A 57671-nucleotide genomic window follows, 5' to 3' on the forward strand; every position below is an offset into this window, starting at 1 on the left:
AACGGCCGCAGCACCAGGTGCTCGACCAGCCGGGCCACCCCCGTCGACAGCGCCCCGACCGCCCGCACCAGCACCCGGCCGACCAGGACGTCCAGAGCGAGCAGCCCCCGCCAGGCCGGTGTCAGCACGGCCCGCCACGACCACCGCGCGGGCCCGACCAGCAGCAGGACGGCCAGCCGGCGCAGCAGCCGGGCGGCCGCGACCACCAGCCGCACCAGCTCGCGGCCCAGCCGGCGCAGCGCGGCGCCCAGCGGCGCGAGCCCGTACCGCCACAGCAGGCGCGCGGCCTGCACGACCAACAGGTCGAAGGAGTGCCGCAGCAGCCACAGCAGTCCGGCGCCGACGCGTCCGAGCACGGATCCGAGCGGAACCAGCACGCTGCGCCACACCCAGCCGGTGGGCCGCCACACCAGCGTCTCGAAGAGCCACAGCACCAGCCGGCCCGTCCCGAGCACCAGGTGGAACACCCCGGAGGCCAGCCACCCCAGGGCCGTCCCGAGCGGAGCGAGCAGGAACCGGCGGAGCAGGCCCAGTGCGGGCAGCAGCAGGTAGCGCCAGAGCGCGGCGAACGGCCAGACCAGTACCCGGCGCAGCACCCGCCCGGCCCGGGAGAGCCCCCGGCCCAGCGGAACGAGCAGGTAGCGCCACAGCGCGGCGAACGGCCAGACCAGCACCCGGCGCAGCACCCGCCCGGCCCCGACCAGGGCCGCCCCGACCGGGCGGGCCGCCAGGACCAGCAGCTCCCAGACGAAGCGCAGCGGCAGGATCACCACGAACGCGAAGATCCGCACCGGTACCCGGATCACCCCGACCAGGCAGCCCTGCGCCGGTGTCGGCCGCGGCTCCGGCCCGGGCCGGTCGGCCGGCGCGCGGTCGGCCGGCTGTTTCTCCAGGCTCGGTCCCGCCGCCGGTCTGTCGGATCCGCTCATGTCCCGCTCCCCCGTGACCCGGACCGCCGGGTCGGGCCGCCCGGGCCGGGCCGGCCGACGGGTCTTCAGCCCGGCGCGCTCCGCGACGGTTTCGGGCCTGTGATCGTAGTGCAGAACTTGACGACCGTCAGCGGCAGCGGCTTCACACCGGTGAGGCCGATCCGGATCTCGGTGTGCATGTGTGCCATACCCGGACACACCCATAACCGACAAGGACCGGCGGCCGTTGGAGGGATATGCACGAGCAACCCAAGAACGAGGCAGGAATACGGACCGCCGTGACCCATTGGCGGGAGCCTGATCTGGCGCTGCTGGAGGAGTTGAACCGGAGGGACACGTCACTCCCGGACGATGCACCGCGGGCACTGCTGTCGATCAGGCTCTCGACCCTCACCGCCGAGAGCACGTCGCCGGTCCGACAGGAGCTCGACTTGCGCGTTCTCGCCCTGGAGCGGGGCTACCGCGTTGTCGGCGTTGCAAGCGACCTCAACGTGTCAGCGACCAAGGTTTCGCCCTGGAGACGTCGGGAGTTGGGGAGCTGGCTCAACGAACGTGCTCCCGACTTCGACGTACTTCTCTTCTGGAAGCTCGACCGCTTCGTCCGCCGCCTCAGCGACTTGAGTGTGATGATCGACTGGTGCCTGAGGCATCAGAAGAACCTCGTCTCCCGCCACGAGGCCATCGACCTCTCCACCCCGACGGGCATCGCGACGGCCGAGATCCTCGCCGGCGTGGCGGAGATCGAGGCCGCCGGAACCGGTACCCGTGTAGCCAGCCTCTGGAACTACACCAGGACCCAGGCGGACTGGCTCGTCGGAAAGCCGCCGTACGGTTACACAGCCGACGGTGGCGGCAAACTCGTCGTCGATGAGGGGGCCCGCCGTGTCCTGCGCTGGTGCCACGGCGCGGCCCTGCGCGGAGTGTCGGCTCGCCGCATGGCCACTGTGCTCACGCGGGCCCGCATACCCACTGGTGGCGGCGGGCGGTGGACCGCCAGTACCTTGCTGCACAGGCTGCGGAACCCGGCATTGCTCGGACTTCGCGTGACGGAGGACAAGACCGGTGGAGCCCGCCGGTCGAAGATTGTCCGCGGCAGGGACGGCAAGGTCGTCAGGGTTGCCGACGGAGTCTTCACGGAATCCGAGTGGCAGGCGCTCCAGACGGCTCTGGATTCACGCGCGAAGGCCCAACCGGCCAGGGCTCCTGGTGGCGCCACCCGGTTCCTGGGAGTTCTGGTGTGCGCGGACTGCGCCACCCATATGACAGTGCACCGGACCAGGGGCAAGCAGCGCACCTACGAGTACCTTCGCTGCCGGAACTGTCCGAGTGGCGGCCTGGGCGCACCGGATCCTGAGGTCATCTACCGTCGACTGTTCGACCAGGTCATGAGCGCCTTGGGTGAGGAGCCGGTCCGTGTCCGGGAGTATGTGGCGGGAGCAGACGGGCGAGAGCGGAGGAGAGCCCTCGAAGACGGCATCGCCGGATACATGGCCGAGCTGGAGCCATCGGGACGCTTCACCAGCAACGCCTTCGCCCGCGAGCAAGCGCAAAAACACCTGGACAGGTTGATCGCCCAGCTGAACGCACTCGGCCCGGAATCCGCAGAGGACCGATGGGTGCAGGTCGGAAACGGCGACACCTTTCGCAAGCGCTGGGAACGGGGCGGACGGGAAGAGATGGCCCGGGATCTGCGCCGCGCCGGGCTCGTCTGCCGGGTCCACCGGGCCAAGATCCCCAAGGCCAGGGCTCCCGAGGTCCTCCTGGAACTGGCCGTCCCCAAGGACGTGGCAGAGCGCCTGGTGGTCAAGGGCGACTCGTTCCCCGAGCCGTAACGGCAGGAGGCCGCCCCCTCGGACGACGGGGCGGCCTCCTGGCGCACGCTAGTTCTTGACCACGCTCAGCGGCAGAAGCTTCTGCCCCGTGGGCCCCACCTGGATGGAGGTTCCGAGCTGAGGGCACACGCCACAGTCGAAGCACGGCGTCCAGCGGCAGTCGTCGACCTCGACCTCCTCCAGGGCGTCCTGCCAGTCCTCCCAGAGCCAGTCCTTGTCGAGGCCGCTGTCCAGGTGGTCCCAGGGCAGCACCTCCTCGTAGGTGCGCTCGCGGGTGGTGTACCAGTCGACGTCGACGCCGGTGCCGGCCAGGCCCTTCTCGGCGGAGGCCATCCAGCGGTCGTAGCTGAAGTGCTCGCGCCAGCCGTCGAAGCGGCCGCCGTCCTCGTAGACGGCGCGGATCACGGCGCCGATGCGGCGGTCGCCGCGCGAGAGCAGGCCCTCGACGATGCCGGGCTTGCCGTCGTGGTAGCGGTAGCCGATGTTCTTGCCGTACTTGCGGTCGCCGCGGATCGAGTCGCGCAGCTTGGTCAGCCGGGCGTCGGTGTCCTCGGCGGAGAGCTGCGGGGCCCACTGGAAGGGGGTGTGCGGCTTGGGCACGAACCCGCCGATGGAGACGGTGCAGCGGATGTCGTTCTGGCCGGTGACCTCGCGGCCCTTCTGGATGACGTTCTTCGCCATCTCGCCGATCTGGAGCACGTCCTCGTCGGTCTCGGTGGGCAGGCCGCACATGAAGTACAGCTTCACCTGGCGCCAGCCGTTGCCGTAGGCGGTCGAGACGGTGCGGATCAGGTCCTCCTCCGACACCATCTTGTTGATCACCTTGCGGATGCGCTCGCTGCCGCCCTCGGGGGCGAAGGTGAGGCCCGAGCGGCGACCGTTGCGGGTCAGCTCGTTGGCGAGGTCGATGTTGAAGGCGTCGACGCGGGTGGAGGGCAGCGACAGCCCGATCTTGTCCTCGGTGTAGCGGTCGGCCAGGCCCTTGGCGATGTCGCCGATCTCGGTGTGGTCGGCGCTCGACAGCGAGAGCAGGCCGACCTCCTCGAAGCCGGTCGCCTTGAGTCCGCGCTCGACCATCTCGCCGATGCCGGTGATGCTTCGCTCCCGCACGGGGCGCGTGATCATGCCGGCCTGGCAGAAGCGGCACCCGCGGGTGCAGCCTCGGAAGATCTCGACGGACATCCGCTCGTGCACGGTCTCGGCGAGCGGGACGAGCGGCTGCTTGGGGTAGGGCCACTCGTCGAGGTCCATGACGGTGTGCTTGGACACCCGCCACGGCACGCCGGCCCGGTTGGGCACGACCCGCCCGATCCGGCCGTCCTGCAGGTACTCGACGTCGTAGAACCGCGGCACGTAGAACCCGCCGGTCTTCGCGAGGCGCAGCAGCACCTCGTCACGGCCGCCGGGGCGTCCCTCGGCCTTCCAGGCGCGGATGATCTCGGTCATGTCGAGGACGGCCTGCTCGCCGTCGCCGACGACGGCGCAGTCGATGAAGTCCGCGATCGGCTCGGGGTTGAAGGCCGCGTGGCCGCCGGCGAGGACGATCGGGTCGTCGAGGGTGCGGTCCTTGGCCTCCAGCGGGATGCCGGCGAGGTCGAGGGCGGTGAGCATGTTGGTGTAGCCGAGCTCGGTGGAGAAGGAGAGCCCGAACACGTCGAAGGCCTTGACCGGGCGGTGCGCGTCCACGGTGAACTGCGGCACGCGGTGCTCGCGCATCAGCGCTTCGAGGTCGGGCCAGACGCTGTAGGTCCGCTCGGCGAGCACGCCCTCGCGCTCGTTGAGCACCTCGTACAGGATCATGACGCCCTGGTTGGGGAGGCCGACCTCGTAGGCGTCGGGGTACATCAGCGCCCAGCGGACGTCGCAGGCGTCCCAGTCCTTGACGGTCGAGTTGAGCTCGCCGCCGACGTACTGGATCGGCTTCTGGACGTGCGGGAGGAGGGCCTCCAGGCGTGGGAAGACCGATTCGACAGTCATGTAACTAGGAACCCTTACGACAGGAACTGGGGTGACCCTCAAGGGTAGCCGAACCGCCGGGGCGTCCGGACGGGACGATCCCGCGCTCCCCGGCGGCCTCGCACTCCCGGGCCCCCGTGCCCGCGCCTCCCGTGCCCGCGTCCCCCCGCGCCGGCCGAGCGGCGGGCCCGGGCGTCGGGGGCTATCCTCCGAGCGGGATCGCCCGGAGGAACGGTGTCACCCGGCGGGCGAGTTGGTGCTCCCCCTCGGGCGTGGGGTGCAGTCCGTCCGCGTAGAGGTCGTCGGCGTCGGTGACCGGCAGGACGGCGAGACCGTCCACCAGGTGCAGTCGCTCGTCCCCGAGGCGCTGGAGCACCCGGACGGCGTCGGCGGTCAGTCGCCGGATCCCGGCCAGGGTGACGCCGGCGGTGTTCACGACCTGTTCGCGGTCCACCGAGGGCAGGGCGGTGATCACGGCGATCGCGGTGTCCGGCTGCCCGTCCCTGACGGTCTCCACGAAGCCGCAGAGCGCGGATCCCCAGCTGCGGGCGGTGAACACGCTGCGGATGTACGCGTTGGTGCCGATCTCCAGGGTGATCAGGTCGGCGGGGGTGTCGCGGACGGCGCGGGCGACCACCGGGTCGAGGTAGGCCTCGCCGGCGAAGCCGAGGTTGCGCAGCCGCCAGCCCTCCCGGCCGGCGATCAGGGCGGTCCAGCTCTCCGAGGGGCCGGCCGGGAACATCGCGTGGGTGAGCGAGCTGCCGTACGCGATCCAGCGCGGGCCGGTGCGCGCGACCGGCTCCAGGGCGCGGTGGCCCGGGAGGTCGACGGAGCGCAGGCGGGTCTCGCTCAGGTGCGGGAGCCAGACCTCGACCTCACGGACCGCCCCGCCGGGCCGCAGCGGCAGGACGAGGCGTTGCGGGCCGCCGGCGAGGTGGGTGCGGTGCAGCAGTTCGCCGTCCCGCCGGACGTCGAGGGGCGCGGGGCCGGCTTCGGCGTCCAGCTCCAGGACGAGTTCGGGGGCGTCGGTGCGGACGGCGAAGCGGGCGCCGGCCGGTAGTCGGGCGAGCCGCGCGAAGTTGGCGGACAGCGCGGTCGCGATCCGCTGCTGGGGGATGCGCAGCGGCAGCAGGCCGGCCGGGCCGGGCTCCCAGCCACTGATGCCGTCCCAGGAGAGCCGGGGGTCGTCGGGGTGCACGGCGTCACGCCCTTCCAAGGCTGGTTCCAATGTTCTATGGTTCTCGAACAATAGAAAATGCACAACGCCTCACGCAAGCACGATTTCTGACGCACGCTCACCAGGAGACGGCCTCATGACACGCCCGGACCTGTCCGTCGACGACCTGCTCACCACCACGCGCGCGGTGCGCCGGCGGCTCGACCTCGACCGCCCGGTGGCGCGTGAACTGATCGAGGAATGCCTGGAGTTGGCGATCCAGGCACCCACCGGCCGGAACCGGCAGCGGTGGGACTTCGTGATCGTCACCGACCCGGCCCGGCGGGCCCTGCTCGCCGACCTCTACCGTCGGGGTCTGGTCAGCCCCCGCCAGCGGGTCGCCGGCACGGGCGTCGACCGGACCCTGCACGACACGGCCCGCCGGCTCCGACTGGCCGACAGCGCCCAGCACCTGTTCGACCACCTGCACGAGGTGCCGGTGCTGGTGGTGCCCTGCGTGCGGGTCGAGGACCGGCAGGAGACCGCGACGCACGTCGGCCAGGCCAACACCTGGGGGTCGATCCTGCCGGCCGTCTGGCAGTTCATGCTCGCCGCGCGCTCACGCGGCCTGGGCACCGCCTGGACCACCCCGCACCTGCACTACGAGCGCGAGGCGGCCGAACTCCTCGGCATCCCCTACGAGACCACCGTGCAGGCCGCACTGGTGCCGCTGGCCCACACCATCGGCACCGACTTCCGACGGGGGCCCAGGGTCGCCGCCGGGCGGATCGCGCACTGGGACTCCTGGTAGCGGCGGGCATGGCGGCGGCGGGCATGGTGGCGGCGGGCGTGGTGGCGGCGGGCGTGGTGGCGGGCGCCCCGAGGGGCACCGGGCCCGCGCCGTAGAATCGCCGTCGCCGGCCGGCCGCCGCCCCGGCGGCCCGCAGCAGGACGCCCGCAGCAGGAGACCCGGAGGTGGCGGGGCCGGGGCAGGACAGGAGACCGCAGTGCGCATCCCGAGCCATCCCGCCCGCCAGGACATCCAGCTCGCCGGACTCTTCCACGCCCTGAGCGACCCGGTCCGGCTGGCCATCGTGGCGCAGCTGGGCGCGGCCGGCGAGCGGTACTGCAGCGAGCTGGACGTCCGGCTCTCCAAGTCGACGCTCTCGCACCACCTCAAGGTCCTGCGCGAGGCCGGGGTGACCTGGACCAGGATCGAGGGCACCAGGCGGCTGATGGCGCTCCGCCGGGAGGACCTGGACGCCCTCTTCCCCGGCCTGCTGCCGGCCGTCCTGGACGCCGCGACGCCGACGGCCGGCGCCGCCGGCCGGGCCTAGGCAAGAGGCCCCGCAGCAGCACCGCCGGCCGGGTGGGAGCCGGGGTTCAGACCCCTATCGGCCGCTGGCTGTGCACCGCCTGCATCAGCCCGATCGCGACCCAGACGGCGAACATCGACGAACCGCCGTAGCTGACGAACGGCAGCGGGATGCCGGCGACCGGCATGATGCCCAGGCACATCCCGATGTTCTCGAAGGCCTGGAAGGCGAACCAGGCGACGACGCCGGCGACCACGATGGTGCCGTAGAGGTCGGTCGCGTGCCGGGCGATCCGGCAGGCCCGCCAGAGCACCACGCCGAGCAGCAGCAGTATCGCGGCGGCGCCGAGGAAGCCGAGTTCCTCGCCGGCCACCGTGAACACGAAGTCGGTCTGCTGCTCGGGGACGAACTGGCCGGTGGTCTGGGTGCCGTGGAACAGCCCCTTGCCGGTGAGTCCGCCGGAGCCGATCGCGATCCGGGCCTGGGCGGTGTTGTAGCCCACGCCGGACGGGTCCAGTGCGGGGTTGGCGAAGGCGGCGAAGCGGTCGATCTGGTACTTGCTCAGCACGCCGAGCTTCCAGATCGCGACGCAGCCGCCGATGCCGGCCAGCAGCAGTCCGAACGTCCAGCGGTTGGCCGCGCCGGAGGCCAGCAGGATGCCCAGCACGATGACGGCCATCACCATCACCGACCCGGCGTCCGGCATCAGCATCACGATCGCCATCGGGACGGTCGCCGCGACGAGGGCCTGGAAGACGCTGCGGTCCCCCGGGAACTCGCGGTCGCCGGCGTCCACCCGGGCGGACATGACCACGGCCATCCCGAGCACGATCGCCAGCTTGGCGAACTCGGCCGGCTGCATCGAGAAGCCGCCGCCGAACTGGATCCAGGAGTGCTGCCCGTTGATGGTGGAGCCCAGCGGGCTGAGCGTGGCCACCAGCATCAGCATCACGGCGACGTAGACGAACGGCACCAGCGTGCGGAACCGCCGACTCCCTATGCCGATCACCACCGCGCACAGGGCGAGGCCGATCACCAGGTTGGTGAGGTGGCGGTAGAGGAAGTACTGCGGGTCGCCGTGGGTGAGGTTGTCGCGGCCCCGGGTGGCCGACCAGACCAGCAGGGCGCTGCCCAGCGACAGCACCAGCGCGGCCAGTATCAGTATCCAGTCGAGCTTGCGCAGCGGGGAGTCCTTGGCGAGTGCCTTGGAGACCGCCCCGCGCTGCGGGGAGAGCCGGATCTGGCGGTACGAGCCGTAGGAGGTCATCACCGGCCCCTTCCGGAGCTGCCGTTCCAGGTGCTGCGGGTCGGTTCGAGCGCGGGGCCCGCCGCCGTCCAGTACGCGGGGCCGCCGGTGGGCTGCGCCGGGTCCGCGAAGGCGGGGTGCTCGTAGGTGTACGCGGCGGGCTTGACGATGGCGGTGCCGTCGGGGCCGAACTTGGGCAGTTCGGCCTGCGGCTTGGTCAGCAGTGCCTTGCCGGTGTCGACGTTGCCCTTGTCGTCCACGCCGTACAGCGCCTGGTAGATGCGCCGGACGGCGTCGCCGGAGCCGCCGGAGCCGGTGCCGCCCTGGCTCATCGTCATCACGATCGCGTAGTCGCGGCTGTAGGTGGTCAGGTACGAGGTGGTCTGCTTGCCCTCGACCTCGGCGGTGCCGGTCTTGGCGTGCAGCTCGATCTTGCCCTGCGGCCAGCCGGCGCCGGTGAACTTCCAGGCGGCGGTACCGGTGGCGACGACGCCGGCGGTGGCCTGGTCGATGTACTCCAGGGTCTTGGCCTCGGTCGGCAGCTTGCCGTCCTCGTGCGGGGCGATCTCGCGGACGAGGTCGCCGCCCGGGCTCATCACGGCCTTGCCGATGGTCGGGCGGTAGAGCGTGCCGCCGTTGGCGAGGGCGGAGTAGATCCGAGCCATCTGGAGCGGGGTGACCAGGGTGTCGCCCTGCCCGATCGCGTAGTTGACGGCGTCACCGGCACGCAGCACGTTGCCGTCGACGCAGTTCTCCTTGGCGATCAGGTCGCTGTACTCCTTGCCGCCCTTCTCGGCCTGCCGGCACCACGCGTCCTTGTTGTTGTCGTAGAAGGACTGCTTCCACTGGCGGTCGGGCACCCGGCCGGGGGCCTCGGCCGGCAGGTCGATGCCGGTCTTGGCGCCGAGGCCGAACTGGTGGGCGGTCTTGAAGAACCAGTCGCCCGGGTCCTTCTTCGGCTTGATGCCGCCGTCCTTCATCCACTGGTCGTAGGCGAGACCGTAGAACACGGTGTCGCAGGAGACCTCCAGGGCGCGTTCCAGGGTGATCGAGCCGTAGCCCTGGCTCTCGTAGTTCTTGAACTCGCGTCCGCCGATGGTCAGGCTGCTCGGGCAGGGGTAGTTGCCGGTGAGCGAGTAGCCGGCCTGGGCGGCGGCGGCGGTGGAGACCACCTTGAAGGTGGAGCCGGGTGCGGACTGACCCTGTATGGCCCGGTTCAGCAGCGGGAAGTTGGAGTCCTTGCTGGTCAGGGCCTGGTAGTCCTTGCCGGAGATGCCGCCCGTCCAGAGGTTGGGGTCGTAGGACGGCGCGCTGGCCATCGCGACGATGCGCCCGGTGTGCACGTCCATCACGACCGCGGCGCCGGAGTCGGCCTCGTAGTTGCGGTTGGAGTTCTTGTCGAAGACCTTGCGGGCGTCCGCCATGGCCTGCAGCAGGTTGTCCTCGGTGACCTTCTGGACCCGGGCGTCGATGCTGGTGACCAGGTTGTTGCCGGGCTGCGACTCGACCGTCCCGGCGGTGCCGATCACCCGGCCGAGGTTGTCGACCTCCAGGCTGGTGATGCCGGCGGTGCCGCGCAGGTCGCCGTCGTACACCGACTCCAGGCCGGCCCGGCCGATCTGGTCGGCCGGCAGGTAGCGGTCCCGGCCGCTCTTGTCGGCGCTCTTGGTGACCTCGTCGTCGGTGACCGGGGAGAGGTAGCCGAGCACCTGGGCCGCGTTGGCCCCCTCGACGCCGGTGTAGTGGCGGACGGCGGTGGGCTGCGCGGTCACGCCGGGGAAGTCCTCGCGGCGTTCCATTATCTGCATGGCCTGCTGGGTGGTGGCTTCCTTGGTGACCGGGATCGGCTGGTAGGGAGAACCGTTCCAGCAGGGCTGCGGCGTCTTGGCGTCGCAGAGCCGGACCTTCTCCTGGAGGTCCTTGGCCGGCATGCCGAGCACCTCGGCGAGCCGGCCGAGCACGCCCTTGCCGCCGTCCTTCTGCTGGAGCAGCGAGGTGCGGCTGACCGAGACCACCAGCCGGGCCTCGTTGGCGGCAAGGATGCGGCCCGAGGCGTCCAGGATCTCGCCCCGCACGGCCGGCTCCACCACCTCGCGGATGTGGTTTCCGGTCGCCTTGGCGGTGTACTCGCTGGCGCTGCGGATCTGCAGGTACCAGAGCCGCCCGCCGAGGGTGGCGAGCAGGGACAACACCAGGATCTGCAGGACCACCAGACGGATCGTCACCCGCCGGGTTCGTCCGGTCTCGGGGATGTTGCTCACGTCGCGTGCGCTCCAGAGGGCGAGGGTTCGGGCGGTGGTTCGACGAGCCGCGCGGGCTCGCGTCGGGGCGGGCTACGGGCGCTTGGCCAGGCCCAGGCCGCGCTTCTTCTTGCCGTACGAGGGGCCGGCGGAGGCCTCCCGGGTGGTGCGGTAGCGCGTGAGCGTGCCCAGGTTCGCGCCGTTGCCGGCGCTGTCGCCGTTCGCCGCCGCCACCGGGTCGTGCTCGAAGCGGCGGGCGACCAGCATCACCACGGGCACCACGAAGGGGGCCAGCAGCAGGTCGTAGATCACGGCGCTGACGACCAGGCCGGTCAGGCCGACGTGCCGGGCCGCGGTGTCGCCGACCAGGGCGCCGACCATCGCGTACAGCAGGGTGGAGACGACCGCGGCCCCGGCCACCACCAGCAGCGCGCCGCCGACCGAGCGCTGGCGTCCGTGCTCGCCGCGCAGCAGCCCGGCGGCGTACCCCATCAGGCACAGGACGAGCGCGTAGCGGCCGATCGCGTGGTCGGACGGCGGGGCGAGGTCGGCCAGCAGACCGGCCGCGAAACCGACCAGGCAGCCGCCGGTCGGGCCGTACACCATGGCGAGGCCGATCACCACGAGCAGCAGGACGTCGGGGGTGGCACCGGGCAGCTGGAGCCGGCCGAACACGCTGACCTGGAGGACCAGGCCGAGCAGGATCAGGACGGCGGAGACCGGGATCCGGGTGAGACGCATGGTCAGTTCCCCCCTGCGGGACTGGCGGGCGGAGCGGCGGCGGCCGGGGCCGCGGGCGCGGCGGGTGCCTGGGCGGCGGCGCCGGCGGGCGGCAGGACGGCGTCACGGGGGTCGGTGCGCGGCGGAACCACCACCACGCCGACCAGGTCCAGCCGGGTGAACTGGACGTACGGCTCGACCAGCACGGTCTTGGTGAGCTGGCCCGGGGTCGCCTCGACCTCCACCACCTTGCCGATCGGCACGCCGGGGACGAACGGGCGCCCGCTCTGCGATCCGAAGGTGACCATCCGGTCGCCCTCCTTGACCTGGGCCCGGCCGTTCAGCAGCGAGACCCTCATCGGGCCGGTGCCCTGACCGGAGGCGAAGCCGATCTCGCCGCTGCCCTCCAGCCGGGCGCCGGCGCTGAAGCCGGGGTCGGAGGCGAGCAGCACGGTGGCGGTGGTCGGTGCGACGGTGGTGATCCGGCCGACGAGGCCCTGGCCGTTGATCACCGTCATGTCGCGGGTGAGGCCGTCGTCACTGCCGGCGTCGACGGTGATGGTCCAGGAGAAGCCCTGGGCCGGCCCGATCGCGATGACCTGGGCGGCCTTGACGGTGTATCCACCGGCACCGGCCGTCCGGAGCATGTCGTCCAGTTGCTTGGTGCGACCGGCGGCGGCGTCGGAGGAGGCCAGCTTCTGCCTCAGTTCGGTGTTGTCCTGGTTGAGCTGGTCGGTGCGGCCCCGGTGGGTGGCGGCCTCCCGGAACGCGCGGACGGTGTCCGCGACCGGGTCGACCGCCGAGGCCGCGCCCCGCTCGACCGGTCCGAGGACTCCGGCGGCGGCCCGCCGGGCGCCGCCCAGCGGGGAGCTCTCGCCGCCCTTGATGTCCACGGTGATCAGTGCGAAGGCGACGGCCACCAGCAGGATGAGCAACAAGCGGCTCTCTCGTGTGTCCCTCACGGTGCTGGAGCTGCCCCTTCGTCCGAGTCCTGGTGCCGGCCCCCACCGGGCTGTGGGCTGGTGAGGGCCCTTCAGTTGAAAGACCGTCCGTGTCAGGGACGTCCGTGTACGGCTGGTGGTTGCTCAGCGCCGCGGCTGGGCGTCGAGCACCTGCTGGAGCGCCTCGAACTCCTCGACGCACTTGCCGGCGCCGAGCGCCACCGAGTCGAGCGGGTTCTCCGCGATGTGGATGGGCATGCCGGTCTCACGGCGCAGCCGCTCGTCCATGCCGCGCAGCAGGGCGCCGCCGCCGGTGAGCACGATGCCGCGGTCCATCACGTCGCCGGCGAGCTCCGGCGGGCACTGGTCGAGGGTGGTCTTGACGGCGTCGATGATGGAGTTCACCGGCTCGTCGATGGCCTCGCGCACCTCGGCCGCGGAGATCACCACGGTCTTGGGCAGGCCGCTGACCAGGTCCCGGCCGCGGATCTCGGCGTGCTCGTCCTTCTCGCCCTCCAGCGCGAAGGCGGAGCCGATGCTCATCTTGATCTGTTCGGCGCTGCGCTCACCGAGCAGGAGCGAGTACTCCTTCTTGATGTGCTGCACGATCGCGTTGTCCAGTTCGTCGCCGGCCACCCGGATCGACTGCGCCGTGACGATCCCGCCGAGCGAGATGACCGCGACCTCGGTGGTGCCGCCGCCGATGTCCACCACCATGTTGCCGGTGGCCTCGTGGACGGGCAGGCCCGCACCGATCGCGGCCGCCATCGGCTCCTCGATGATGTGCACCTGGCGGGCACCGGCCTGCGAGCTGGCCTCGATCACGGCGCGGCGCTCCACTCCGGTGATGCCCGACGGGACGCAGACCACGACCCGGGGGCGGGCCAGGTAGCGGCGCCGGTGGATCTTGAGGATGAAGTAGCGGAGCATCCGCTCGGTGATCTCGAAGTCGGCGATCACGCCGTCCTTGAGCGGGCGGATGGCGACGATGTTGCCGGGGGTCCGGCCGATCATCTTCTTGGCCTCGGAGCCGACCGCGAGGATGCCGCCGGTGTTGGTGTTGACGGCGACCACGGAAGGCTCGTTGAGGACGATCCCCTTGCCCCTGACGTACACCAGCGTGTTGGCAGTGCCGAGGTCGATCGCCATGTCACGGCCGATGAACGACAGGTTGTTGGCCATGGGGTTGGTGTGCCTTCCCGGGCTCGGAGTCAATGGCGGGGAGTGGACCGATCGCGCACGCCCGTGACAGGGCGGACACCAGCTGAGCAGCCGTACCGGGCCCATGAGTTGTGTCCATCGTAGCCACGACCGCCGGGGTGGACGGAGGTGGACGGGATAGCACCCATTGTCGGGGCCGTGATCGCTTCTACGAGGATTGGGACGCCGTGTCGGAGCCCGGAGTTCCGTATTTGAGGATAAGAATGCCCCGGCCGGCTCAAGGGTGGCCGGCCGGGGCCCCGCTCACGCGTGCGAGGGGAAGAAGATCTTGATCTCGCGCTCGGCGGAGGTCTCCGAGTCGGAGGCGTGGATCAGGTTCTCGCGGGTGATGGTGGCGAAGTCGCCGCGGATCGTGCCCGGGCCGGCCTGCAGCGGGTCGGTCGCACCGGCCAGCGCGCGGATGCCCGGGACGACGTTCTCGCCCTGGACGATCAGCGCGATCGAGGGGCCGGAGGTCATGAACTCCAGCAGCGGCTCGTAGAACGGGCGGCCGACGTGCTCCTCGTAGTGCTGCTCCAGCGTCGCCCGGTCGAAGGTCCGCAGCTCGACGGCGGCGAGCTGCCAGCCGGCCTTCCGCTCGATGCGGCTGATGATCTCGCCGGCCAGGCCGCGCTTCACGGCGTCGGGCTTGAGCAGGACGAGAGTGCGCTGGGACACGGTGCGGCTCCAGGAGAATCGGTTCGGCATGGTGTAGGCGGGCTCACCCGAAAGGTTACCTTGCGTGAGCGGCGCAGCTCATCGGCCCGCCCCCGCTGACCCGCCCGGGGCGGACCGGCCCCGACCCGCGGGGGCGCCGATGATCGGGACGGCGCCCGCGGCGATCGCGGGCGCGGCGTCAGGCTACTACTGCCGCCCCGGCACTCCCCGCGGCCTGCGCCTCCCGGGCGGCCTTGATCTCGTCGATCCGCCGGCCGTAGTGCACCGAGCACCACCAGAGGGCGGCGAAGACGAGGCCGAGGCCGAACATCGTCGGGAGCAGGAAACCGCTGGCGACCAGGCCGATCTGCAGCGCCCAGCCGACCGCCACCGCGCCGGGGCGGGTGATCATGCCGCAGAGCAGGACGCAGAGCACCATCGCTATGGCGCTGACCGTCCAGATGGTGGCACCGGAGACGTCGGTGAGCCGGGTGGCCACGAGTCCGGCGAACATGATCAGCAGTACCTCGCCGATCAGCGTCGAGGAACAGAGCGTCCTCATGTCACTTCCTTCCGAGCAGCAGGCGCGCCTCGCCCACCGTGATGACCGAACCGGTGACCAGCACGCCGCAGCCGCCGAGGTCGCCGTCCTCCTCCGCCAGCGTGACGGCGGCGTCGATCGCCTCGTCCAGCCGCGGCTCGACCTGGACGCGGTCCTCGCCGAAGATCTCGACCGCGACGGCGGCCAGCTCGTCCACCGGCATCCGGCGGTGGGTCGAGTTCTGGGTGATCACGACCTCGGAGAGCAGCGGCTCGAAGGCCGCCAGCAGACCGGAGACGTCCTTGTCGCCGCTGGTCGCGATCACGCCGACCAGCTTGGTGAAGCCGAAGGCCTCGCCGACCGCGGCAACCGTGGCCTCGGCGCCGGCCGGGTTGTGGGCCGCGTCCAGCAGGATGGTGGGGCTGCGCCGGACGACCTCCAGACGGCCGGGCGAGCTGACTCCGGAGAACGCCTGGCGGACCTTGTCGACGTCGAGCTTGCCGCCGCGGGCGCCGCCGACGCCGAAGAAGGCCTCCACCGCGGCCAGCGCCAGCGAGGCGTTCTGGGCCTGGTGCTCCCCGTGCAGCGGGATGAAGACGTCCTCGTAGTCCTCGCCGCCGAGCCCGCGCAGGGTGACCAGCTGCCCGCCGATGGCGACCTCGCGGTGGCGGACGCCGAACTCCATGCCCTCGCGGGCCACCGTCGCGTCGACCTCGACCGCACGCTTCAGCACGGTCTGGGCCGCGTCGAGCTGCTGCTGGGCGACGACCGCGATCGCGCCGGACTTGATGATCCCGGACTTCTCGACGGCGATCTCGCCGGTGGTGCCGCCGAGCTTGTCGGTGTGGTCGAGGGAGATCGGGGTGATCACCGAGACGGCGGCGTCGATGACGTTGGTGGCGTCCCAGGAGCCGCCCATCCCGACCTCGACCACCGCGACGTCCACCGGCGTGTCGGCGAAGGCCGCGTAGGCCATGCCGGTCAGCACCTCGAAGAAGGACATCGGCACCGGTTGGGCCTCGTCGACCATCCGGACGTACGGCTCGATGTCGCGGTAGGTCTCGACGAAGCGCTCGGGGCTGATCGGGGTGCCGTCGAGGCTGATCCGCTCGGTCACCGACTCCACGTGGGGGCTGGTGTACCGGCCGGTGCGCAGCTCGAAGGTGTTGAGCAGCCGCTCGATCATCCGGGCGGTGGAGGTCTTGCCGTTGGTACCGGTGATGTGGATCGACGGGAAGGCCCGCTGGGGCTGCCCGAGGATGTCCATCAGTGTTTCGATCCGGTCGAGCGAGGGCTCCAGCTTGTTCTCCGGCCAGCGGCCGGCCAGCTCCTGCTCGACCTCGCGCAGGGCGTCCGAGGGTTCGGCGCCCTCGGGGCGGATGGTGTACGGGTTCTGCTCGGCCTTGTCGCTCACGGGGCCAGTCTACGGAGCCGCCGGGAGGCCGGACGCCGCCGGGAGGTGGGCGCACCGGGCCCGTTTCCGTTTTGTCCACTTTATGGCCGAAAGGGTGCTTCGCCGGACTTCCCGGCCGCGCCGGCTCCATCGCCGTGACCGCGGGTGCGGCGGGCGCCGACAGGCAGCCCGGCCGGGGGCGGCGACTCCCCCTGCCGGAACCGCGCCGACGCGCCGGGGCCGCCCGGCGGGCCGCACGGCCGACCACCGCACGCGCGGCGGTGCGCCCGAGGAGGGCGCGGCGCCCGACCGACCGCACGGCCGACCACCGGGGCGACCGGCGTGGCGACCACCGGGGCGGGCGCCGAGGCGGCGCGGGCCGCACCGCACTCTTGACAGCCGGATTGGTCTACTCCACCTTGTGAGGCAAGTACCCGGATCCACCGGTGACTTGAACCGTCGGACGCTCCCGCGCGCACCATCGACACCCGGCACGCCCCACCCCCACCGGGTCGGCCGGCCTCCCCCACTGGAGATGGAGTCATGCAACCTGCCCGACACCGCCGCGCCCGCGGCGTCCACACCGTGCTCGCCGGCACCGCGGCGATCGCCCTCGGCCTGACCAGCCTCGTCCTGTCGACCGGCGGCGCCCAGGCCGCCGACGTCGAACTCATCGCCAACGGCGGCTTCGAGTACGGCAATCACCTGACCAACTGGAACTGCCCGGCCGGCACCACGCCCACCACCCCGGCGGACCACCCCTCGACCGCGCTGCGCGTCACCCCGACCAGCAGCGACACCGGCGAGTGCGCCCAGACCGTCACGGTGAAGCCGTCCTCCACCTACACCCTGCGCTCCGAGGTGCAGGGCCCGTACGTCTACCTCGGTGCCCGCGGCACCGGCAGCACGGATCCCAGCACCTGGTCCAGCAGCACGAGTTGGAACAACCTCAGCACCACCTTCACCACCGGGGCGAGCACCACCAGCGTCACCGTCTACGTCCACGGCTGGTACGGCCAGGGCTCCTACCTGGTCGACAACGTCTCGCTGATCGGGCCCGGCACCCCGACCCCGACCCCGACGGGCAGCTCGTCGCCCCCCGCGACCCCCACCCCGACGATCAGCCCCTCGCCGACCGCCACCACGCCCACCCCGACCGCCACCACCCCGACCCCGACGGCCACCTCGACCGGCCCCGGCCTGCCCAAGCACCTGCTGACCGGCTACTGGCAGAACTTCGACAACGGCGCCACCGTCCAGCGGATCAGCGACGTGCCCGCCGCCTACGACATCATCGCGGTCTCCTTCGCCGACGCGACGGCCACCCAGGGAGCGATCAGCTTCACCCTGGACAGCACCCTCTCCTCCCGCCTCGGCGGGTACACCGACGCCCAGTTCAAGGCCGACATCGCGGCCAAGCGGGCGGCCGGCAAGAAGGTCGTCCTCTCGATCGGCGGGCAGAACGGCACCATCGCGGTGAACAGTTCGGCCTCCGCCACCAGCTTCGCCAACACCGCCTACACGCTGATGCAGCAGTACGGCTTCGACGGGGTCGACATCGACCTGGAGAACGGCGTCAGCGCCACCTACATGGGCCAGGCCCTGCACACCCTGGCGGGCAAGGCCGGTAGCGGCTTCGTCCTGACCATGGCGCCGCAGACCATCGACATGCAGTCCACCGGCATGGAGTACTTCAAGCTGGCGCTGAACGTCAAGGACATCCTGACCATCGTCAACATGCAGTACTACAACTCCGGTTCGATGCTCGGCTGCGACGGCAACGTCTACTCGCAGGGCACCGTGAACTTCCTGACCGCACTGGCCTGCATCCAGCTCAAGGGCGGACTCAACCCCAGCCAGGTGGGCCTCGGCGTGCCCGCCTCCACCGCCGCGGCGGGCGGCGGCTACGTCAGCGCGAGCGTGGTGAACAACGCGCTGGACTGCCTGGCGGCCGGCACGAACTGCGGCACCTTCAAGCCCGACACCAAGTGGCCCGGCATCGGCGGCGCGATGACCTGGTCGACCAACCACGACGCCAAGGCGGGCGGCCCCGTCGCCAACACCGTCGGCAGCCACCTGCACGCGATGCCGTGACCGGTGACGCGGGGCGGCGCGCAGGTACCTGAGCTCCGCCCCGCAGCGCCCGCGACATCCGGACGCCCGCACCGTCGGTGCGTCCCGTACCGGCCGGCCCGCACCCCGGGGCGGCCGGTACGGCGGTCCGCGCTACGCCCCGGCCCTGGCCTCGGGGATCTCCGGCGCCGGGCCGCAGTGGCGGCGCCGGAGTTCGGCGACCACCTCACGGGCCTCGCCCTCCGGAAGCAGCGGCAGCATCATCGCCACCGCCTGCAGCAGCCCGCCCAGCAGGAAGGTGGTGTCGGCGGTGGCGGCCACCATGCCGCGCACCACCGCGGCCTCGCCGGCCTCGACGGCCTCCAGCAGCCGGGCCGCGTCCGCCGTCTCCTCGTCGATCGCCACGCCGGAGGTGTCCGCGGGCGCGCGCCGGGCCAGCCCGCGCAGCACCCGGTCGCCGACCTCCGGCGAGTAGGCCTTGCGGACCGCCTCGGCCGCGATCCAGACCAGCAGGGTGGCCACCTCGCGTTCGGCGTGCTCCTCGAAGAGCCGGTCCAGGGCGTGGTCGTACGCCAGCTGGTTGCCGTGCCGGAAGGCCAGCAGCAGGGTGGCCGCGCGGGCCTTGGCCTCCTCCACCGCCTCGGCAGGCAGTTCGTCGGCCAACTCCTCCGTCACCACCACGCCATGCCCTCCCGTCAGCCGGCCTGCTCCGCAGGACTCCAGCCCACCGTACACAGCCGACCTGTGAACTTCGCCGAACCCGCCCGTACAAGACCGGAAGGAAATCGACCGTCTTTTGACCACAGTGCGGCACGGATTTCCCCACCCTCCCATCGGAGCGGGCCGATTACCGCACATGGGCGAAGGATTCAGTCGTACGAGAAGCGTTCCGCCGGCCCGCCCCGGGCCCGACGTGCCACCACGTGCCCGGATGGGCCCCCACCGAGGTCTCGACCGCGATTCTCGGAGCGGTATTCCACGGCGCCGCGGAATGCGGCCGAACGGGTTGTCCGGGCGGCGGCGGACATCCGGTGGACGCCGTGATGAGTATTCGCCGGAACAGCCCAGTGTCCGAACGGCGAAGAGGCCCCGCTGGTGCGTCCGGTGCTACCTCCCCGGCCGATTTCCGGAGGATTCCCGATCCGCGAAACCGCCCGGGCGGGAAAGCGGCCGGGAAAGCCCGAGGGCCGCACCCCGTGCGACGGGGTACGGCCCTCGGTGCGGCGGCTACGCCGGATCAGCCCTGCGGCAGCGCCGCCAGCTGGGCCGTGATCCGGGCGATGTCGGCCCCGGCGGCCTCCTGACGGGCCCGGATCTTGGCGACCACGTCGTCCGGCGCCTTGGCGAGGAAGCCCTCGTTGCCGAGCTTCGCGGTGGTCTGGGCCTGCTCCTTCTCGGCCGCCGCGAGGTCCTTGGCGAGGCGCTTGCGCTCGGCCGCGACGTCGATGGTGCCGGAGAGGTCCAGGGCCACCGTGGCCCCCGCGACGGGCAGCGAGGCGGTGGCCGCGAAGCCCTCCTCGGGGGCGGTCAGGCGCAGCAGCGAGCGGATCGCGTCCTCGTGCGCGGTGAGCACGGTGCCGGCCAGGTCGAGGGTGGCGGGCACCTTCTGGGCGGGCTGCAGGCCCTGGTCCGAGCGGAACCGGCGGACCTCGGTGACCACCTGCTGCAGGGTGGCGACCTCGGCCTCGGCCGCGGCGTCCCGGCGGGACGGGTCGGCGGTCGGCCACGCGGTGACGACCAGCGACTCGGCGCCGGTGAGGGTCGTCCAGAGCGCCTCGGTGACGAACGGGACGACCGGGTGGAGCAGGCGCAGCGTCACGTCCAGGACCTCGCCCAGCACCCGGCGCGCGGCGTCGGCCTGCGGGCCGCCCTTGGCCAGGGTGGTCTTGGAGAGCTCGACGTACCAGTCGAAGACCTCGTCCCAGGCGAAGTGGAACAGGACGTCGGCGACCTTGGCGAACTGGTAGTCGTCGTAGAGCCCGTCGACCTCGGCCACCGTGGCGTTGAGGCGGGACAGGATCCAGCGGTCGACGGCCGTCAGCTCCTCGGGGGCCGGCAGCGGGCCCTCGACGGTGGCGCCGTTCATCAGCGCGAAGCGGGTGGCGTTCCAGATCTTGTTGCAGAAGTTGCGCGAGCCCTTGACCCAGTCCTCGCCGATCGGCACGTCGGCACCGGGGTTGGCGCCGCGGGCCAGGGTGAAGCGGACGGCGTCGGCGCCGTACTCGTCCATCCAGTCCAGCGGGTCCACGGCGGTGCCGGAGGACTTGGACATCTTCTTGCCGAACTGGTCGCGGACCAGGCCGGTGAGCGCGATGGTGTGGAACGGAGCCTGGCCCTCCATCGCGTACAGGCCGAACATCATCATCCGGGCGACCCAGAAGAAGATGATGTCGTGACCGGTGAGCAGGACGTCGGTGGCGTAGAACTTCTCCAGATCCGGGGTCTGCTCGGGCCAGCCCAGGGTGGAGAACGGCCACAGCGCGCTGGAGAACCAGGTGTCCAGGACGTCCGGGTCCTGGTGCCAGCCCTCGCCCGTCGGCGGCTCCTCGTTCGGACCGACGCAGACGACCTGGCCCTCGGGGCCGTACCAGACCGGGATCCGGTGGCCCCACCAGAGCTGGCGCGAGATGCACCAGTCGTGCATGTTGTCGACCCAGCTGAAGTAGCGGCCCTCCAGCTCCTTCGGGTGGATGGCGACCCGGCCGTCGCGGACGGCGTCGCCGGCGGCGGCGGCCAGCGGCTCGACCTTGACCCACCACTGCAGCGACAGGCGCGGCTCGACGATGGTGTGGCAGCGCGAGCAGTGGCCCACGGCGTGCATGTAGGGGCGCTTCTCCTCGACGATGCGCCCCTGCTCGCGCAGGGCGCCGACGACCGCGGAGCGGGCCTCCAGCCGGTCCAGGCCGAGGAAGGGGCCGTGCACGGTGATGACGCCGTGCTCGTCCATCACGCTGAGGTTCGGCAGGTCGTGCCGCTGGCCGATGGCGAAGTCGTTCGGGTCGTGCGCCGGCGTCACCTTGACCGCGCCGGTGCCGAACTCCGGGTCGACGTGCTCGTCGGCCACCACCGGGATCCGGCGGTCCGTCAGCGGCAGGGCGATGGTGCGCCCGACCAGGTGGGCGTAGCGCTCGTCCCCGGGGTGGACGGCGATCGCGGTGTCGCCGAGCAGCGTCTCCGCGCGGGTGGTGGCGACGACGATCGAGTCCTCGCCCTCGCCGTAGCGGATGGAGACCAGCTCGCCGGGGCTGTCCTCGTGCTCGACCTCGATGTCGGAGAGCGCGGTGAGGCAGCGCGGACACCAGTTGATGATGCGCTCGGCGCGGTAGATCAGACCGTCGTCGAAGAGCTTCTTGAAGATGGTCTGGACGGCCTGCGAGAGGCCCTCGTCCATGGTGAAGCGCTCGCGCGACCAGTCGACGCCGTCGCCGAGGCGGCGCATCTGGCCGAGGATCTTGCCGCCGTAGTTCTCCTTCCACTCCCAGACCTTCTCGACGAAGGCCTCGCGGCCCAGGTCGTGGCGGGAGAGGCCGGACTCGGCGAGCTGCTGCTCGACCTTGTTCTGGGTGGCGATGCCGGCGTGGTCCATGCCGGGCAGCCAGAGGGCCTCGTAGCCCTGCATGCGCTTGCGGCGGGTCAGCGCGTCCATCAGCGTGTGCTGGAAGGCGTGGCCCAGGTGCAGGGCCCCGGTGACGTTCGGCGGCGGGATGACGATGGTGTAGGCGGGCTTGTCGCTCTTGGCGTCGGCGGTGAAGTAGCCACGCTCCACCCAGCGCTCGTACAGCGCGCCCTCTACCTCCGCCGGGGCGTAGGTCGTCGGGATGCCACCGCTGAGTGCGGTGGTGGCGGCTGCGTCGTCCCCGGGCGTGTTGCTCTCGGGGCGCTGGTTCGTCGTGTCGGTCACGACGCACAGTTTACGTAACAGCGGAGCCCGGTTACGAACCGCTTTCCTCCCCGCGCCGGCCGGCCCCGTCCCCCGCGCCCGGTATTCCGAGCGACGCCCGAACGCCTTGCGATAGCGTGCCCGGGCACTCGCACGAGTTTTCGGCGAGCCCCGAAGTGTTCCGGCCGGCCCGGCGCCGACCGTCACGAGAACACCTGGCAGAGAGGGCCACCGTGTCCGACCACAACCCGTACGGCCCGCCGCCCGCCGAGCCGTTCGGAGCTCCCCCGCCGCCGCCCGGCACCGCCGCGCCGCAGGGCTGGGGAGTGCCGCCGCAGGCCGGTCCCGCCGACCCGGCCGGCGCCGGGTACCCCTACGGCTACGCGCCGATCGCCCCGCCGAAGAAGTCCCGCCGGACCCTGTGGATCGTGCTCGGCGCGGTGGCGGGCGTCCTGCTGCTCGGCGGCGGTGCCCTCGGCTACTTCGTCTGGGACCTCGCCTCCAAGACCGGCACCCACAAGGTGGTGCTGCCGCAGACCTTCCACGGCGTGGAGCGGGACGACGACAACCCGACCGCCCGGACCCTGCAGAGCGGCCTGGCCGGTGCCTACTCCAGCGGCAAGAACGCCTGGAAGCCCACCGCGGTGTCGGGCGTGTACCCGGACAAGGCGCACCGCAGCGGGGTGATCGTGGCCGGCGGCTACGGCAACGTGGTGCTGCCGGAGACCGAGCTCCGGCAGTTCCTGGACGGCTTCGAGTCGAGCGGCAAGGGCAAGGGCACCACCTTCGGCGAGCGCCGGACCTTCGATCCCGGCCCGCTCGGCGGCTATCTGACCTGCGAGACCATGACCGCCCCGCAGGAGACGGACACCGTCTGCGCCTGGGCCGACCACAGCTCCGTGGTGATGGTCCTGAGCGGCGGCCCGGACATCCAGCCCGACCTGGACAAGGCCGCCGCCGCGACCCGCGAGCTGCGCCAGGCCGCCGAGGTCGTCAAGTGAGCGCCACCGGCTGAACCGCACGACGGACGCGCAGGAGCCCCGCACCACTCGGTGCGGGGCTCCTGCGCGTACCGGGATCAGGCGCTCTTGTCGCGCCGCTCCCGCTTGATCATGTCGCGCGGGACGAGGGTCGGGATGGCGTGCTTGGAGACCACGTCCCCGGTGACCACCACGCGGGCGACGTCCTGACGCGAGGGCACCTCGTACATCACGGACATCAGCACCTCCTCCATGATGGCCCGCAGGCCGCGGGCGCCGGTGCCGCGCAGGATCGCCTGGTCGGCGATCGCCTCCAGCGCGTCGCGGGAGAACTCCAGCTCGACGCCGTCCAGCTCGAAGAGCTTGCGGTACTGCTTGACCAGCGCGTTCTTCGGCTCGGTGAGGATCTGCAGCAGCGCCTCGCGGTCCAGGTTGTGCACGCTGGTGATCACGGGCAGGCGGCCGATGAACTCGGGGATCATCCCGAACTTCACCAGGTCCTCCGGCATCACCTGACGGAAGTGGTCGCTGGAGTCGCTCTCCCGCTTGGAGCGGATGTTGGCGCCGAAGCCGATGCCCTTGGCACCCGCCCGGCCCTCGATGATCCGCTCCAGGCCGGCGAAGGCACCGCCCACGATGAACAGCACGTTGGTGGTGTCGATCTGGATGAACTCCTGGTGCGGGTGCTTGCGCCCGCCCTGCGGCGGCACCGAGGCGGTGGTGCCCTCCAGGATCTTCAGCAGGGCCTGCTGCACGCCCTCGCCGGAGACGTCGCGCGTGATCGACGGGTTCTCGCTCTTGCGGGCGACCTTGTCGATCTCGTCGATGTAGATGATCCCGGTCTCGGCCTTCTTGACGTCGTAGTCCGCCGCCTGGATCAGCTTGAGCAGGATGTTCTCGACGTCCTCGCCGACGTACCCGGCCTCGGTCAGCGCCGTGGCGTCCGCGATCGCGAACGGCACGTTGAGCATCCGGGCCAGGGTCTGGGCCAGCAGCGTCTTGCCGGAGCCGGTCGGGCCCAGCAGCAGGATGTTGGACTTCGCCAGCTCGATGGCGTCCTCGCGGCCGTTGCCGCCGCTGCGGCCGGCCTCGCCCGCCTGGACGCGCTTGTAGTGGTTGTACACGGCCACCGACAGCGACTTCTTCGCCGTGTCCTGGCCGACCACGTACTGGTCGAGGAACTCGTAGATCTCGCGCGGCTTCGGGAGCTCCTCGAAACGCACCTCGGAGGTCTCGGCGAGCTCCTCCTCGATGATCTCGTTGCAGAGGTCGATGCACTCGTCGCAGATGTACACGCCAGGCCCGGCGATGAGCTTCTTCACCTGCTTCTGGGACTTGCCGCAGAACGAGCACTTGAGCAGGTCGCCACCGTCTCCGATGCGTGCCACGAGGTGCTTCCCCTTCGCCAGGGGCCCCGCGGGGGTTCCGGGGCCTGGTGCTGTGGACCGTCAGCGCCGTGGGCGCTCGGTCTCGCTATCCGACGGTACTCTGCCGGGCCGGTGATTCCGCTGTCTTCGGCAGGTCTGCCCTACGCCCTGGGCGAATTGATACCGAACAGATGCCGTCCGGGAGGCGTGGGCCGTGCTTCGGGCGACCTCGCGGGGCCGCCGCGGCCGCCGGGGCGGGGCACGCGGTGTTCGTACGAGCACCGTGCGCGCCCCGCCCGGGCCGCCTGCGACCTCAGTCGCTCAGCGAGGTCTTGCGGGTGGAGATGATCTGGTCGATCAGCCCGTACTCCAGGGCCTCCTCGGCCGTCAGGATCTTGTCGCGCTCGATGTCGTCGCGCACCTGCTCGATCGGCTTGTTGGAGTGCTTGGAGAGCATCTCCTCCAGCTGCTCGCGCATCCGGAAGATCTCCCGGGCCTGGATCTCCAGGTCGGACACCTGGCCGCGGCCGGTCTCGGTGTACGGCTGGTGGATCAGGATCCGGGCGTTCGGCAGCGCCATCCGCTTGCCGGGCGTGCCCGCGGCGAGCAGGACGGCGGCGGCGGAGGCCGCCTGGCCCATGCAGACGGTGGTGATGTCCGGCTTGACGTACTGCATGGTGTCGTAGATCGCGGTCAGCGCCGTGAACGAGCCGCCGGGCGAGTTGATGTACATCTGGATCTCGCGGTCCGGGTCCATCGACTCCAGGCAGAGCAGCTGGGCCATGATGTCGTTCGCCGAGACGTCGTCCACCTGCGAGCCGAGGAAGATGATGCGCTCCTCGAACAGCTTGGCGTACGGGTCGTACTCGCGGACACCCTGCGAGGTGCGCTCGACGAAGCGCGGGACGATGTAACGGCCCTCCGCCCGCGGGGCGGTGGACTCGGAGCGGGCACCGAAGTACTCGCCGCGCGGCGTGTTGGCGCCGAAGGAAGTGTTGCTGGCCATGGGAGTTCCGTCCTCCGAATGCGTGCGTGCCGTCGTGTGTGGGGTGCGGGAGGGGGCGCTCAGGCGCCGGTGCCGCCGCCGCCGGGGACATCCGCGGCACTGTGCATGATCGAGTCGATGAGGCCGTACTCCTTGGCCTCCTCCGGGGTGAACCAGCGGTCGCGGTCGGAGTCCGCGGTGACGCGGTCGAAGGACTGGCCGCTGTGGTGCGCGATCAGCTCGGACATCCGCTTCTTGGTGCGGAGCAGCTGCTCGGCCTGGATCCGGATGTCGGTGGCGGAGCCGCCGAGGCCGGCGGAGGGCTGGTGCATCAGGATGTTGGCGTTCGGCAGCGAGAAGCGCTTGCCCTTGGCGCCGGCGGTCAGCAGGAACTGGCCCATCGAGGCCGCCATGCCCATCGCGATGGTGACCACGTCGTTCTTGATGTACTGCATGGTGTCGTAGATCGCCATGCCGGCCGTGATCGAGCCGCCGGGGGAGTTGATGTAGAGGTAGATGTCCTTCTCGGGGTCAGCCGCCAGGAGCAGCAGCTGCGCGGTGATCTTGTTCGCGATGTCGTCGTCGACCCCCTGGCCGAGGAAGATGATCCGCTCGTTGAGCAGCCGGTTGTAAACCTGGTCTCCCAGGCCGCCGAGCACGTCACCACCGGCGGCGTGCGGCGCCATCAGGCCAGGCATCTGCATCTGCGGGAACGTCACTTAGCCACCTGCTCAGTCGATTTGGACGGTCGCTCCACGGCCGTCACTTTGTCGCACAGCTTGAGATATCACTGCGTGAATGTCGCTGTCCAAGGACCCTAACGCGCAGGCCGGGCCGCAGAATCCCCCACGCAGAACTGTTCGCTGTGAGCGCAGGGTCCGCGGCCCCCGGAGGGCCCGGCGGTGCCGTGCGCACACGGCCCGCGCACAGACGGCCGCCGGGCCGGCGCAGTGCGCGTCGGCGGGCGGACGACAGTGGGCCCGGACGCCGCTGTACGGCGTCCGGGCCCACCGCCTGGTCAGGCGTACCGGGACGATCAGGCCTCGGTCGACTCGGCGGCGTTCTCGCCCGCCTCGACGGCCTCGACGGTCTCGCCCGACTCGTCGGTCTCGTCGTCGTCGAAGTTGATCTCGTTGCCCTCGGTGTCGACGACCTTGGCGGCCTCGACGACCAGCGCCAGCGCCTTGCCGCGGGCGACCTCGCCGACCAGCAGCGGCACCTGGCCACCCTGGACGACCTGCTGCGCGAACTGGTCCGGGGTCAGACCCGAACCGGCGGCACGGCGGATGAGGTGCTCGGTGAGCTCCTCCTGGTTGACGCCCAGCTCCTCGTTGCCGACGATCTGGTCCAGCACGAACTGGGTCTTGATGCCCTTCTTGGCCTGCTCCTCGGTCTCCGCCAGGAAGTCCTCGAGGGACTTGTCCTGGGTGGCGAGGTAGGTCTCCAGGGTGAGGCCCATGGGCTCCAGCTGGTGGTGCTCCAGGTTGTGGCGACGGGTCTCGATCTCGTCCTTGAGGAGCTTCTCCGGGTAGTCCATCTCGACCTTGGAGAGCAGCTCGTCCAGGACCTTCTCCTGCGCCTGGGTGGCCTGGTCGAACTCCTTCATGCGCTCGAGGCGCTTGCGGGAGTCGGCACGCAGCTCGTCCAGGGTGTCGAACTCGCTCGCCAGCTGGGCGAACTCGTCGTCCAGCTCGGGGAGCTCCTTCTCCTGGACGGCGGTCACGGTGACGGTGACCTCGGAGGTCTTGCCCGCCTGGGTGCCGCCCTTGAGCTCGGTGCTGAAGGTCGCGGTGCCACCGGCCGCCAGGCCGACGACGGCGTCGTCGATGCCGTCGATGAGCCGGCCGGAGCCGATCTCGTAGCTGACGCCGGAGGCGAGGCCGTCGTCCGGCACCTCACCGTCGACCTTGGCCTCCAGGTCGACGACGACGATGTCGCCGGCGGCCGCGGCGCGCTCCACGTCCTTGACCGAGGAGAAGCGCTCGCGCAGCTGCTCCAGGGACTTGTCGACGTCCTCGTCGGAGACGACGATCGGGTCGACGGTCACCGAGATCTCGGTGAAGTCGGGGAGGGTGACCTCGGGGCGGATGTCGACCTCGGCGGTGAACTTGAGGTCACCACCGTCGGCGATCTTCTCGACACCCTCGATGTCGGTGATGTCGGGCTGGCCGAGGACCTCGATCTTGCCCTCGTCGACGGCCTGCGTGTAGAAGCGCGGCAGGGCGTCGTTGACGGCCTCTTCCAGCACGGCCGCACGGCCGAAGCGCTGGTCGATGACACGGTTCGGGATCTTGCCCTTGCGGAAGCCCGGGACCGAGACCTGCTGGTTGATCTTCTTGTACGCCGCGTCGAGGCTGGGCTTGAGCTCCTCGAAGGGCACCTCGACGGTGAGTCGAACCCGGGTCGGGTTCAGAGTCTCGACGGCGCTCTTCACGGTTGGGTCTCCTATTGGGCTTGCGGTCAGGGTTGTCTCCGCCGTTCCCGGTGGCCACGTGGCCGGTCGGGTCGGGCGAGACGGGCGATGGGCGGTTGGGGCTGCATCTCCCGTTGGGGTGGACGCTGAGAGTGACTCCTCGCCCTCGGGCGGCTGACCTGGGTGTACACCACAGGCACTACCGCCAGCGGCCCATCCTACCGGTACCACGAAAGGCGGACGCCAGGACGCAGCCGCCTCAGTTCTCTCAGCGCCCCCGCGCACCCTCCGGAACGGCCTCCCCGGCGGGCTCCCGCGCAGGCCCGGGCACCCCGCGCATCGTCGGCGCCGCATCGGAATCCCGGACGGACAACGCGATCGCGGCGGCCACCAGGGCCAGCCCCGCGGCCACCAGGAAAGCCGCCCGGTAGGCGACCAGGTTCGCCACGGGCGTACCCGAAGCGTCCGTGGTGACCGTCCCGACGGCGGTCAGGACCGTGCCGAGCACCGCCACGCCCAGGGCCGACCCCAGCTGCCGCTGGGCGTTGAACAGCGTGGACGCCGCCCCGGTGGACCGGGTGGGGATGGTCGCGAAGGCCGCGGTCTGCGAGGGCATGAAGACGTGCGACATCGCGAAACCGGTGACGAACATCAGCCCGCGGACCGCCCACAGGTTGCTGTCCGGGGTGATCGCCGTCATCGTGGCCAGGCAGAGCGCCACCACGGTCGCCCCGGCGGCGAGGAGCCGGCGGGGGCCGACCCGCGGGTAGAGCCGGCCGGCCACCTGCGAGGCGATCATCACGCCGATCGCCTCGGGGAAGACCATCAGGCCGCTGTGCAGCGCGTCCATGCCCAGCGCGTCCTGCATCAGCAGCGGGAAGAGGTAGAGCATCCCGAGGAAGGCCGCGCCGGAGAAGAGCGAGAGCAGGTTCGAGGTGCGGAAGATCCGGTCGCGCAGCAGCCGCAGGTCCAGCATCGGCTCCGGGCGGCGCAGCTCGACGACGACCATGGCCACCAGGGCGAGCGTCCCGGCGACGGCGGACCCGAGGATCCGGGCGCTCCCCCAGCCCTGGCCGGCCCCCTCGGAGAGGGCGTACATCACCAGGCCGAAGCCGGCGGCCGACAGCAGGAAGCCCGCCGCGTCGAAGCGCCCGGCCCGCTCGGTGCGGTAGTCCGGCAGGAAGAGGAGGCCGAAGACCAGGGCGGCGACGCCCACCGGCACGTTGACGATGAAGACCCAGTGCCAGGACCAGCCGTCCACCAGCCAGCCGCCCAGCACCGGGCCGAGGGCCGGGGCCACGGCGGTCGGCAGCATCAGCACCCGGGTCGCCCGCATCCGCTCCTCCTGCGGGAAGGCCCGGAAGAGCATGGTCATCCCGACCGGGGTCAGCATGCCGCCGGCGGCGCCCTGGAAGATCCGGTAGAGGGTCAGCTGCAGCATCGAGTCGGCGGCGCCGCAGAGCAGCGAGGCGACCGTGAACAGCGTCAGCGAGACCAGGAAGACCCGCCGGGTGCCGTACCTGTCGCCCATCCAGCCGGACAGCGGCACGAAGACGGCGAGGCTGACCAGGTAGCCGACGTTGACGATGCCGACGCCCGCCGGGTCGACCCCGAACTGCCGCCCGATCGAGGGCAGCGCCACGTTGACGATCGTGGTGTCCATGATCGACATGAACAGCGCGGCCACGAAGACGGCGCCGACCGCGGTCTTCGCGCTGATCCCCCGGCGCGGTGGGACGGTGGGGTCGGGGAGGGACATCCGCTCTCCAGCAGTTGGTGAACAATCAACATTCCACCTTGCCCCACGGCGGGCCGAAACGCGAGCCCGCCGACCGGACCCGCGGGGGCGCCAGGACACCGGGCACTCGGCCGACGGAGCGACGGCGCGGCGACGCGGCGACGCGGCAGCCGGCGCGGAGGTCGCGAACGCGAACGGGAACGGGACGCGCACAGGAACGGGAGTTGTTCGATCCGGGGACACCTCACCCGGAGAACGCCAACAGGGCCCCGCCTGTCCGGCGAGACCCTGCCGCACTGTCGGGGTGACCGGATTCGAACCGACGGCCTTCCGCTCCCAAAGCGGACGCGCTACCAAACTGCGCCACACCCCGTGGTGCCGAGAGGAAGCGTACACGCCGGGCCCCCACGGCCGGCCGACATTATCGGAGGCCGCCGCGACCGAAGGAGTGTGCACACACCCGACCGGACCAGGTAGGCTGACCCCGTCCTCGCGTCCGGCAGCGGTCACGGGGTGCGTGCCCAGGCACGCGTGCGGGCGTAGCTCAATGGTAGAGCCCTAGTCTTCCAAACTAGTCACGCGAGTTCGATTCTCGTCGCCCGCTCAGCTGACAGCGGCCCAGGTCCGGGATTCCATCCCGGACCTGGGCCGCTGTCGTTCCCGCGGGTCGTCGGGGCGGCGTGCCCGTGCCGTGCCCCGGCCGCGGCCTCAGAGGCCCAGGGACTGGGCGCGGGCGGCCGCCTGGTCGAGGAGTCGGTGGATGTCCGCCTGGCGGGTGGTGGGGCGGTCGTTGTACTCGTCCGGGGAGCTGACCGGGCGTCCGGTGGCGTGCAGGATCTCCATCACCTGGACGCGGGCGGTCTGGACGGTGCCCGGGGTGCCGTAGCCGTGGGCGAGGACGGCGACCTGGGCGCCGAGGAGGCAGACCCGGCCGGCGGAGTCCCACATGGCGCCCTGGAGCCAGCCGAAGGCGCCGATGTAGCGGGAGGTCAGCCGCAGGTGGCCGGCGGCGGTCAGGGGGGCCGGGCGGGCCGGGCGCCGGGTCAGCCGTTCGAGCAGGGTGGGCCGGGGCAGCGGGTGGCCGGCGTTCCAGGGCTGGACGGTGCTGCCGAGCGGCGCGACGTACGGGATCACCGGCCGCCCGGCCTGCTCGGGGAGCGAGGCGAGGTAGGCCTCGATCTCGTCGGCGAGGCCGGACCCGTCCGGGGTGAGCACGAGCGGCGGGGGGCTCAGAGTGGTGCGGGTCATGGCGATCGCTCCTGCACGGGCCGACGGGTAGTGCTACCCAAAATGGTGCATAGCGGGGCAATCCGCTAGCCGAGCCCGCCCGTGTCGACCCGTCCGCTCCCCCGGACGGGCACCCGGCGTAGGCTCCCCGCCGACGGCGGGAGGGCCGCCGCCGCACGGGGAGGAATCACATGGAGCTCGCACAGGTGCGCCTGCTGGTGGACGACTTCGGCACCTGCTTCCGGTTCTACCGGGACGTCATCGGCCTGACCCCGCAGCAGGACGACGAGAGCGGCCCGTACGGGAAGCTCAGCCCGCCCGCCGGAACGGCGGCCGTCACGCTGTAGCAGCGGGAGCACTTCGCCCGGGCCCTGCCGGCCGGGGCCCTCGCCGCGGTGGGCGCCGGAGGTCCGCGGGCGCTGGTGGTGCTGAAGGTCGACAGCGTGGACGAAGCGGCCGCCCGCGTCCGGGCGCGCGGGCACGAGCTGCTGGCCGAGCCGCAGGTGCAGTGGGAGCGGCTCAAGGTGGCCCACCTCACCGACCCCGAGGGCAACCTGGTGGAACTGCAGGAGTGGCTGACCCCGCGGGTGTGACGGCGGTTTCCCGCTCGGGGCCGCGGCCGATAGCCTCGCTGGCGTCCGACGTCGGTTCGATGCCGGGCCGTGTGTTCGAGCTCCACCCGGGCGTTCGAGCTTCAAGGGTGAGGAGTGTCCCGTGCGTCCCCAGGAGCGACTGGACGTCATACAGGCCAACGTGGTGCGGGAGATGGCGCGGTTCGGGCAGGAGTTCACGGTCGAGGGCAGCGTGGTGCGCGGACCGGGCACCACCGCCGTGGCCGTCCGCGAACACCCCGGGCAGGACGGCGCCGGCCACGTCGACCTCGGCTTCGTCCTGCAGCTCGGCCGCGCGGACGCCCCCGTGGTCTGGGACTGCGCGGCGGGACTCGGACAGACCGAGGAGGAGAAGCTCGCCAACGCCGTACGGATGTGGGCGACCACGACCGCCGCGGCCCTGGTCGAGCTGCAGGAGCGGCGCGGCGAGCACGGCGACCACTACCGGCCCGACGAACTGCCCGGCTGGCACGCCGTGCAGGGCCCGGCCGCGGTGTTCGGGTTCGGCAGCGAGCAGCTCTCCCGGTGGCTGTCGGAGCACCAGGTGCTGCCCGCGCTCGCACCGGCGCTGCTGCCGGAGCTGACCGGGCCGCAGCTCAACGGCGTCAAGCTGTTCCTCGGCGGCAGGGCGGGCGACGACGTGGCCGAGGTGCGGGTCAACGGCGAGGTGTCCGAGGCGGCCTCGGCGGCGCTGCGCGAGCTGGACTGGCCGCGCGGCGAAAGACTCTGCTGGGCACGCCTGTTCGTCCTGCTGAGCGCGACCGGCGACCGCGTCCCGGCCGCACCCGGGCATGCGGAAGCGCCGCCGGTGCCCGTGACGGCCCCGGCGCGAATGCGCCCGCGCGGAGTGTTCAGCCGCTGGCGCCAGGCCCGGCGGGCCGGCCAGTAGCCCTGTCGGACCCCGCCGCGGCCGCCGGGGCCCACCGAACCGTCAGCTGGCGACGCCGGAGATGGTCTTCGCCAACTGGCTCAGGAAGTCCTGGATCGGCTTGGCGGCCGTGCTCTGGTTGAGCATGAAGCCGAAGAGCGCAGCCAGGATCGCGTGACCGATCTTCAACTGCTTGTTGCGGATGAAGATGATGCAGATGACGCCGAACAGGACCAGCGCGGAGACGGAGAGTGCCACCCGGACTCACTTCCTCGTTTCATTGGGAGCTTCGCCGAGAAGCTCCGTACGAAGCCGGACCCCGGTCTGTCCGACGGTCCCGAGGCGGAAGTCGGTCGATCGCATCGCGGCCGGCGCGCGCTGCGGCCGTTCGGTGCATACCGCGCCGCACCTGACGCCCCCAATCCCCCGAGTCCCCGAGTCACAACCAGTCCCGCCCGGACTCAGTGTGGTCGACCATGCGGGTTGCGTAAAGGTGTAACCGGCAGCAGGGGCCCGAGATCCTGCGATGTGAGACGAATTTCCGCCGACCGAGACGATAGCGGAGCAGTCCTGACGGATCGTCGGCAGGGCACCGCTGAGCGGTGCGGGGGCCTCGACGCGCGCCGGCCCGCGGGAGCGTGCGCGGGGCGTGGGCGCGGCCCTGCCTACGGACCGGGAATGGCCGAAGATCAGCTGCCACGGCGACGAGGGGTTGACAGCGGCACATGCGCCGGAGCACCGCGGTCCGGACGGCGGGCGAAACACCGGCGACGCCGGGGGGATGCGCAGGGATCCGGAGGGCGCGGGGTGGAGCGGCGGACGGCCGTCGACCGGCCCGGCGACGGACCGACGGCCGGTCAGTCGCGCCAGAGCAGCAGTACCGCGCGGTCGTCGTTGATGTCCTTGGCCACCGTCTCGATCAGCCGGGCCGCCGCGCCGTGGTGGCTGGCCGGGCCGGCGCCCGGAACCAGCCGGTCCGCCTCGCCCATCAGCCGGTCCATGCCCTCGGAGAGGTCCCGGCCGGGGGCCTCCACCATGCCGTCCGTGCACAGCATCAGCACGTCGCCGCGGTTCAGCCGCCCCCGTACGCCCTCGAACTTGGCGCCGTCGTAGATCCCCAGCAGCGGACCCTCGGTGGTCTCCTTGACCTCCCAGCGCCCGGCGCCAGACAACCGCTGCATGCCGGGCAGGTGCCCGGCCGAGAGCAGCTCGTACTCGCCGGTGTCCAGGTCCAGCACCAGGTGGACGGCGGTGGCGAAGCCCTCCTCCCAGGACTGCCGCAGCAGGTAGCCGTTGGCGGCCGGCAGGAACTCGTGCGCGGGCAGCGAGCCCAGCAGGCCGCCGAAGGCGCCGGAGAGCAGCAGGGCCCGGGAGCCGGCGTCCATGCCCTTGCCGGAGACGTCCGCGAGGACCACCTCCAGCACCCGCTGGCCCGGGCCGGTGCGGGAGGCGACCACGAAGTCGCCGGAGAAGGACTGCCCGCCCGCCGGGCGCAGCGCCATGTCGGCGTGCCAGCCGGCCGGCAGTTCGGGGACCCTGCTCTGGACCCGCAGCCGCTCGCGGAGGTCGAAGAGCATGGTGGAGCCGCCCCACCAGGGCACACCGACCCGGCTGCGGAACTGGGCCAGCAGCAGGCCGGCCACCCCGGCCGCGCCGACCACCAGGGCGGCGCCGGGGGTGACGCCGTAGGTGTAGGCCTCGGGGTTGTCGCTGGCGACCCGCTGGCCGGTGTGGATCACCGACTCGGAGGAGAGGCCGACGGCGGCGAGCGCGTAGAGCACGACCAGGCTGCCCGGACGCAGCAGGAGCGCGGCGGCCAGGATCGGCAGGACGAGGGCGGTGGGCGGGGCCCAGGCGGGGACGCAGACGTTGAGCACCACGAGCACGGGGACGAGCAGGGCGAGCGCGCCGAGGACGGGCCAGTCGGCGGCGCCGCCGCGGAAGTAGTCGACGCCCGCGGTGCGCAGTTTCCGCCGGATCCTGCGCTGCCACTTGCGCAGCCGGGCCGCGACGGGGTCCGTGGCCACCTGGGCGGCGTCGGGCCTCGTCGCAGTCGTCTGGGGCGGTGCGCCCGGAGGTCTGCCAGCCATGGGGTCCGACCATATCCACCGGCACAGGCCGCCGTCGACGGGGTGCGCGGGTGCCGTGGGCGGTTCCCGACCGCCTCCAACGGGTTTCGGCCGAGTACCGGACCGCTCGACCGTTCCGTCAACAGGCTTGGACCGGTGGCACTACGGAGGAGGAGCGTGTCGCGAGCGGCACGCGCACGGCCGGCTCCGCGCGCCCCGTCGTGCTTCGACTGCTGTGTCGCACGACACAGTTCCGGTGCCCACCATCGGGTGCGCGGCGGCGGCACCGGCCGCGGAGACGGTCACGGCCGGCCGCTGCGGGCGAGCGGCCGGCCGTACGTCGTGGGGTGTGAGCGGGGATCAGCCCTGCGGGTGGTGCGCCGGGATCGGCGGCAGCTCACCGGTGGTCTCGTACTCGCTGAGCATCTCGATCCGGCGGGTGTGCCGCTCGGCGCCGCTGTACGGGGTGTTGAGGAAGATCTCGACGAACTTGGTGGCCTCGTCCTCGGTGTGCATCCGACCGCCGATGCTGACCACGTTGGCGTTGTTGTGCTCGCGGCCCAGCGCGGCCGTCTGCTCGCTCCAGGCCAGCGCGGCCCGCACGCCCTTGACCTTGTTCGCGGCGATCGCCTCGCCGTTGCCGGAACCGCCGATCACGATGCCGAGCCCCTCGGGGTCGGCAGCGGTGCGCTCGGCGGCGCGCAGGCAGAACGGCGGGTAGTCGTCCTCGGCGTCGTAGACGAGCGGCCCGCAGTCGACCGGCTCGTGGCCGGCCTCCTTCAGCCACTGGACGAGGTGGTTCTTGAGATCGAATCCGGCATGGTCGGAACCCAGGTACACGCGCATGCGTATGAGTGTGGCATGCGCGTGTACGCGACCCCGGCAGGGGCTCGGCGGCACCTCCCGCCGCCTCGCGGCAGGCCCCGGAGGCGACGGCGGGAGGGGTACGAACGGCGTCCGGGGCGTCCGTCGACGGCGGCCGGCCCGGGACGGTCCGGCGGTGGTCGAGGGCGTGACCGGCGGGTCAGCCCCGCTTGACCAGCTTCCACGCCAGCGGGAGCGCGCCCATCGCCAGCAGGGCCTTCAGACCGTCGCCGACGAGGTAGGGGTAGAGGCCCAGCTCGGCGGCGCGGGCGAGCGGGACGTGCAGCGAGAAGGCCAGGTACGGGACGCCGACGGCGTAGATGGCGAGGGTGCCGGCCACCATGGCGCCCGCGGTCCGCAGCGGGGTGCGGTCGGCGCCGCGGCGGGCGAGCGCACCGGTGAGGCCGGCGGCGAGCACGAAGCCGATCACGTAGCCGAGCGAGGGCATCGCCCAGCCCGAGGTGCCCTGGGCGAACCACGGCAGCCCGGCCATGCCGGCGAGCAGGTAGAGGCCGAGCGAGGCGACGCCCCGGCGGGTGCCGAGGGCGGTGCCGACGAGGAGGGCGGCGAAGGTCTGGCCGGTGACGGGGACGGGCGAGCCGGGGACGTTCACCGAGAGCTGGGCGGCGAGGCCGGTGAGGGCGGCGCCACCCGTCACCAGGGCGAGGTCGCGGACCTGGGAGCCGAGCCGGGTGGATGCCGAGGGCAGCAGGTCGGCGAGGACGACACCGGGTCGGATCGAGGTGTTGGCGGTGGGGCTGGCAGTGGCCATCGGGTATCTCCGCAGGTCGGAAGGCTGTTCGACATCTGTGAACCTACGCGTTCGACAGCTGTGGCACCGTCAGGGATTCCGACAAGGCCCGGCGGGCGCCGTTGTCGGGATCGGCGCCGATGACCGCTCCGGCCCACCGCTCCACCCCCGCCGCGACGCCCGACCGCACCCGCCCGGTCGTCCGTCCGGCTGCCCGGCCGGTCGGCCGGCCGCCCAGCTGCCCAGCTGCCCAGCTGCCCGACACCGCACCGTGCGGATCCGGTCACGTTCCGCCATCATCCGGTCCGCATGATGAACCGCCGACCGGCTTTCTTGGCATGACCAGCATCGGCACCGGATATTGGACCGCTCAACCCGGTATCCGAACAGTCTGGACCACCCTCATGGCCCATCTCCCCGCGCCACCGACGATCGACGCGTCGCCGGCCGCCCCGGCACCGGCCCCGGCCGACGGGCAGCGGCTCGCCCACGGACTCAAGCAGCGGCACCTCTCGATGATCGCCCTCGGCGGCGTCATCGGGGCCGGTCTCTTCGTCGGCTCGGGCGCGGGCATCGCGGCCGCCGGACCCGCCATCATCCTGGCCTTCACCCTCTCCGGCCTGCTGGTCATGCTGATCATGCGGATGCTCGGCGAGATGTCGGCGGCCCGGCCGGCCTCGGGCTCCTTCTCGGTGCACGCCGAGAGCGAGATCGGGCCGTGGGCCGGCGTCACCACCGGCTGGATGTACTGGGTGATGCTCTGCTGCGGAGTCGCGGCCGAGGCCACCGCGGCCGGCAAGATCATGAACGGCTGGGTGCCCGGCGTGTCGGCCTGGATCTGGGTCGGCATCTTCATGGCCTTCTTCTGCGCCAGCAACCTGACCGCCGTGAAGAACTTCGGCGAGTTCGAGTTCTGGTTCGCCGCCGTCAAGGTGACCGCGATCGTCGCGTTCCTCGTCCTCGGCACCCTCGGGGTGCTCGGCGTCCTCGGCGACGGCAACCCCGGCACCGGCAACCTGACCGGCCAGGGCGGGTTCCTGCCCAACGGCACCAGCGGCCTGATCGTCGGCCTGCTGGCCTCGGTGTTCGCCTACGGCGGGCTGGAGACGGTCACCATCGCCGCCGCCGAGTCCGAGGACCCGCGGCGCAGCGTGGCCAACGCGGTGCGCACCGCGGTCTGGCGGATCGCGATCTTCTACATCGGCTCGATGGCCCTGGTCGTCACCCTGGTCTCCTGGAAGGACCCGGCGATCGTCGCCGACGGCCCGTACGTCACGGTGCTCCAGCACCTGGGCGTGCCCGGCGCCGGCACCATCATGGAGGCCGTGGTGCTGGTCGCGCTGCTCTCCGCGATGAACGCCAACATCTACGGCTCCTCCCGGATGGCGTACTCGCTGGTCTCCCGCGGGCAGGGCCCGCGGGTCCTGGCGAAGGTCAGCGGCGGAGTGCCCCGGCTGGCCGTGGTCGCGTCCTGCGGCTTCGGGTTCGGGGCCGTGCTGGCCGGCAGGTTCTGGCCGGACACCGTGTTCACCTGGCTGATGAACACCACCGGCGTGGCCATCCTGGTGGTCTGGCTCTTCATCTGCGTCGTGCAGCTGCGGATGCGCCGCCGGCTGGAGCGCGAGGCCCCCGGGCTGCTCACCGTCCGGATGTGGGGCTACCCCTACCTGACCTGGGCGGCACTGCTCGCGGTGGTCGCCATCCTCGGGCTGATGACCACGACCGAGGGCAATCGGGAGCAGCTGTACGCGGCGGGCGTCCTGGTCGCGCTGCTCTCGCTCGGCGGCTACCTCAAGCAGCGCCGCAGCGCCTGAGGGCGCCGGACGTGACGGAGGGCCCCGTACGGATCGGATCCGTCCGGGGCCCTCCGGCGTTCCGCGCCGGCGCCGCTACTCGAAGGACGGGCCGACGGTGCGGGTGCGCTTGATCTCGTAGAAGCCCGGGGTGGAGGCGACCAGCAGGGTGCCGTCCCACAGGCGGACGGCGGCCTCGCCGCGCGGAGTGGGCGTCACGACCGGGCCGAAGAAGGCGACGCGGTCGCCGTCGGCGCCCTCGACCGCGATCACCGGGGTGCCGACCTCCTCGCCGACCAGGCCGATGCCCTCCGCGTGCGAGACCCGCAGGGCCTCGTCGTGGATGTCGGTGTCGGCGGCGTCCGCCAGCTCGGCCGGCAGGCCGGCGGCGACCAGGGCGGCCTCGATCGTCTCGCGGGTGCGCGGCAGACCCTGGTTGTGGAAGCGGGTGCCGAGCTCGGTGTAGAGGCGGCCGAGCACCTCGTCGCCGTGCTTCTCGGCGGCCGCGATGCAGACCCGGACCGGGGCCCAGGCCTGGGCGAGCAGCTCGCGGTACGACTGCGGGATGTCCTTGTGCTCGTTGAGCACCGACAGGCTCATCACGTGCCAGCGCACGTCCACCGGACGCAGCTGCTGAACCTCGATCAGCCAGCGGGAGGTCATCCAGGCCCAGGGGCACACGGGGTCGAACCAGAAGTCGGCGGTCTTGCGGTCTTCAGCAGCGGTCACGGCGTTGTGGTCCTTCGGTGAGTCGGGCTCCGGTGCGGGTGGTTCCCCCCTGCCGAACACCCCGCCCGCGCCGCTGATTCCGCCCCGCGCCGACCGGCCTGTGCAATGGTACCGAGCGGCGGGCCCGTGAAAGGATGCCCGGGAACGAGCACGGACCGCCCACCGGCGGCCCGTGGACCGCAGAACGCACCACCGTGCGAGTCGGACGAAGGAGTACCGCCGTGCCGGGCAAGAACCTGAGCCGTGAGGAGGCCCGGCAGCGGGCCGACATCCTGGAGGTGGACGGCTACCGGGTGCACCTCGACGTGACCTCCGCGCCCGATCCGGCGGCAGCCACCTTCAGGTCCAGCACCACCATCCGCTTCCGCTGCTCCCGGCCCGGCTCCGCGACCTTCGTGGACCTGCTCGCCCCGGCCGTGCGCTCGGTGCGCCTGAACGGCCGCGCGCTCGACCCGGCCGAGGTCTTCGACGGGGCGCGGGTCGCCCTGGACGACCTGGCGGCGGAGAACGTGCTGGAGGTGGAGGCCGACTGCGCGTACAGCCGCACCGGGGAGGGCCTGCACCGGTTCACCGACCCCGCGGACGGCGAGACGTACCTCTACACCCACTACGAGCCGGCCGACGCCCGGCGGGTCTTCGCCGACTTCGAACAGCCCGACCTGAAGGCGCCGTTCACGTTCTCGGTGACGGCGCCGGCCGCCTGGGACGTCTGGTCGAACGCCGTCCACGAGCGCATCGGGGACGAAGGCGCCGCCCGGACTTGGGAGTTCGCGCCGACCAGGCCGATCTCGACCTACCTCACCGCCGTGGTGGCCGGCCCGTACCACGTCGAGCGCGACCACTACAGCCGCGAACTGCCGGACGGCAGCACCCTGGAGATCCCGCTCTCGGCGCTCTGCCGCAAGTCGCTCGCCCGCTACTTCGACGCGGACGAGATCCTCGGTGTCACCAAGCAGGGCCTGGAGTACTTCCACGACGAGTTCGACTACCCCTACCCGTTCGGCAAGTACGACCAGGCCTTCGTGCCCGAGTACAACATCGGCGCGATGGAGAACCCCGGCTGCGTGACCTTCCGCGAGGAGTTCATCTTCCGGTCGAAGGTCACCGAGGCCGCGTACGAGGGCCGGGCCAACGTCATCCTGCACGAGATGGCGCACATGTGGTTCGGCGACCTGGTCACCATGCGCTGGTGGGACGACCTGTGGCTGAAGGAGTCCTTCGCCGACTTCATGGGCTCCTACGCCCTGCTCGGCGCGAAGACCAGGTTCCACTCGGCCTGGATCACCTTCGCCAACCAGCGCAAGGCCTGGGCCTACCGCCAGGACCAGTTCCCGACCACCCACCCGATCACCGCGGACATCCGGGACCTGGAGGACGCCAAGCTCAACTTCGACGGCATCACCTACGCCAAGGGCGCCTCGGTGCTCAAGCAGCTGGTGGCGTACGTCGGACGGGACGCCTTCTTCGAGGGCGCCCGGCGGTACTTCAAGCGGCACGCGTACGGCAACACCGTCCTCGGCGACCTGCTCGGCGCCCTGGAGGAGACCAGCGGGCGCGACCTCACCGCGTGGGCCGGGGCCTGGCTGCAGACCGCCGGCGTCAACGCGCTCACCCCGCAGCTCACCGTCGACGCCGAGGGGCGGATCACCGAACTCGTCGTCCTGCAGGACGGCGCCGCGGGCGACACCGCGTCCGCACCGGGCGGCCTGCGCCCGCACCGGGTCGCGGTCGGCTGCTACGAGCGGGACTCGGACGGCGCACTCGTGCGCACCGACCGGATCGAGCTGGACGTCACCGGCGCGCGCACCGTCGTCCCCGAACTCGCCGGGCGCCCCCGGCCGGCCCTCGTCCTGGTCAACGACGACGACCTCACCTACTGCAAGATCCGCTTCGACTCCGAGTCGCTGGAGACCCTGCGCACCGGCCTCGGCGACATCGCCGACGGCCTCGCCCGGGCCCTCGCCTGGTCGGCGGTCTGGAACCTCACCCGGGACGCCCTGATGCCGGCACGCGACTACGTCGCGCTGGTCCTGCGGTTCGCCGGGCAGGAGTCCAACATCGGCGTCCTGCAGTCCCTGCACCAGCAGGCCAAGGGCGCGGTCGACCTGTACGCCGACCCGCAGTGGCGTGCCGAGGGCGGCCGGCTGCTCGCCGAGGGCGCGCTGCGCGAGCTGCGCGCGGCCGAGCCGGGCGGCGACCACCAGCTGGCCTGGGCACGGTTCCTGGCGCAGACCGCGAACGGCTCCGAGCACCTGCGCCTGGTCCGCGGCCTGCTCGCCGGCACCGCCCGGATCGACGGCCTGGCCGTCGACCAGGAGCTGCGCTGGTCCTTCTGGCTGGCGCTCGCCGCGGCCGGGGAGGCCACCGAGCAGGAGCTCGCCGCCGAACTCGCCGCCGACAACACCGCCAGTGGCCGCCGCCAGCACACCCAGTGCCTGGCCGCCCGGCCCACGGCCGAGGCCAAGGCCGCCGCGTGGTCGGCCGTGCTCGACTCCGACGAGCTGCCCAACGCCCTGGTGGAGGCCCAGATCGCGGGCTTCGGCCAGGCCGGCCAGCGCGAGCTCACCGCCCCGTACGCGCAGCGGTACTTCGAGCTGCTGGAGCGGGTGTGGGCGGAGCGGACCATCGAGATCGCGATGCGCATCGTCGGCGGGTTCTTCCCCCGGCTGCAGATCACCCCGCAGACGCTGGCCGCCGCCGACGACTGGCTGACCGGCCACCCGGAGGCGGCGCCCGCACTGCGCCGGCTCGTCCTGGAGTGCCGGGACGACCTGGCGCGGGCGCTGCGCGCCCAGGCCTGCGACGGCGCCTGACCCCGACGCGCGGAGGGGGCCGTCCGGGGTGGGAGTCCCACCCCGGACGGCCCCCTCGCCGGCTCAGCGGCCCTGCAGGCCCTTGTCCAGCGCCTTCACCAGCGAGCCCTGGGCGTCGTCGTTGTCCAGCGCCCAGGCCATCACGCCGGCCAGGTCGTTCCACCGCGAGTACTCCGCCTTGCGGGTGAGCAGCTCGGGGGTGTCGTAGGACCAGAACTCGGTGCCGTCGTACTTCCAGGTCGCCCCGTGCTTGCGGTCGTAACTCACCGTGCCGGGAAGGTCCTTGATCTGGTTGTACGGCAGGCTGCCGCCGCGCGCCAGGCCGGTCGCCGGCTGGAACAGGCCGTTCCGGGTGCCGGCCGGGACGCCCGTCCAGCCGTAGCCGTAGAAGGGCACGCCGAGCACGGTCTTGTCGGCCGGGAGGCCGTTGTCGAGGTAGTGCTGGACCACCCGGTCGACGCTGTAGAACTTGTTGTCGGGGGCCGGGTCGGCCTTGTCCGCGTACATGTTGGCGTTGTGGTTGGTCGGCCCGAGGGTGTCCCAGCTGCCGTGCAGGTCGTAGGTCATCAGGTTGAGCCAGTCCACCGACTTGGCGACCTTGCGCAGCTCCAGCTGGTCGGCGCGGCCCTCGTTGGAGGCGACGGCGGCGGTCAGCAGGTAGTGCGGGCCCTTGCGGCCGCTCAGCGCGTCCAGCTGCTTGCGGAACTCCTGCATCAGCAGGGTGTAGTTGCGGCCGTCCTCCGGGCGGACGATGTTGCCGGCGTCGCCGCCGCCGCCCGGGTACTCCCAGTCGATGTCGATGCCGTCGAAGGTGCCCGCACCGGCGCCGGCGCCGCCCTCGATCGAGCCGAGCTGCGGCAGGTTGCCCTTGATGTACAGGTCGATGCAGGAGGCGACGAACTTCTTGCGCGACGCGTCGGTGAGCGCGGCGTCCGAGAAGTACTTCGACCAGCTCCAACCACCCAGCGAGATGACGGACTTGAGCTGGGGGTTCTTGGCCTTGAGCTTGCGCAGCTGGTTGAAGTTGCCCTTGAGGGGCTGCTCGGCGGTGTCGGCGACGCCGTCCACCGACTCCTCCGCACCGACCGGGCGCTGGTAGTCGGCCCAGGCGTCGCCGACGCCGGCCGCGTTCGCCTCGAAGCAGGTCCCGTCCGAAGAGACGTTGCCGAAGGCGTAGTTGATGACGGTGAGCTTCCCGGCCTGGCCGGAGTCCTGCACCTTCTTGGCGGAGAAGCCGCTGTAGATGCCCCACTGGGTGAAGTAGCCGACGCGCTGGCCCTTCAGGCGGGGGGTGCGGTGGTCGTCGTGGGCCTGGGCGGCGGGGGCCGCCGCCAGGGTCGCCACCGTGAGGGCGGCGAGGAGGGCGGCCGTGCGGCTGGGCATGCGCATACGAGAAGACCCCGTGGCTCTCTCTGAGTCAGCACTTACTGGTCTGGACCAAGCTGAAACAGAGGTTTAGTCCACTCGGGCACTTCCGCACAAGGGGTAGCGGCCCACGGATTCGGCCGGGCCCGCCTCCAACGCCCTTCCCGGACGCGGTTCCTGACACGATTCCCGGCGCGAGTCCGGCGCGAGTCCGGCGCACTTTCGGCGCGATTCCCGGCACGACGAAGGCCGGGCCGCACCCCCGTGGGGATGCGGCCCGGCCCGGTGCCTACGGCGTCGGTCAGCCGATCAGGCTGCGCAGCACGTACTGCAGGATGCCGCCGTTGCGGTAGTAGTCCGCCTCGCCGGGGGTGTCGATGCGCACGACCGCGTCGAAGCTGACGTCACCCGCGGTGACCTTGACGGTCTTCGGGGTGCGTCCCTCGTTGAGCTCGGTCACACCGGTGAAGGAGAAGGTCTCCTCGCCGGTCAGACCCAGCGACTCGGCGGTCTGGCCGGCCGGGTACTGCAGCGGCAGGACGCCCATGCCGATCAGGTTCGAGCGGTGGATGCGCTCGTACGACTCGGCGATGACGGCCTTGACGCCGAGCAGCGCGGTGCCCTTGGCCGCCCAGTCGCGGGACGAGCCCGAGCCGTACTCCTTGCCCGCCAGGACGACCAGCGGGATGCCGGCGGCCTGGTAGTTCTGCGAGGCGTCGTAGATGAACGACACCGGCGCGTCCACCTGGGTGAAGTCGCGGGTGTAGCCGCCCTCGGTGCCCTCGGCGATCTGGTTGCGCAGGCGGATGTTCGCGAAGGTACCGCGGATCATCACCTCGTGGTTGCCACGACGCGAGCCGTACGAGTTGAAGTCGCGCTTCTCCACGCCGTTCTCGGTGAGGTACTGCGCGGCCGGGGTGCCCGGCTTGATGTTGCCGGCCGGGGAGATGTGGTCGGTGGTGACCGAGTCGCCCAGCTTGGCCAGCACGCGGGCGCCGGCGATGTCGTTCACCGGGCTCGGGGTCTTGGCCATGCCCTCGAAGTAGGGGGGCTTGCGGACGTAGGTCGACTCGGCGTCCCACTCGAAGGTGTTGCCGGTCGGGACGGGGAGCGACTGCCAGCGGTGGTCACCGGCGAAGACGTCCTGGTAGCCCTTGTCGAACATGGCCTCGTCGATCGAGCCGGCCACCGTGTCGGCGACCTCCTTCTCGGTCGGCCAGATGTCCGCGAGGAAGACGTCGTTGCCGTCGGCGTCCTGGCCCAGGGCGTCGCGGGTGATGTCGACGTTCATGTTGCCGGCCAGGGCGTAGGCGACCACCAGCGGCGGGGAGGCCAGGTAGTTCATCTTGACGTCCGGGTTGATCCGGCCCTCGAAGTTGCGGTTGCCGGAGAGCACCGAGACGACCGCGAGGTCCGACTCGTTGACGGCGGCCGAGACCTCCTCGGGCAGCGGGCCCGAGTTTCCGATGCAGGTGACGCAGCCGTAGCCGACCAGGTTGAAGCCCAGCTTCTCCATGTACGGGAGCAGGCCGGCCTTCTCGTAGTAGTCCATGACGACCTTGGACCCGGGGGCCAGGGTGGTCTTGACCCACGGCTTGACGTGCAGGCCCTTCTCCACGGCCTTCTTCGCCAGCAGGGCCGCGCCCAGCATGACGGAGGGGTTGGAGGTGTTGGTGCAGGAGGTGATCGAGGCGATCACGACCGCGCCGTTGTCGATCTCGTACGACGTGCCGTCGGGGGAGGTGACGGCGGTCGGCTTCGAGGCCTCGGCGGAGTACGTCGGCAGCGCCTCGGCGAAGCGCTCGGCGGCCTCGGCCAGGATCACGCGGTCCTGCGGGCGCTTCGGGCCGGAGATCGACGGGACGACGGTGGAGACGTCCAGCTCCAGGTACTCGGAGTAGACCGGCTCGACCGACGGGTCGTGCCAGAGGCCCTGCTCCTTGGCGTACGCCTCGACCAGCGCGAGCTGCTGCGCGTCGCGGCCGGTGAGCTTGAGGTAGCTGATGGTCTCGGCGTCGATCGGGAAGATCGCACAGGTCGAGCCGAACTCCGGCGACATGTTGCCGATGGTGGCGCGGTTCGCCAGCGGGATCGCGGTGACGCCCTCGCCGTAGAACTCGACGAACTTGCCGACCACACCGTGCTTGCGCAGCATCTCGGTGATGGTGAGCACCAGGTCGGTGGCGGTCGTGCCGGCCGGGAGCTGGCCGTTCAGCTTGAAGCCGACCACGCGCGGGATCAGCATGGAGACCGGCTGGCCGAGCATCGCGGCCTCGGCCTCGATGCCGCCGACGCCCCAGCCCAGCACGCCCAGGCCGTTGACCATGGTGGTGTGCGAGTCGGTGCCGACGCAGGTGTCGGGGTACGCCTGGCCGTTACGGACCATGACGGTACGGGCCAGGTGCTCGATGTTCACCTGGTGGACGATGCCGGTGCCCGGCGGGACGACCTTGAACTCGTCGAACGCGGTCTGGCCCCAGCGCAGGAACTGGTAGCGCTCCTTGTTGCGGCCGTACTCGATCTCGACGTTCTGGGTGAACGCGTCCTTGGTGCCGAACTTGTCGGCGATGACGGAGTGGTCGATGACCAGCTCGGCCGGGGCCAGCGGGTTGATCTTCGCCGGGTCGCCGCCGAGCTCCTTGACGGCCTCACGCATGGTGGCCAGGTCGACGACGCAGGGCACGCCGGTGAAGTCCTGCATGATCACGCGGGCGGGCGTGAACTGGATCTCCTCGCTCGGCTCGGCCGCGGCGTCCCAGTTGCCCAGGGCGCGGATGTGGTCGGCGGTGATGTTCGCGCCGTCCTCGGTGCGGAGCAGGTTCTCCAGCAGCACCTTGAGGCTGTAGGGCAGCCGCTCGGAGCCCTCGACGGCGGAGAGCTTGAAGATCTCGTACGACTCGTCGCCCACCTGCAGCGAGCTGCGGGCGTCGAAGCTGTTCGCGGACACGACTGACTCCTTCTAGGTGCTTCGTGCGATGCCCCGGCCGTCTCAGTGCTAAGGTCTGCCTAACTTAGGTCTACCTAACCTGGATCGCCGTCGGGCGCCTCTCGGCAAGTATCTTGATGTCGAGATAAATAGTAGTGGGCAGTTATCTCGATGTCGAGATAAACCATAGTGCATGTCCGTCGCAAGCACGCGCCCGGCATGCCCGTGTGCCGCCATCGCACGATCCCACCCCGCAGGCCTTGGCGCGGCCCGTGAGGCGGGTCGTGGGGCCACCCGTGGAGGGGGCCGTCACGCGGGCCCGACCGCTCGCCCGTCCAGGCTCTCCCCGCAACGCGAACGGCGAACGGGCGCCAGGTGGCCGGCAGCCCGACGGGCGCCGCACACGGGCCTCCGGCCGCGCCGCGGCACGCCCGGGGACGCGGCCGGCACGGCGCACTCCCCCGCGTCCCGAGCGGCACCGGTCGGCCCCGGGAGCGAACCGCCCGCGTCAGCCCTTGCGGCGGGAGCGGATCGCACGGACCAGCAGGACGACACCGATGACGAGGGCGACGGCCGCCACGACCACGGCCACCACGGGGCCGACCGACTCGGCAGGATCGGGGGCGATGTCAGCGAGACGCACGGGGGCTCCTCCGAATGGGGTCGATGCCCAGGACGAGCACCAGCAGGACGGGGAATTCGAGATAGGCGTGGTAGCTCGCCAGCGCCGCGTAGAGCGCCTTGCCCTGCGCGTAGTCGGTGGCGAACAGGACCGCCAGCGCGGCGGCCGCGGCGAGGCCCAGGAGCCAGGCGCGCCCGCCCCGCAGAGCCGGGGCCCGGCGGGCGAAGGCGGCGCTCGCCTCGGGGGCGTGGCGCGGCAGGAACCAGACCCAGACCACGTAGTGCATGGTCTGCAGGAAGGCGAACACCGCCACGAAGCGCAGCCCGGCCGAGGTGTCCAGCCAGGCGGGCGGAGTGTACGAGGCGGCCAGCCGCCCGGCCGTGGCGGTGGCCGGCGCGAACCACGGGTCCAGCACGCCGCCGAGCAGCAGGGCCGGGATCACCAGCACCCAGCCGCACTGGACCGCCACGAACCCGGCCCGGCCGCGCGGCAGACCGCGCGACCACTCCAGCAGGAACAGCAGCGGCACCAGGTTGTGCAGGTGGGTGAGCACCACGAAGTGGTAGCCGGGGAAGCTCAGCGAGGCTGCCGCGGCCGGCAGCAGCAGGGCCGCCGCGGCGGCGAGCAGCACCGGGCGCCGGCGCAGGGAGTGCAGGCAGGCCGCCGCGAGCAACCCGTAGACGAGGAGGATCTCGGCCGCGCGGGTGGCACCGGAGACCGGCAGCAGCCGGCACACCACGATGCCGGTGATCAGCGCCACCAGCAGTTTCAGGAACGGACCGGCCAGCACCGCCTCGAAACGGCCGGTGACGTAGCGCAGCTCCAGGACGTTGTGCAGGATCCCGAAGAGCGCCAGACCCAGGACGGCCGTACCGGCCGGTGCCCGGAGCGCGCCGACCAGCGCGAGGGCCGCGGCCGCGCCGAAGCCCGCCAGCGGCGCGGCGCCGATGCCGCGCGCGGCGGCGGGGAGTACCACCGTCGCCACCCTGCCCCCTCGCGTTCCTCGACCGACCGCACCTGGCACGATCGCGCCCGTGCCGTATCCCCTCGCGTTCGCGCTCACCCTGCTCGTCGAGGTGCCGCTGTACGTCGCGCCGCTCACCCTCGACCGGGTCCGCCCGGCACGGGCCGCGGCGGCGGCCGTCGCGGTGAACTGTGCGACGCACCCGCCGCTCTGGTGGTTCCTCAGCCGCTTCACCGGCGCGACCGCCGCAGCCTACTGGACCGCCCTCGTCCTCGCGGAGCTGGCCGCCTTCGCGGTGGAGGCGGCCCTGCTGGGGCTGCTCACCGGCCGTCGCGGGCCGCTGCCCTGGGCGGCCTCGTTCACCGCCAACGCGGCCTCGGTGCTGGTCGGGCTGCTGGTGGCCCGGACGCTGGCGACCGGCTGAGGGCGGGGGCGGCTAGCGTGTCCGGAACGGACCGGGTCGGAGCCGACCCGGTCGGCGACCGACAGGCCCGGAGGCCGTGAATGATCGTGGTGGACGCTTCCGCGCTGGTGCTGGCGTTGGCGGACGAGGGCGAGCGCGGCGAGCGCGCACGGGCGCTGCTCGCGACCGGCGGCGAGTGGGTGGCCCCGGAGCACCTGCTGATCGAGGTGATGCAGTCCCTGCGCGGGCTCTACCTGGCCCGGGAGCTGACCGCCGAGCGGGTCGCCGAACTGGCCGCGGAGCTGCCCGGACTCGTGGTCCGCAAGGTCGAGATCGCACCCCTGCTGGGGCGGATCTGGGAGCTGAAGGACAACCTGACGCCGGACGACGCCGCGTACGTGGCCGTCGCCGAGGAGTACGGCGTGCCGCTGGTGACGGCGGACCTGCGGCTGATGCGCGCCAGCGGGCCCCGCTGCGAGATCCGGGGCATCGCGCGCGGCCGGGACTGACGGCGGCGGGCGCCGCCCACTGCCGGTTGCCCACTGCCGGTTACGGCCCGCGCGGCCCGGTCCGCCGGACGCGGCAGGCCGCACCCGGTCCGCCGTACGCGCGGGGCGGGTGACCGCGGGCGGGCCCGCCCCGATCCGGTCAGCGGCTGGGTCAGGCGCCGAGCGTCGCGACCAGGACCGCCTTGATGGTGTGGAGCCGGTTCTCCGCCTGGTCGAAGACGACCGAGTGCGCCGACTCGAAGAGCTCGTCCGTGCACTCGAGCTCGGACATGCCGGTGGCCTCGAACATCTGGCGGCCGAGGACCGTCCCCAGGTCGTGGAAGGCCGGCAGGCAGTGCAGGAACTTCACGGCCCGGTTCCCGGTGGCGCGAACGGTGTCCATCGAGACCTGGTACGGCTTGAGCAGCTCGATCCGCTCGGCCCAGACCTCCTTGGGCTCGCCCATCGAGACCCAGACGTCGGTGTAGAGGAAGTCGGCGCCGGCCACGCCCTCGGGGACGTCCTCGGTCAGGGTGATCCGTGCGCCGGTCCGCTCGGCGAGCGCGTGCGCGGCCTTCTGCACGTCCTCGGCGGGCCAGAGCTGTCTGGGTGCGACGATCCGGATGTCCATGCCGAGCAGCGCACCGGTGACCAGCAGCGAGTTGCCCATGTTGGAGCGCGCGTCGCCGAGGTAGGCGAGGGCCACGTCGGTCAGCGGCTTAGAGGAGTGCTCCTGCACGGTCAGGATGTCGGCCAGCATCTGGGTCGGGTGCCACTCGTCGGTGAGACCGTTCCAGACGGGTACGCCCGCGTGGGCGGCCAGCTCCTCGACGATCTCCTGACCGTGACCCCGGTACTCGATGCCGTCGAACATCCGGCCGAGCACCCGCGCGGTGTCCTTGATCGACTCCTTGTGGCCGATCTGCGACCCGGCCGGGTCGAGGTAGGTGGTGCTCGCGCCCTGGTCGTGGGCGGCGACCTCGAAGGCGCAGCGGGTACGGGTGGACGTCTTCTCGAAGATCAGCGCGATGTTCTTGCCGCGGAGCCGCTGCTGCTCGGTGCCCGCGTACTTCGCCGCCTTGAGCTGGGCGGCGAGGTCCACCAGGAAGCGGAACTCCTGGGGAGTGAGGTCGAGCTCCTTGAGGAAGTGCCTGTTCCGGAGGTTGAACGCCATGCCGGGCTCCTGAATGGGTGACGCGGACCGTGAAGTAAGCGGCAATTATATACGATCCTTGGAATTTATATGCAGGAAGGGGAAAGGTGGCCTCCCGAGAGCCGCCCGCCCGACCGCCGGCGCCCCCTGAAGCCACCGGCCCGGGCCGGTCGCGTCGGCCGGGGTGGACCGACGGGACCGGGGTGGACCGACGGGACCGGGGTGGACCGACGGGACCGGGGTGGACCGACGGGACCGGGCGGCCGGGCCCTCGGCGGGCCCGGCTCCCGTCAGAGCCTGGGGTCGACCGGTTCCGACTCCAGGGCAAGCACCGCGAACACCGGCTCGTGCACCCGCCAGAGCGGCTCGCCCGCCGCCAGACGGTCCAGCGCCTCCAGGCCGAGCGCGTACTCGCGCAGGGCGAGCGAGCGCTTGTGGCCCAGGAACCGCTGGCGCAGCTGGTCCAGGTACTCGGTGTAGTCGGGGCCGTAGATGATCCGCAGGTACTCCCGACCGCGGACCTTCACCCCGGGCTGGATCAACCCGCCCGGGCGGCCCTCCCCCGCCCTGCCACGGGCCAGTGCGGCGAGCGGTTTGACGACCATGCCCTCGCCTCCCGCCTCGGTGAGCTCCTCCCACCAGGCGATGCCCCCCGCGATCGACTCCTCGTCCGAGGTGTCGACCAGCAGCCGGCCGGTGCCGCGCAGCAGCGGGGCGTCGCGATCGTCCGCCGCGACCAGCCGGTCGATCCAGCCGAGGTGCTCGTCGTGCGGGCGCACGGCGAGGTTGACGCCCTCCGCGGCCAGTACCTGGAACGGCGCCAGCCGGATGCCCGCGAGGCCCTCGGTCGGCCAGCAGTAGCGGCGGTAGGCGGTGACGAACGCCTCGGCGTCGGCGGCGCGCCGGCGCTGGCGCGCCGTCAGCTCACGGAGGTCGAGCCCGCGGCCGGCCGCCCGGTCCAGCGCCGCCAGCACCGCGGGCAGCGCCGCTCCGGCCGCCGCGCCGACGGCCGCGTACTGCCGGCGCAGCAGCTCCACCGCCTTCAGCGACCACGGCATCAACTCGGCGTCGAGCAGCAGCCAGCCGGTCTCCAACTCCTCGAAGAGTCCCGCGCTCTCGGCTGCGGCGCGGACCCGCTTGAGCACGGCGCCGGTGAGCCCGTCGTCGCTGAGGAAGGCCCTGCCGGTGCGCGTCCAGATCGCGCCCGGGCCGGCGATGCCGAACCGCTTCTCCAGCGCGGCCTCGTCCCTGGCCAGCAGGACCACCGCACGGGAGCCCATGTGCTTCTCCTCGCAGATGACGTACTGGACCCCGTCGTCGCGGTAGGAGTGGAACGCCTCCTCGGGGTGCTCCAGGTAGCCCGGGCGACGCGAGGTGGCGCTCGGTGCCATGGTCGGCGGCAGGTAGCTGAGCAGCCGCGGGTCGAGGGCGAAGCGGCTCATCACCTCCAGTGCCGCCGCGGCGTTCTCCTCCCGAACGGTGATCCGGCCGTGCAGGCCCGTCTCCACCACGCGGCGGCCGGCCACGTCGGCGAGGTCCAGCGGCCGGCCCTCTCGGGCCCCCGGTGCGTCCGTGACCGCCGGACGGACGGGGGCGTACCACTCCCGCTCGGCCGCGACGCCGACCAGCTCACGCTCGGGGTAGCGCAGCGCGGTGAGGCTGCCGCCGAAGACGCAGCCGGTGTCCAGGCAGATGGTGTTGTTGAGGAAGCTCGCCACCGGCACGGGCGTGTGGCCGTAGACCACCAGCGCCCGGCCCCGGTACTCCTCGGCCCACGGGTAGCGGACCGGCAGGCCGTACTCGTCGGTCTCACCGGTGGTGTCGCCGTACAGGGCGTGCGAGCGGACCCGGCCGGAGGTACGGCCGTGGTACCGCTCCGGCAGTCCGGCGTGGCAGACCACCAGACGTCCGCCGTCCAGCAGGTAGTGGCTGACCAGGTCGCGCATGAACGCGCGGACCTCGTCGCGGAACTCCTCCGGCTCGGCCGCCAGCTGGTCGAGCGACTCCTGCAGGCCGTGCGAGACCGTGACCTTCCTGCCGTCCATGGCCCGGCCGAGCTTGTTCTCGTGGTTGCCGGGCACGCAGATCGCGTGACCGGCGCCGACCATGCCCATCACCAGGCGCAGCACGCCGGGCGTGTCCGGGCCGCGGTCGACCAGGTCGCCGACGAAGACGGCGGTGCGGCCCTCGGGGTGCTCGGCGTCGACCGGGCGGCCCTCGGGATCGCGGACGAGGGTGTAGCCGAGCCTGGCGAGCAGGGTCTCCAGCTCGGAGCGGCAGCCGTGGATGTCGCCGACGATGTCGAACGGGCCGGTGAGGTGGCGCAGGTCGTTGTACCGCTTCTCGGTGACGATCTCGGCGGCCTCGACCTCGGACTCGCCGCGCAGCACGTGCACCTTGCGGAAGCCCTCGCGCTCCAGACCGCGCAGCGAGCGACGCAGCTCGCGGTTCTGGCGCGGGATGACGTGCGCGGGCAGCTGCCGGTCGGGGCGGGTCCGGTTGCGTTCGGCGCAGACGCCCGGCGGGACGTCCAGGACGATGGCGATCGGCAGCACGTCGTGGTCCCGCGCCAGCTTGATCAGCTGCTTGCGGGCCTCGGGCTGGACGTTGGTGGCGTCCACGACGGTCAGCCGGCCGGCGGCGAGCCGCTTGCCGACGATGTAGTGGAGCAGGTCGAAGGCCTCGGCGGAGGCCGACTGGTCGTTCTCGTCGTCGGCGACCAGGCCCCGGCAGAAGTCCGAGGAGACCACCTGGGTGGGCAGGAAGTGCTTGCGGGCGAAGCTCGACTTGCCGGCTCCGCTGGTGCCGACGAGGACGACCAGGGAGAGGTCGGTGACGGGGAGCCGGCGCGGCTCGGCGGCGGGCAGCGGCACGGCGGCCGGCAGCGGCTCGGCGGCGTCGGCGGGCCCGGTGGGGCGGGTGTCTTCGGTCATCGGGTGTCGCCCCCTTCGGGCGTGGTGGCGGGCTTGGTGACGGGCTTGGTGGCGGACATGGTGCTTGAGGTGCTGGCCGGCGTGGCCGCGGTGGCCGTACCGGACGTGGTGGCGAGGCGGAACAGGGCCAGCTGGGTCGGCGGGCCGACCTCCGGGTCCTGCGGGCCGACGGGCCGGAACTCGACGGTGTACCCGTACGTCGCGGCGGCCCGCTCGGCCCAGGCCCGGAACTGCGCGCGGTCCCACTCGAAGCGGTGGTCGGCATGCCGGACGTGACCGGCCGGGAGGCTCTCCCAGTGCACGTTGTACTCGACGTTGGGGGTGGTGACGACGACGGCCGAGGGGCGGGCGGCCCCGAGGACGGCGTGTTCGAGTGCCGGCAGCCGGGGCAGGTCCAGGTGCTCGATGACCTCGGAGAGCACGGCCGCGTCGAAGCCCTTGAGCCGGGCGTCGGTGTACGTGAGCGCGCCCTGGACGAGGCTGACCCGGGCGGCCTGACGCTCCGACATCCGATCCAGGCGCAGCTTGCGGGCGGCGACGGACAGCGCCCGGGAGGAGACGTCCACACCGAGCACCTCGGTGATCCGGGCGTCCTTGAGCAGTGCGTCGATCAGCTCGCCCTGCCCGCAGCCGAGATCGGCCACCCGGGCCGCGCCGACCTCGCGCAGGGCGTCGAGGATCGCCTCCCGGCGCTGTTCGGCCAGTGGGCGTGACGGCGCCGCCGCGTCGGTCGGGTCGGCCGGGTCGGTGGGCTCGGTCGGCGCCGCGGCGGTACGGACGTGCTCGGTCTCCTCCGCGTCGTCGACGGCGTTGTCGATCTCCTCGGCCTCGCGGTCGTCGGCCTCCGCCAGCCGGGCGAGCTCCAGCCGCTGGATGGCCGTCCGGGTCAGTGCCCAGCGGCGGGCCAGGTAGCGGCGGGCGATCAGGACCTGTTCGGGGTGCTCCGCGAGCCAGCCCTCGCCGGCGGCGAGCAGCTTGTCGACCTCGTCCGGCGCCACCCAGTAGTGCTTGGCGCCGTCGAGTACCGGCAGCAGGACGTAGAGCTGCTGGAGCGCGTCGGCGAGGCGCAGGGTGCCCGTCAGCTCCACCCGGACGTAGCGTGACTCGCCCCATTCGGGGAAGGCCTCGTCGAGCGGGATCGCCGCGGCCTCCACCTGCCAGCCGAGCGGCTCGAAGAGCCGCGCGACCATGGCCGTGCCACCACCGTGGCCGGGGCCGTTCGCGGGCACCGCGGGCAGCGAGATCCGCAGCGGCCGGGCCTGCTCGGCCAGCCCGGGCCGGAGCTCGCAGACGCCCTTCATGGCCGTCCGGAACACCGTGCGCAGGGCCACCGCGAGCAGCGAGGACGCGGCGTAGGGGCGGTCGTTGACGTACTGGGCGAGCGCGAAGTCGGGCGAGCCGCCCCGGCCCTTGCCCCGGCCGCGCCGGACCAGCGCCACGGGGTCGATGTCCAGCAGCAGAGCCGCCGTGCAGACCTCGTCGGTCGCCTCCGGGTAGAAGACGTGGGCCTCGCCGTGCGAGGTCGCGAAGCACTGCACCTTGCCGGGGTGCTTGTGCAGCAGAAAGCCCAGGTCGGTGGCGGGGTGCTCGGCCGTGCCGATGGTGGAGATCGAGATGAACACCCGGCCGAGTATCGCCCAGGCGGGGTGGCGCGGGCACCGGGTTTTGCGGGGTGTCCGTCCGGTGAGCGCGTTCGGCGCCCGGCGCCGGAATTGGCTAACGTGCACCGTGTGACTGCTGAATCCACCTCCCTCGCAAGCGGTGCCGTCGCCGCCGGTCTGGCGACCATCGCCGCTGACGGCACCGTCCTCGACACCTGGTTCCCCGCCCCGGAGCTCACCGCCGAGCCCGGCCCGGCCGGCACCGTCCGACTGACCGCCGAGCAGGCCGAGGCCGAACTCGGCCCGGGCGCCGTCGACGCGCTGCGCAGCGACGCGCGCCGTGGCGTCGAGGTGATCGCCGTACGCACCACGATCGCCTCGCTGGACGAGAAGCCGGCCGACGCGCACGACGCCTACCTGCGACTGCACCTGCTGAGCCACCGCCTGGTCAAGCCGCACGGCCAGAACCTGGAGGGCGTCTTCGGGCTGCTCGCCAACGTGGCGTGGACCAGCATCGGCCCGGTGCCGGTGGACAACGTCGAGCAGGCCCGCCTGGCCGTCCGTGCCCAGGGCGGCCAGCTGGCCGTCTACGGGATCGACAAGTTCCCCCGCATGACCGACTACGTCGCGCCGTCGGGCGTCCGCATCGCGCACGCCGACCGGGTCCGGCTCGGCGCCCACCTGGCCGTCGGCACGACGGTGATGCACGAGGGCTTCGTCAACTTCAACGCCGGCACGCTGGGCACCTCGATGGTCGAGGGCCGGATCAGCGCGGGCGTCGTGGTGGGCGACCACAGCGACATCGGCGGCGGCGCCTCGATCATGGGGACGCTGTCGGGCGGCGGCAAGCAGACCGTCTCGGTCGGCGAGCGCTGCCTGCTGGGCGCCAACGCGGGCATCGGCATCTCGCTCGGCAGCGACTGCGTGGTGGAGGCCGGTCTGTACGTCACGGCCGGCACCCGGGTGTCCCTGCCGGACGGCAAGGTGGCCAAGGCGGTGGAGCTGTTCGGCCAGGACAACCTGCTGTTCCGCCGCAACTCGCAGACCGGCGCGGTCGAGGTGATCGCCCGTTCCGGCTCGTGGGGCGGGCTGAACGCGGAGCTGCACGCTCACAACTGACCTCCTTCCAGGTCGCTCTCGCCGGCGGGTGCCGGCGCTCCGGGCTCCCGGCACCGTCCGCGCGGACGGTGCCGGGGGCCCGTCGTTCGTCACGGTGGCCGGTCGCCCGCCGGCGGGGCCACGGCCGGGCCACGGGCGTGGCCCTAGCCGAGCGGGGCGACGGACCGCAAGCCCGGCTCACCCCTGGGACGTACCCGGACGAGGTGTTGGACCGCATCGGGTGGTCCGAGGTGACCGCCCGCCGACGGTGGTCGTTGGGAACGGCGGGGCTCCCGCCCCGGTGGCGCCGGCCGGCGCTGCCCATGCTGCGCGCCGCACGACGGGCAGCACCGACGTCCGGCGCAGCACAGCACGCCACCGAGCCGAAGAGGTCCCCCATGTCCGAGCAGTGGTCCGAGGCACCCGCCGCAGCGCCCGATCCGAGCGCCGCGGGCCTGCCGTCCACGGCCGCGCCCAGCACGCCGACGAGCCTGCTGGAGCAGATGCAGGAGCTGCTCGCGTCCGTCAACGCCGACCTGGCCGGCATGGGCGCCGCCCTGCAGTCCGCCGGCGCCCGGACCGCCGGACCCACCGGCTCCGCCGACCCGGCCGGCCGGTCCGACGCGGCGCCGGGACGCTAGCTCCGCGCCGCGGACGGCGCCGCCAGCGGGATGACGAGCACGGGCGTGCCGCGCCCGGGGAGGTGCTCCTCGGCGGCGCCGGACGGCACGGCCTTCGCCGTGGAGCCGGGAGCGGAAGTGGAAGCGGAAGCGGGTGTGGAAGCGGGTGTGGACGCGGACGTGAGCCGGGGCTCGGGCAGGAGTGCCGGCACCACCGCGCAGCGCCCGCTCCCGCCGGCCACCGCGCCGCCGGCCCGCCCCTCGCGGCAGGCGGGCGGGGCGCTGCCGACGCAGTCGGGCCCGGCCCCACCGGGCGCGCCGCCGCACGGCCGGGGCGCCGTGGCACTCCTGGACCCCGGTCGGCAGACCCCCGTCCGTCGATCGGCCGGGCCCTGCTCGAACGACGCCCCGAACGGCGCCCCGAACGGCGGTCCGGCCGACGCCGGCTCGGGCGGTCCGGCCTGCGGCTCGTGCCCGTCCGGCCCGGCGTGCGGCGCGTGGGCAGCCTGCGGCTCGTGGGCGGCCTGCTCGGCCGCACGCACGGCCCGGTGGAGTTCGACGATCAGGTCCTTGCACTCGGATCCCGCGTCGACGCCGTCGATGCACGTCCAGTAGAGGCTCTCCGCGTCCGCGCCGCAGGCGAGGACCACCAGCGTCTCGGTCGCGTCGTGCAGCAACCTGCCCAGCTCCTCCAGCAGGGGGTCGAGTTCACCGAGGTCGGTGAGCCGCGAGGCGCGGCCGCTGCCGCTGCCGCCCCAGTCCAGCGCCGCGGCGCTCTCCGAGGAGGGCTCCAGACAGCTCGCCACCTGGGCGCCCGCCTCGGCGAGCAGCTGACCGAGGGCGGCCAGCTCACCGCCTCCGCGCTCCGCGATCCGGCTGGCGACCGCCTCGGTGAGCAGGCCCGCCTGCCAGGCCTCCAGCAGGGCGTCCGGCGCGTTCCTGGCCTCGGCCATGGCATGCCGGGTCGTCTTGATCAGTCGCAGCGCGTCCATGAGTGGCCGCTCCCCTCGCTCGCGTCGTGCCGTCCGGATCTCCCCGGACGGCGGGTCACGGCAGAAGCCTGCGCCGGGGGCCGGCCGCGCGCAGCCACCCCCTCGAAAGCTGTGGACAACCCGCGGTTGTGGATAACCCGCCGCCCACCAGTCAGCTCGTCGGTCAGTCAGACTTTCGCTTCCCGCCCTGGTCAACGCCGCCAGGACCGCCGGGACCGCCGGGCACGGGGAACCGCAGCTCGTTGCGCTCGATCTTGGCGGCGAGCGCCGCCAGCGGATCGACCCCGGTCACCGCGCAGAACTGGAGCAGATAGGCGAGGACGTCGGCGACCTCGTCCCGGACCCGGTGCGCGGCGTCCGGGACGGACATGATCGCCGCGGCCTGGTCCGGTGTCAGCCACTGGAAGATCTCCAGCAGCTCCCCGGCCTCCACGCTCAGCGCGGCCGCCAGGTTCTTCGGGGTGTGGAAGGGCTGCCAGTCACGCGCGGCCGCGAACTGCGCCAGGCGCCGCTGCAGGCCCTCCAGGGAGTGGTCGTCGGGTGCTGCCATCGGATCGGTCACCCGCCAAGGTCTACCGCACGCGGGGCGTCCACGCGGGCCGCACCCGGTTCGGGCGCCGCCCCCTCCCCCGCCGCCCCCTCCCCCGCCGCCCGTGTGAACTGGGCCGGCACCCGGGCCGACTGCGGCCGCAGCACACTGTGGCCGGAGGCCGGGTCACGGCGGCACTCGACCAACTCGACGCCGGGCGACTCGCCCGGCTCCCCCAGCGCCTCCCGGGCCGGCGCCGGCTCCTGGAGCGCGGCCAGCAGCCGGACGTCGCGGCGTTCGCACATCTCCCGGGCCAGCCGCAGCAGCGAGGCGGTCTGCTCGCCGCCGAGCCCGGCGCCGAGGTCCTCCGCGAGCACGGTCAGCTGCCGGTGCGCCCAGGGCACCTCGGCGGCGGCGTCCACGTCGAGCACACCGGCGCCGGTGAGCAGGACGGCGGCGAAGGCGAGATGGCGCAGCATGCCGTCCGAGGCCTGGTCGGCGCCGGTCCGACCGAGCACTCCCTCGTCGAAGACCGCGAGCACGCGCTCCTCGGCCCCGGCGCCGCGCCGGGCGACGTCCAGGCCCAGCAGCGGGTGCGGGGCGGCCGACTGGACGGCCTTCAGCAGGTTCACGTACCGGCGGCTGCACTCGTTCTGGAGCCGGGCGAGCAGGGCGGAGATGTTGGCCGC

Annotated in this window: 48 protein-coding genes and 2 tRNA genes (2 of these 50 cut by a window edge); 15 read left to right on the forward strand and 35 right to left on the reverse strand. The window is 72.1% G+C overall.

Features of this window, described 5'->3' with window-relative positions:
* Positions 1–929, reverse strand: the 5' portion of a protein-coding gene (locus ACFTWP_RS19570; protein WP_380265851.1) for a hypothetical protein. It extends 304 nt beyond the left edge of the window; 929 of the gene's 1233 nt are visible here — the first part of the coding sequence; its start codon is at positions 927–929; its stop codon lies off the left edge, out of view.
* A gap of 236 nt (positions 930–1165) precedes the next feature.
* On the opposite strand from ACFTWP_RS19570, the gene ACFTWP_RS19575 reads away from it, so the two are divergent.
* A complete protein-coding gene (locus ACFTWP_RS19575) occupies positions 1166–2761 on the forward strand; it encodes a recombinase family protein (protein WP_380265852.1) in 1596 nt (531 codons plus the stop codon).
* A 48-nt stretch (positions 2762–2809) separates the two neighbouring features.
* On the opposite strand, the gene ACFTWP_RS19580 is transcribed toward ACFTWP_RS19575, so the two are convergent.
* Together ACFTWP_RS19580 and ACFTWP_RS19585 are read right to left on the reverse strand one after the other, a co-directional pair.
* Entirely contained in the window at positions 2810–4738 is a 1929-nt protein-coding gene (locus ACFTWP_RS19580) for a TIGR03960 family B12-binding radical SAM protein (RefSeq protein ID WP_380265853.1), read from the reverse strand.
* Positions 4739–4919: 181 nt separating this feature from the next.
* On the reverse strand, positions 4920–5933 hold the full coding sequence (locus ACFTWP_RS19585; protein WP_380265854.1) for a GDSL-type esterase/lipase family protein: 1014 nt from the start codon (positions 5931–5933) through the stop codon (positions 4920–4922).
* 97 nt (positions 5934–6030) lie between these two features.
* On the opposite strand from ACFTWP_RS19585, the gene ACFTWP_RS19590 reads away from it, so the two are divergent.
* A complete protein-coding gene (locus ACFTWP_RS19590) occupies positions 6031–6684 on the forward strand; it encodes a nitroreductase family protein (RefSeq protein ID WP_380265855.1) in 654 nt (217 codons plus the stop codon).
* A gap of 196 nt (positions 6685–6880) precedes the next feature.
* Positions 6881–7210, forward strand: a complete 330-nt coding sequence (locus ACFTWP_RS19595; RefSeq protein WP_380265856.1) for an ArsR/SmtB family transcription factor — start codon at positions 6881–6883, stop codon at positions 7208–7210.
* A 46-nt stretch (positions 7211–7256) separates the two neighbouring features.
* Here the strand turns inward: ACFTWP_RS19595 and rodA are convergent, their stop codons facing one another.
* The 8 genes from rodA to ACFTWP_RS19635 all read right to left on the reverse strand — a co-directional run bounded on the left by rodA (position 7257) and on the right by ACFTWP_RS19635 (position 16148).
* Positions 7257–8456: a rod shape-determining protein RodA gene (gene rodA / locus ACFTWP_RS19600; protein WP_380265857.1), complete on the reverse strand. Its 1200-nt coding sequence runs from the start codon at positions 8454–8456 to the stop codon at positions 7257–7259.
* Complete coding sequence (gene mrdA / locus ACFTWP_RS19605) at positions 8456–10696, reverse strand: penicillin-binding protein 2 (RefSeq protein ID WP_380265858.1); 2241 nt, start codon at positions 10694–10696, stop codon at positions 8456–8458. Before mrdA ends, rodA begins: the two co-directional genes overlap by 1 nt.
* Before the next feature lie 72 nt (positions 10697–10768).
* Positions 10769–11416, reverse strand: a complete 648-nt coding sequence (mreD, locus tag ACFTWP_RS19610; protein ID WP_380265859.1) for a rod shape-determining protein MreD — start codon at positions 11414–11416, stop codon at positions 10769–10771.
* 2 nt (positions 11417–11418) lie between these two features.
* Positions 11419–12357 carry a rod shape-determining protein MreC gene (mreC, locus tag ACFTWP_RS19615; protein ID WP_380265860.1) on the reverse strand — a complete coding sequence of 313 codons (939 nt, stop codon included), beginning with the start codon at positions 12355–12357 and terminating at the stop codon, positions 11419–11421.
* A 123-nt stretch (positions 12358–12480) separates the two neighbouring features.
* Complete coding sequence (locus ACFTWP_RS19620) at positions 12481–13506, reverse strand: rod shape-determining protein (RefSeq protein ID WP_380265919.1); 1026 nt, start codon at positions 13504–13506, stop codon at positions 12481–12483.
* A 294-nt stretch (positions 13507–13800) separates the two neighbouring features.
* Positions 13801–14214: a nucleoside-diphosphate kinase gene (ndk, locus tag ACFTWP_RS19625; RefSeq protein WP_380265861.1), complete on the reverse strand. Its 414-nt coding sequence runs from the start codon at positions 14212–14214 to the stop codon at positions 13801–13803.
* Between the two features lie 178 nt (positions 14215–14392).
* A complete protein-coding gene (locus ACFTWP_RS19630; protein ID WP_380265862.1) occupies positions 14393–14755 on the reverse strand; it encodes a DUF4233 domain-containing protein in 363 nt (120 codons plus the stop codon).
* A 1-nt stretch (position 14756) separates the two neighbouring features.
* The gene (locus ACFTWP_RS19635) at positions 14757–16148 is read right to left on the reverse strand and encodes a bifunctional folylpolyglutamate synthase/dihydrofolate synthase (RefSeq protein ID WP_380265863.1); all 1392 of its coding nucleotides are present in this window, start codon (positions 16146–16148) and stop codon (positions 14757–14759) included.
* A 522-nt stretch (positions 16149–16670) separates the two neighbouring features.
* Between ACFTWP_RS19635 and ACFTWP_RS19640 the strand changes: the two genes are divergently transcribed.
* Positions 16671–18221 (forward strand): chitinase, encoded by a 1551-nt coding sequence (locus ACFTWP_RS19640; RefSeq protein ID WP_380265864.1) that lies wholly within the window; start codon positions 16671–16673, stop codon positions 18219–18221.
* 132 nt (positions 18222–18353) lie between these two features.
* On the opposite strand, the gene ACFTWP_RS19645 is transcribed toward ACFTWP_RS19640, so the two are convergent.
* Both ACFTWP_RS19645 and ACFTWP_RS19650 read right to left on the reverse strand, forming a co-directional pair.
* Entirely contained in the window at positions 18354–18881 is a 528-nt protein-coding gene (locus tag ACFTWP_RS19645) for a hypothetical protein (RefSeq protein WP_380265865.1), read from the reverse strand.
* A 556-nt stretch (positions 18882–19437) separates the two neighbouring features.
* Positions 19438–22101 (reverse strand): valine--tRNA ligase, encoded by a 2664-nt coding sequence (locus ACFTWP_RS19650; RefSeq protein WP_380265866.1) that lies wholly within the window; start codon positions 22099–22101, stop codon positions 19438–19440.
* 212 nt (positions 22102–22313) lie between these two features.
* On the opposite strand from ACFTWP_RS19650, the gene ACFTWP_RS19655 reads away from it, so the two are divergent.
* Positions 22314–23081, forward strand: coding sequence for a hypothetical protein (locus ACFTWP_RS19655; RefSeq protein WP_380265867.1), 768 nt, complete (start codon positions 22314–22316; stop codon positions 23079–23081).
* Positions 23082–23158: 77 nt separating this feature from the next.
* On the opposite strand, the gene clpX is transcribed toward ACFTWP_RS19655, so the two are convergent.
* The 6 genes from clpX to ACFTWP_RS19685 all read right to left on the reverse strand — a co-directional run bounded on the left by clpX (position 23159) and on the right by ACFTWP_RS19685 (position 29936).
* The gene (gene clpX, locus ACFTWP_RS19660; RefSeq protein WP_073927834.1) at positions 23159–24448 is read right to left on the reverse strand and encodes an ATP-dependent Clp protease ATP-binding subunit ClpX; all 1290 of its coding nucleotides are present in this window, start codon (positions 24446–24448) and stop codon (positions 23159–23161) included.
* A gap of 292 nt (positions 24449–24740) precedes the next feature.
* Positions 24741–25433, reverse strand: coding sequence for an ATP-dependent Clp protease proteolytic subunit (locus ACFTWP_RS19665; RefSeq protein WP_380265868.1), 693 nt, complete (start codon positions 25431–25433; stop codon positions 24741–24743).
* Positions 25434–25492: 59 nt separating this feature from the next.
* Positions 25493–26110, reverse strand: a complete 618-nt coding sequence (locus ACFTWP_RS19670; RefSeq protein ID WP_380265920.1) for an ATP-dependent Clp protease proteolytic subunit — start codon at positions 26108–26110, stop codon at positions 25493–25495.
* A 338-nt stretch (positions 26111–26448) separates the two neighbouring features.
* Positions 26449–27846: a trigger factor gene (gene tig / locus ACFTWP_RS19675; RefSeq protein WP_380265869.1), complete on the reverse strand. Its 1398-nt coding sequence runs from the start codon at positions 27844–27846 to the stop codon at positions 26449–26451.
* 247 nt (positions 27847–28093) lie between these two features.
* A complete protein-coding gene (locus ACFTWP_RS19680) occupies positions 28094–29584 on the reverse strand; it encodes a DHA2 family efflux MFS transporter permease subunit (RefSeq protein ID WP_380265870.1) in 1491 nt (496 codons plus the stop codon).
* A 278-nt stretch (positions 29585–29862) separates the two neighbouring features.
* Positions 29863–29936, reverse strand: a tRNA-Pro gene (locus ACFTWP_RS19685).
* 160 nt (positions 29937–30096) lie between these two features.
* Here ACFTWP_RS19685 and ACFTWP_RS19690 point away from each other — a divergent pair.
* Positions 30097–30167, forward strand: a tRNA-Gly gene (locus ACFTWP_RS19690).
* 104 nt (positions 30168–30271) lie between these two features.
* On the opposite strand, the gene ACFTWP_RS19695 is transcribed toward ACFTWP_RS19690, so the two are convergent.
* Positions 30272–30811, reverse strand: a complete 540-nt coding sequence (locus ACFTWP_RS19695; RefSeq protein WP_380265871.1) for a hypothetical protein — start codon at positions 30809–30811, stop codon at positions 30272–30274.
* A gap of 170 nt (positions 30812–30981) precedes the next feature.
* Here ACFTWP_RS19695 and ACFTWP_RS19700 point away from each other — a divergent pair, with 170 nt between their 5' ends.
* The 3 genes from ACFTWP_RS19700 to ACFTWP_RS19710 all read left to right on the forward strand — a co-directional run bounded on the left by ACFTWP_RS19700 (position 30982) and on the right by ACFTWP_RS19710 (position 32290).
* Positions 30982–31137, forward strand: a complete 156-nt coding sequence (locus tag ACFTWP_RS19700; protein WP_380265872.1) for a hypothetical protein — start codon at positions 30982–30984, stop codon at positions 31135–31137.
* 48 nt (positions 31138–31185) lie between these two features.
* A complete protein-coding gene (locus ACFTWP_RS19705) occupies positions 31186–31383 on the forward strand; it encodes a VOC family protein (protein ID WP_380265873.1) in 198 nt (65 codons plus the stop codon).
* A gap of 121 nt (positions 31384–31504) precedes the next feature.
* The gene (locus ACFTWP_RS19710) at positions 31505–32290 is read left to right on the forward strand and encodes a DUF6348 family protein (protein WP_380265874.1); all 786 of its coding nucleotides are present in this window, start codon (positions 31505–31507) and stop codon (positions 32288–32290) included.
* A gap of 42 nt (positions 32291–32332) precedes the next feature.
* On the opposite strand, the gene ACFTWP_RS19715 is transcribed toward ACFTWP_RS19710, so the two are convergent.
* The 4 genes from ACFTWP_RS19715 to ACFTWP_RS19730 all read right to left on the reverse strand — a co-directional run bounded on the left by ACFTWP_RS19715 (position 32333) and on the right by ACFTWP_RS19730 (position 35974).
* The gene (locus ACFTWP_RS19715; protein WP_073927841.1) at positions 32333–32527 is read right to left on the reverse strand and encodes a hypothetical protein; all 195 of its coding nucleotides are present in this window, start codon (positions 32525–32527) and stop codon (positions 32333–32335) included.
* Between the two features lie 599 nt (positions 32528–33126).
* The gene (locus tag ACFTWP_RS19720) at positions 33127–34296 is read right to left on the reverse strand and encodes a PP2C family protein-serine/threonine phosphatase (protein WP_380265875.1); all 1170 of its coding nucleotides are present in this window, start codon (positions 34294–34296) and stop codon (positions 33127–33129) included.
* A 402-nt stretch (positions 34297–34698) separates the two neighbouring features.
* Complete coding sequence (locus tag ACFTWP_RS19725) at positions 34699–35184, reverse strand: ribose-5-phosphate isomerase (protein ID WP_380265876.1); 486 nt, start codon at positions 35182–35184, stop codon at positions 34699–34701.
* Between the two features lie 178 nt (positions 35185–35362).
* A complete protein-coding gene (locus tag ACFTWP_RS19730; RefSeq protein WP_380265877.1) occupies positions 35363–35974 on the reverse strand; it encodes a biotin transporter BioY in 612 nt (203 codons plus the stop codon).
* 383 nt (positions 35975–36357) lie between these two features.
* Here ACFTWP_RS19730 and ACFTWP_RS19735 point away from each other — a divergent pair, with 383 nt between their 5' ends.
* Positions 36358–37767, forward strand: coding sequence for an amino acid permease (locus ACFTWP_RS19735; protein ID WP_380265878.1), 1410 nt, complete (start codon positions 36358–36360; stop codon positions 37765–37767).
* Between the two features lie 75 nt (positions 37768–37842).
* Here ACFTWP_RS19735 and ACFTWP_RS19740 read toward each other — a convergent pair whose 3' ends face one another.
* Positions 37843–38475, reverse strand: coding sequence for a DsbA family protein (locus ACFTWP_RS19740; protein WP_380265879.1), 633 nt, complete (start codon positions 38473–38475; stop codon positions 37843–37845).
* Positions 38476–38696: 221 nt separating this feature from the next.
* On the opposite strand from ACFTWP_RS19740, the gene pepN reads away from it, so the two are divergent.
* Positions 38697–41288, forward strand: coding sequence for an aminopeptidase N (gene pepN / locus ACFTWP_RS19745; RefSeq protein WP_380265880.1), 2592 nt, complete (start codon positions 38697–38699; stop codon positions 41286–41288).
* Between the two features lie 63 nt (positions 41289–41351).
* On the opposite strand, the gene ACFTWP_RS19750 is transcribed toward pepN, so the two are convergent.
* From ACFTWP_RS19750 to ACFTWP_RS19765, 4 genes are all read right to left on the reverse strand, one after another.
* Positions 41352–42671: a glycoside hydrolase family 18 protein gene (locus ACFTWP_RS19750; RefSeq protein WP_380265881.1), complete on the reverse strand. Its 1320-nt coding sequence runs from the start codon at positions 42669–42671 to the stop codon at positions 41352–41354.
* A gap of 283 nt (positions 42672–42954) precedes the next feature.
* The gene (gene acnA, locus ACFTWP_RS19755; RefSeq protein ID WP_380265882.1) at positions 42955–45600 is read right to left on the reverse strand and encodes an aconitate hydratase AcnA; all 2646 of its coding nucleotides are present in this window, start codon (positions 45598–45600) and stop codon (positions 42955–42957) included.
* 487 nt (positions 45601–46087) lie between these two features.
* On the reverse strand, positions 46088–46222 hold the full coding sequence (locus tag ACFTWP_RS19760) for a hypothetical protein (protein WP_380265883.1): 135 nt from the start codon (positions 46220–46222) through the stop codon (positions 46088–46090).
* Positions 46209–47186: a hypothetical protein gene (locus tag ACFTWP_RS19765; protein WP_380265884.1), complete on the reverse strand. Its 978-nt coding sequence runs from the start codon at positions 47184–47186 to the stop codon at positions 46209–46211. Before ACFTWP_RS19765 ends, ACFTWP_RS19760 begins: the two co-directional genes overlap by 14 nt.
* A gap of 49 nt (positions 47187–47235) precedes the next feature.
* Between ACFTWP_RS19765 and ACFTWP_RS19770 the strand changes: the two genes are divergently transcribed.
* Positions 47236–47589: a hypothetical protein gene (locus tag ACFTWP_RS19770; protein ID WP_380265885.1), complete on the forward strand. Its 354-nt coding sequence runs from the start codon at positions 47236–47238 to the stop codon at positions 47587–47589.
* Positions 47590–47669: 80 nt separating this feature from the next.
* Complete coding sequence (locus ACFTWP_RS19775; RefSeq protein ID WP_380265886.1) at positions 47670–48077, forward strand: type II toxin-antitoxin system VapC family toxin; 408 nt, start codon at positions 47670–47672, stop codon at positions 48075–48077.
* A 151-nt stretch (positions 48078–48228) separates the two neighbouring features.
* Here the strand turns inward: ACFTWP_RS19775 and argF are convergent, their stop codons facing one another.
* The 3 genes from argF to ACFTWP_RS19790 all read right to left on the reverse strand — a co-directional run bounded on the left by argF (position 48229) and on the right by ACFTWP_RS19790 (position 53764).
* Positions 48229–49230 carry an ornithine carbamoyltransferase gene (argF, locus tag ACFTWP_RS19780; protein ID WP_380265887.1) on the reverse strand — a complete coding sequence of 334 codons (1002 nt, stop codon included), beginning with the start codon at positions 49228–49230 and terminating at the stop codon, positions 48229–48231.
* A gap of 269 nt (positions 49231–49499) precedes the next feature.
* On the reverse strand, positions 49500–52142 hold the full coding sequence (locus tag ACFTWP_RS19785) for a polynucleotide kinase-phosphatase (protein WP_380265888.1): 2643 nt from the start codon (positions 52140–52142) through the stop codon (positions 49500–49502).
* Complete coding sequence (locus ACFTWP_RS19790; RefSeq protein WP_380265889.1) at positions 52139–53764, reverse strand: 3' terminal RNA ribose 2'-O-methyltransferase Hen1; 1626 nt, start codon at positions 53762–53764, stop codon at positions 52139–52141. Before ACFTWP_RS19790 ends, ACFTWP_RS19785 begins: the two co-directional genes overlap by 4 nt.
* A 108-nt stretch (positions 53765–53872) precedes the next feature.
* On the opposite strand from ACFTWP_RS19790, the gene dapD reads away from it, so the two are divergent.
* Together dapD and ACFTWP_RS19800 are read left to right on the forward strand one after the other, a co-directional pair.
* Positions 53873–54862: a 2,3,4,5-tetrahydropyridine-2,6-dicarboxylate N-succinyltransferase gene (gene dapD / locus ACFTWP_RS19795; RefSeq protein ID WP_380265890.1), complete on the forward strand. Its 990-nt coding sequence runs from the start codon at positions 53873–53875 to the stop codon at positions 54860–54862.
* A gap of 377 nt (positions 54863–55239) precedes the next feature.
* Positions 55240–55482, forward strand: a complete 243-nt coding sequence (locus tag ACFTWP_RS19800; protein ID WP_380265891.1) for a hypothetical protein — start codon at positions 55240–55242, stop codon at positions 55480–55482.
* Here ACFTWP_RS19800 and ACFTWP_RS19805 read toward each other — a convergent pair.
* The 3 genes from ACFTWP_RS19805 to ACFTWP_RS19815 all read right to left on the reverse strand — a co-directional run.
* Positions 55479–56453 (reverse strand): DUF6099 family protein, encoded by a 975-nt coding sequence (locus ACFTWP_RS19805; protein ID WP_380265892.1) that lies wholly within the window; start codon positions 56451–56453, stop codon positions 55479–55481. The two genes, ACFTWP_RS19800 and ACFTWP_RS19805, sit on opposite strands and share 4 nt — an antisense overlap.
* 163 nt (positions 56454–56616) lie before the next feature.
* On the reverse strand, positions 56617–57003 hold the full coding sequence (locus ACFTWP_RS19810; RefSeq protein ID WP_380265893.1) for a nucleotide pyrophosphohydrolase: 387 nt from the start codon (positions 57001–57003) through the stop codon (positions 56617–56619).
* Between the two features lie 8 nt (positions 57004–57011).
* A protein-coding gene (locus tag ACFTWP_RS19815; protein ID WP_380265894.1) for an AAA family ATPase crosses the window boundary here: on the reverse strand, positions 57012–57671 show its 3' portion. 834 nt of this gene lie beyond the right edge of the window; 660 of the gene's 1494 nt are visible here — the last part of the coding sequence; its start codon lies off the right edge, out of view — the gene reads right to left on this strand; the stop codon is at positions 57012–57014.

Origin of the sequence: Kitasatospora sp. NPDC057015 (assembly GCF_042673745.1) — a bacterium.
Classification (GTDB): Bacteria; Actinomycetota; Actinomycetes; order Streptomycetales; family Streptomycetaceae; genus Kitasatospora.

Coding starts and splice junctions, on each gene's coding strand:
- ACFTWP_RS19775 (WP_380265886.1), top strand. CDS start 47,670: ATGATCGTGGTGGACGCTTCCGCGCTGGTGCTGGCGTTGGCGGACGAG.
- ACFTWP_RS19725 (WP_380265876.1), bottom strand. CDS start 35,184: ATGCGCGTGTACCTGGGTTCCGACCATGCCGGATTCGATCTCAAGAAC.
- ACFTWP_RS19630 (WP_380265862.1), bottom strand. CDS start 14,755: ATGAGGACGCTCTGTTCCTCGACGCTGATCGGCGAGGTACTGCTGATC.
- ACFTWP_RS19575 (WP_380265852.1), top strand. CDS start 1,166: ATGCACGAGCAACCCAAGAACGAGGCAGGAATACGGACCGCCGTGACC.
- ACFTWP_RS19590 (WP_380265855.1), top strand. CDS start 6,031: ATGACACGCCCGGACCTGTCCGTCGACGACCTGCTCACCACCACGCGC.
- ACFTWP_RS19750 (WP_380265881.1), bottom strand. CDS start 42,671: ATGCCCAGCCGCACGGCCGCCCTCCTCGCCGCCCTCACGGTGGCGACC.
- ACFTWP_RS19735 (WP_380265878.1), top strand. CDS start 36,358: ATGGCCCATCTCCCCGCGCCACCGACGATCGACGCGTCGCCGGCCGCC.
- ACFTWP_RS19730 (WP_380265877.1), bottom strand. CDS start 35,974: ATGGCCACTGCCAGCCCCACCGCCAACACCTCGATCCGACCCGGTGTC.
- ACFTWP_RS19805 (WP_380265892.1), bottom strand. CDS start 56,453: ATGGACGCGCTGCGACTGATCAAGACGACCCGGCATGCCATGGCCGAG.
- ACFTWP_RS19680 (WP_380265870.1), bottom strand. CDS start 29,584: ATGTCCCTCCCCGACCCCACCGTCCCACCGCGCCGGGGGATCAGCGCG.
- ACFTWP_RS19695 (WP_380265871.1), bottom strand. CDS start 30,811: ATGACCCGCACCACTCTGAGCCCCCCGCCGCTCGTGCTCACCCCGGAC.
- ACFTWP_RS19665 (WP_380265868.1), bottom strand. CDS start 25,433: ATGGCCAGCAACACTTCCTTCGGCGCCAACACGCCGCGCGGCGAGTAC.
- ACFTWP_RS19640 (WP_380265864.1), top strand. CDS start 16,671: ATGCAACCTGCCCGACACCGCCGCGCCCGCGGCGTCCACACCGTGCTC.
- ACFTWP_RS19580 (WP_380265853.1), bottom strand. CDS start 4,738: ATGACTGTCGAATCGGTCTTCCCACGCCTGGAGGCCCTCCTCCCGCAC.
- ACFTWP_RS19785 (WP_380265888.1), bottom strand. CDS start 52,142: ATGACCGAAGACACCCGCCCCACCGGGCCCGCCGACGCCGCCGAGCCG.
- argF (WP_380265887.1), bottom strand. CDS start 49,230: ATGGCGTTCAACCTCCGGAACAGGCACTTCCTCAAGGAGCTCGACCTC.
- ACFTWP_RS19670 (WP_380265920.1), bottom strand. CDS start 26,110: ATGCCTGGCCTGATGGCGCCGCACGCCGCCGGTGGTGACGTGCTCGGC.
- rodA (WP_380265857.1), bottom strand. CDS start 8,456: ATGACCTCCTACGGCTCGTACCGCCAGATCCGGCTCTCCCCGCAGCGC.
- mreD (WP_380265859.1), bottom strand. CDS start 11,416: ATGCGTCTCACCCGGATCCCGGTCTCCGCCGTCCTGATCCTGCTCGGC.
- ACFTWP_RS19700 (WP_380265872.1), top strand. CDS start 30,982: ATGGAGCTCGCACAGGTGCGCCTGCTGGTGGACGACTTCGGCACCTGC.
- ACFTWP_RS19800 (WP_380265891.1), top strand. CDS start 55,240: ATGTCCGAGCAGTGGTCCGAGGCACCCGCCGCAGCGCCCGATCCGAGC.
- ACFTWP_RS19810 (WP_380265893.1), bottom strand. CDS start 57,003: ATGGCAGCACCCGACGACCACTCCCTGGAGGGCCTGCAGCGGCGCCTG.